Below are 57,671 nucleotides of genomic sequence, written 5' to 3'. Positions count from 1 at the left end.
CTTCGGGAGCGGGTACTCCTTCGGCCTCGGCGGAGCCGACGGTCGGATCCGCGTGACCGTGTGCCCCTGGCCGGGAACCGTCGACGGAGTGGCGGGATCGCTGGGCGAGACAGTCGGCCGGCCGGGCGGCGACGGCGCCCAGACGGACGGCGTCGCGCCGCTCGGGACCGCACTGGGAGTCCCCGGTGAGGCCGACGGGGTCGCGCCGCTCGACGGCGTCGCACCCTCGCTCGGGCCGGTCGACGGCGTCGCACTCTCGCTCGGGCTGGTCGAGGGCGTCGCGCCGGGACCGCCACCCGCGACGGCGGTGGACTGGCCCGTGCGGGCGATCGCGGCCCCGGCGATCCCGACCCCCGCGACGGCGGCCGCCGCGATCGCGATCGTCCCGATCCGTAGTGCCCGGTTGTTCCTCATCTGTTGCCCTCCGCAAGTATTTCGGCCGGTTCGTCGTACTGAAGGACGCGACGGCGGGACGGAAGGTTCTGCGGGGGTTCAGCACCCGTGACTGATCTGGGCGCAGGTGTGCAGCCCCCACTCGAGTTCGCGCGTCACCAGGACGGAGCCGTCCTGGGCGAGCAGCTCGACCTTGATCGGCGGCGCGCCCGGCGGTCCGCCACCAGGGGTGGCCGACCGGTGCTTCATCAGCCAGAAGCCGCCGGTGACGGTCGCGTTCACCGTAGCGCCGTCGGGGAAGGTGTAGCGCAGGCCGGCGACACTCTTCGGGAGCAGACCGGCCGCCCAGTAGTACTCGTAGTCCTGGCCGTTCCGCGTGACCCGGTTGTTGGCCACGGCAAGGGCCTGCAGGTTGTCGCGACTCGGCCGCTGCATCGACGCCGGTTGGCGCAGCGTCACCTCGGGCGAGTCGTACCCGTTGTCGCAGGCTCCCCACCGGGTGCTGTCGGCAAGGATCATGGTGATCCCGTCCCGGTCCTCCAGGGTCGCCCGCTTGGTTGCCGCCGGCCCCGGACCGGGGTCCTGGGCCAGCAACGCGGTCCGGCACTGGGCGGCGAAGGCGGCGCCCCTGCTCGCGTTCGGCTTCGCCGGGTTGTCCGTCGAGAGCGTCGGCAGGTCCGCCGCCGTCAAGGGAGTGTTCGGAACGATCGTCCGGCCGGCGCTGATCTGGCCGCTGGGCGTGGCGTCGGGGAAGTTGGCGGGCGGAGTCGGCGCGCTCGGAGTGCCCGGGGGCGTCGGCGTGCCCGGCCGGACTCCCGTCGTACCGGTTGTTGGTGGGGCGGCCGGAGCAGGCGCCGTACCGGTCGGGCTGCCGGATGCGAGCAGGCCACCAGCAGCGATGGCCAGTACGGCGACCGAAGCGAGTCCGGCCGCGGCCAGGCCGCGCATCCGGCGACGGCGGTGCGCGCCGGCGATCACCGTGGCCGGGTCCAACGGGCGGATCCCGTCGTCCGGGCGCAGGGCGTCCCGCAGGTCGTCCCCGAAGTCGTGATCGTTCATGGCCGTTCTCCTAAGGACACCTCGGCCGGGCCGCGTCGGCCGGAAGCTCCGGGTCGATGCGCCGCGCCATGGCCGCTCGCCGGGGACAGCACCGTCAGGTGCGGGGTGGCGCGCAGCTTCTGCAGGGCGCGGTTGTTCACGCTCTTCACCGTCCCGACCGCGACACCGAGGGTCGCGGCGGTCTGGACCTCGGTCAGGTCCTCGACGTACCGCAGCACCACGACGGCCCGCTCCCGTGCCGTCAGCGTCGCCAGCGCGGCCGAGAGCGCCATCCGGCGGTCCACGTCCGCGGCCGGGTCGGCGACCGTCCGTCCGAGCCGGTCGTCGAGGTGCTGGTCCAGCTCGGCCGCGTGACCGCTCGGCCGCTCCCGCCAGAGCCGGCGCCGGGCCCACGAGATGTGCTGGTTCACCACCGCCTGGCGGACGTAGCCGAACGGGTCGCCGAGCTCGATCCGGTCCCAGCGCAGGTACGCCTTCTCCAGCGCGGTCTGCACCAGGTCCTCGGCGAGCGCGGGGTCGCCGCAGAGCATCCGCGCGATGTGCACCAAGCGCGCGGATCTGGCCAGCACGAAGGCCGTGAAGTCCTCGTCCCGTCCGTCGGTCCGGCCCATACAGTCTCCTGTCCTTTCACCGCTGAAGACGCCGTACGAGGGTGAAAGGTTCTGCGGGGGCCCAAAAGGTTGTCGGACAGCAGGTGGTCGGCGAACAGCTTTCAAGTACCAGCCACCGATCAGATGGCTGGTACTTGAAAGGTGCTGGGGGTGGTGGCTGGTAGCTGAAAGGGGTGCTGGGGCTGGTGGCTGGTACTTGGAGGTGGTGGCTGGGTAGGTGCAGGCGGCACCCCCGCAGGATCAGCGCGGCTGGGCAGCCCGGTCCGGCAGCGTGAGGCGGGCCAGGTCGGCCGGGGCGCAGTCGGCGGCGGCGCGGACGCGGTCGCGGCCGGCGGCCTTCGCGGCGTACATCGCCCGATCGGCACGGAACAGCAACTCGTCGACCGTCTGACCGTCGGACGGGGAGACCGCGATGCCGATCGAGACGGTCAGGTGGAAGGTGTCCGGGTCGAGCTCCGGGTCGTCGAGTACGCCGGCGCACATCGCGGCGAGCGGACTGGCGGCGACCGCCGTCCGCAGCCGGTCGGCCGTCACCACGGCGTCGGACAGGTCGGTGTCCGGCAGGGCGATCACGAACTCCTCGCCGCCGAACCGCCCGATCACGTCCTTCGCCCGGATCGCGCTGCGCAGGATCGTCGCGACCGCCCGCAGGGCCTCGTCGCCGACCAGGTGACCGTGCCGGTCGTTGACCATCTTGAAGTGGTCGATGTCGATCAGCAGCACCGCCATCGGCTCGCGGTGGGTCCGCGAGGCGCGCAGCAGCTCCTCGGTCCGGCGCCGCCACCAGTCGACCCGCCCGAGGCTGGTCTTCGGGTCGGTCTGCGCCTCGGACTCCAGCTGCGAGAACAGCAGCGCCCGCTGCGCGGTCAGCGAGATCGGGATGGCCAGGAACGCGAACCACGGGCTGACCAGCACCGCCGCCGCCAGCAGGCAGCCGAGCGTCGCCGCGGTCGCGTCGACGCACAGGGAGTCCTTGTCGCCGATCGCCTCCTGCCGGCTGCTGCCCGGCACGATCAGCACGATCGCCAGGCCGCACAGCACCGTGTCGGTCGCGACGTATGCGAAGGCCGCGAGCGTCATCGCGACGACCAAGCCGAGCGACGAGTCACCGACCACGTCCCGCGCACCGGTGAAGACCGTGTAGGCCGCGCCGACGCCGAGCACGCAGACCGCCGTACTGAAGGTCCACCGGTACGGGATGCACTTGCCGGCCCGGATCCGCCACCAGATCCGCAGCAGGACGGCGACCAGGATCGCCAGCGCGGGATGCAGCACGAGCGCGGCCGCGATCATCCAGGCGGGCGCCAGGTCCTTGTGCAGCGCGCCGCCGGACTTGCGCCGGTTCTCGACCCGGCGGGCGCCCTCGACCGAGATCAGCGCGGCCACCGTCAGCGCGAGGACCAGGTCGAGCCCCTGCCAGGACGGCAGCTCGGTGAACGAGCGCACGCCGTACCCGATCGCGAGCAGGTCGACGAGGGCGATCAGACCGAACGCCGGGACCGTCAAGGTCCAGAGCGCCCAGTTCCGTACCGATCGCCTACTCTGCGCAACCACTCTCTAACTCTACGCCGTACGGCGGCCACCTGCAGGTAAGAATTTGATCAAATGTCACCGCTTGCGACGTGCCGACCCGAACAGTCCACGCACGATCTCTCGCCCGGCCGACCGGGCGAACTGCTTGAACACCGACGAGCCGACCACCTGTTCGACCACAGATTTTTCTTTTTTCTGTGCCCTCGGCTTCGGTTCCTCGACCTGCGCCTCGGCCTCGGCCTGCTCGGCGCCGGCCTGCACCTTCGCGGCCAGCTTCTCGTACGCCGACTCGCGGTCGATCACGGCGGAGTACTTGGCGTTGTTCGGCGACGCCGCGACGGCCGCGGTCAGCTGCTCGGCCGAGGCCGGCGCCATCAGCGACTGCGGCGCCCGCAGCCGGGTCCAGGCGACCGGCGTCGGCGCGCCCTTCTCGTTCATCACGGTCACGACCGCCTCGCCGATCCCGAGCTGGGTGAGCACCTCGGCCAGCTCGTACGACGAGTTCGGGAACGTCGACACGGTCGCCTTCAGCGCCTTCGCGTCGTTCGGCGTGTGCGCCCGCAACTGGTGCTGCACCCGGGACCCGAGCTGCGCCAGGACGTCGTCCGGCACGTCCTTCGGGGTCTGGGTGACGAAGAAGACGCCGACCCCCTTCGAACGGATCAGCCGGACGGTCTGCGCGATCGAGTCCAGGAACGCCTTGGACGCGTCGTTGAACAGCAGGTGCGCCTCGTCGAAGAAGAACACCAGCTTCGGCTTGTCCACGTCGCCGACCTCGGGCAGGTCGTGGAACAGGTCGGCCAGCAGCCACATCAGGAAGGTCGAGAACAGCGCCGGCCGGTCCTGCAGGTTCGGCAGCTCGAGCAGCGAGATGACGCCCTTGCCGTCGCGTTCCTGGAGCAGGTCGGCGGTGTCGAACTCCGGCTCGCCGAAGAACGCCTCGGCGCCCTGGTCGGCGAACCCGATCAGCGAGCGCAGGATGACACCCGCGGTCGCCGCGGACAACCCGCCGAGCTCCTTGAGGTCGCCCTTGCCCTCGTCGCTGGTCAGGTGCGTGATGACCGCGCGCAGGTCCTTCAGGTCCAGCAGCGTCAGGCCCTGCTTGTCGGCGTAGTGGAAGATCAGGCCGAGCGAGGACTCCTGGACGTCGTTCAGCCCGAGCACCTTGGACAGCAGGACCGGCCCGAACGACGTGATGGTGGCCCGGATCGGCACCCCGGCGCCCTGGCCGCCGAGCGCGTAGAACTCGGTCGGGAACCCGGTCGCGGTCCACTCCTGGCCGATCGTCTTGGTCCGGGCCAGCAGCTTCTCGCTGCTCTCGCCCGGCTGCGAGACGCCGGACAGGTCGCCCTTGATGTCGGCGGCGAACACCGCGACGCCCGCGGCGGACAGCTGCTCGGCCATCAGCTGCAGGGTCTTGGTCTTGCCGGTACCGGTCGCGCCGGCCACCAGGCCGTGCCGGTTCACCATCGACAGCGGGATGCGGACCGCGGCCTCCGGGTTCGGCGTACCGTCGACCAGCAGCGAGCCCAGCTCGATCGCGGGCCCCTCGAACGCGTACCCCTGCTTGACGGTCTCCACGACGTCCGGTGTCTCGGCCATCTCAACGCTGCCTTTCGCGCGACGGAACTACCCCTGCGCTCGGCATGGTAGTGCGGCGAGGCGACCACGAGGGTCAGCCGCGCACGACGAACGGCTCGAGCAGGCCCGGAACCGCCTCCCGGGCGAAGTCGAGCCCCTCGTCGGCGTCGGCGTCACGCGCGGAGTACGCGCCACCGCCGGCGGCCGTGATCGCGCTGAACGTCGCCAGGCCGACCCGGCGCTGGAAGACCGACTGCCGAACCCGCCAGCCCAGGACGCCGTCCCGCTGCAGCGCCGCCGTCGAGCGCCGGATCGAGCCGGAGCGGGTGACCAGGTACTTGCCGGTGATCCCGTGGCCGAGCGCCTTGTAGCTGTCGCGGGCCAGCAGAACCGCGATCGGCAGCAGTACGACGGCGAGGATCACGCCGAGCTGCACCAGGACGTCGGTGAACAGCAGCCCGAGGACGACCAGCACCACGACCGGCAGCAGCGCGGCCGCGACCGCCATCCGGATCCGGCGCCCGAGGGCCGCCCGCGGGTGCGCGGTGAGTCGTACGGCGGCCGTCGGCGCGACGTCCTCCCGCAGTACGGCGGCCGCGATCCGGTCGGCGAGATCCTTCGGCGCCGCGGGCAGCAACGTCTTGTGGTCGGCCTTCTCGTCCTCCTTCTGCTGGACGAGCCCGGTCGCGATCGCGTCGACGCGGGCCGCGCCGGCCAGGCGGACGCCGAGCGGTTCGACCACGTCGACGCCGCGCAGCCGTCGCTCCTCGATCGAGATGGACCGGGTGGTGAGCAGCCCACGGCGTACGCGGAGAGTGCCGGGCTCGCGGTCGAGGCGGTAGTTCCACCACATCTCGACGAACAGCCCGAGCGAGCCGATCAGGCCGGCGACCAGCAGGATCGCGGCGAGGATCACGAGCACGAGGAGCAGCGGGACGCCGGTGAAGAGGTCCCGGACCCGGTCGATCAGCTCCTCCTCCAGACCGAACCACCGCGCCAGCTGCATCACCGCGCCGCCGGCCGCGAGGCCGAGCGCCGGCGCGAGGAACGAGATCGGGGCGTAGCGGATCCAGGCCCGGTCCAGCTCGGCCAGCGTCCCGTCGGTGGCGTGCTGCTCGCCGCGCAGCAGCTCCAGCCGCAGCCGCTCCCCCTCGGCGCGGGTCACCGGGCTGAGCGAGAGCGTGCTCTCGCTGGACGCCTCGCCGGTCCCGATCTTCACCGCCACCAGGCCGAACACCCGCAGCAGTGGGTTAGCCGTCAGATCCACACTCCGGATCCGCTCCCGCGCCAGCGACCGCCGCCGGAGAAAGACCAGCCCTGTGTGCAACTCGGCCTGCTCGGCACTGATCCGGTACTGCGTACGCCGCCAGCGCACGTACTCGAGCCCGGCGCCCCCGAGCACCAGCAGCAATCCACAGGGCACGACCCAGGCCAGCGCCACCACCCACGACGTACCGGAAGCAACCCCAGCAGCAGTCGGCACCCCCGCACTCACCGCGACGCCGGCCCCCAAGAGCGCTCCTACTGCCACAGCCCGGACGTCAAGCCGGAGCCACTCCGCCGGCGCAGCCGGCTGGAGCCCGGGGGTCGCCGCCTCCCTCTCCCCCATCATGTGGCATCACCTGGGGTGGCCTGCGTTGTCCGCGTCAGTTGCTCAGCCAGCTCCTCCGCGGTCTCCCGAGCCAACCCTCTGATCTTCAAAGACCCGCGCGCGGACGCCGTCGTGACGATCAGCGTGGCCAGCCCGAACTGCTGCTCGACCGGTCCCCGGAGCGTGTCGACGGTCTGGATCCGCGACATCGGCGCGATCCGCCACTCCTGCCAGAAGTACCCCGCCCGCACGTACACCGCGTCCTCGGTGGCCTCCCAGCGGTGCACCCGGTACCACCACAGCGGCAGCACGGTGACGAACGGCAGACCCACGACGGCGATCACGACAGCCGGTCCGAGCAGCCAGAGCCTGGCCGGCGGGATCAGCAGCCCGAGCAGGACCAGGACGAGGACCGGCGGCGCGACCACCAGCGCCGAGGTCACCCGCCAGACCCCGAGGACCCGGCGGTCGAGTGTGTGGTTCGGCGGCCGCAGCCGCACGGTGCCCGGCATCAGAACCCCAGTTCGCCGACGAGTAGGTCGGGTCGAGCCTAGGAGCCGGGCACCGCCGCCCGCGTCCGCCACAAGTCGGACAACGGCCGGACTTTGGTCAACGGACCACAACGACCTTGGTCGAAGCGGTGGTGAAGGCCCAGATCGCGTCCGACATCGACTTCTGGACCCGGATGCAGCCGTGCGAGGCCTTCTGGTTGGTGCCGAGCTGCCAGTCGCCGTGGATCTGCGCGCCGTTGCGCTTGTACGTCGGGATCTGGTGGAACCCGATCCCGCACGGCGCGAACCGGACGAAGTTGTTCAGGTAGAGGCTGGCGCCGTCGGTGTTCTTCTTGATCCGGGCCGCCCGGCCGCACTTGGCGCCGGTCGAGTAGGTCCCGGGCTTGAGGTAGCTCGGGTTGTCGATGATGCCGCCCTGGCGGACGACTTTGCCCTTGGCATCGATCAGCCACAGGTAGTTCTGGCCCTGGCTGATCACGATCCGCTTGCCGCCGCCACTGGCCGGGACCGCCCGGACGTCGCAGCGCTTGGCCGACGCGGCCAGCACGCGGCTGTACGTCGTACCGCCGAGTGAGCCGTTCTGGGTCATCTTGTTGGCGGCCTGGAACCGGATGGTGGCAGCCTGGGTCATCTGGCCGATCTTGCCGTCCACCGGCCCGGCGTAGCAGCCGAGCGCGTTCAGACGGGTCTGGGCCGCCTTGTTCTGGGCCACGGTCAGCGCGCTGGCCGGTAAGGTCGTCCCGGCGACGGCGACGACCACGGTGGCCGCCCCCGCGGTCAGTTTGGTCAGTACCTTCATCTCTACCCCCTGATAGTCCCTATTCACTGTGGACGTCCGGCGGGGCGGAAAGGTTGAGTCTTGGTCTCGACCTTTTGCGGTGACATTCCCGACCTCTCCGGAGACCTCTCACCCCGCTAGACTTCGGTGGGTGATCTTCAAGCGCGTCGGCGAGGAGCGGCCGTACCCCGATCACGGGTACAAGGCCAAGGACTGGTCCGTGCTGCCCCCACGGCAGATACGGCTCGACGAGCTGGTCACGACGAAGGGCACCCTGGACCTGAACGCACTGCTCGACGAGGACTCCACTTTCTACGGTGACCTCTTCGCGCACGTCGTGGAGTACAAGGGCGAGCTGTTCCTCGAGGACGGTCTGCACCGGGCGCTGCGCGCGGCCCTGCAGCAGCGTCTGGTCCTGCACGCCCGGGTCCTGGTCGTGAGCTAGATGACCGCCCTCTCCCCGCAGCCGAGGCCGCACGCGCGACTGCACTGGCGGACGCCGATCACCATGGTCGTGCTGCTGGCGATCCTGATCGGCGGCTTCTGGTGGGGCTGGAACTCGCTCACCGACTCCAGCGCCGAGCCGAACTGCGTCGAGCAGAAGCTCGAGAACAACCGTCTGGTCCCCAAGCAGGTCGTGCTCAACATCTACAACGGCGGCGCCCGGGCCGGCAGCGCGGCCAAGCTCGGCGAGGACCTGAAGAAGCGCGGCTTCAACATCGGCAAGATCGCCAACGAGCCGAACGGCGACAAGATCGACGTGGTCGAGGTCCGCGGCGCCACCACCGACGGCCCCGAGGTCAAGCTCGCCCTGGGCCAGCTCAACCAGAAGGCCGCCACCAAGGCCGACGCCCGCCCCGACCACACCGTCGACATCGTCCTCGGCATCGGCTTCACCAAGCTCAACACCAAGGGCGTCCCCAGCATCGCCGTCCCCGCCGACTCGGTCGTCTGCCTCCCGGTGGTCAAGCCCTCCCAGGCCATCCCTTCGGGCCAGAACCCGAACTGAGCCCGGCAGCCGCCTCAGCCAGGCAGCTGCCGAGCTCTGGTTCAGTCCAGGAACTCGACGTAGCCGTCGGTGCCGTGGACCCGGATGCGCTGGCCGTCCTGGATGCGCCGGGTGGCCTCGGGCACGCCGACGACGGCGGGCAGGCCGTACTCGCGGGCGATCACCGCGCCGTGGGTCATCAGGCCGCCGACCTCGGTGACCAGGCCCGCGATGCCGACGAACAACGGTGACCAGCTGGGGTCGGTGAAGGCGGTGACGAGGATGTCGCCGGCTTCGAGGTCGGCCTTGGCGAGGTCGAGGATGACCCGGGCCCGGCCCTCGACGGTGCCGTTGGAGACCGGCAGACCGACCAGGGCACCAGCCGGTACGTCGTCACGCCGGTACGACCCGTTGACCGCCTCGCCGTCCGACGTCAGCACCCGCGGCGGCGTGAGCCCCTCGTACGTCCGGAACGCCTCCTTGCGCTCGGCGACGAGCCGGCCGTCCACCTGCTTCGTCCGTACGACGTCCTGCAACTCCTGGAACGTGAGGAAGAAGCTGTCCTCCCGATCAGCGAGCACACCGTCTTCGACCAGGCGGTCGGCCTCGGCCAGCAGGGCCTGCTTGTAGACGAAGTAGCGGCAGATGATCGCGTACTTCGGGTACTCCCGGTAGCCGATGAAGGTCCGGACCCGCTCGATCATCCGCCGCGTCTCGTCGGCCTTCTGGTCCCCGTCCGGCAGCGCCCGCAGCCGCTCCAGCACGTCCTGTTCCTTCTGGAGTGCCTTCTGCCGCCCTTCCTCGAAGCGCCGCGCGGCGGCCCCCGGCTCGAAGAGCTTCACGTTGTCGAGGATCAGTGGGACGAGGGTGCTCGGGCGCTCACTCCAGCGCGGCCGGGTGATGTCGATCTCGCCGACGCAGCGCATGCCGTACCGGTCGAGGTAGGCCTGGATCGCGTCCCGCGCCTCGGTGCCGCCCGCGAGCTTCGGCAACTCGTCGAGGAAGTCGTCGTCGGCGCCCTGGAGGAACGCCACCACCTCCGGGTACGGGCGGATCGCGTCGGCGACGCCGAGCAGGTCCAGGCCCATCTCCGAGCTGATGTTGTCCGGCGCGGACAGCGTGAGCGTGTCGGCCGCGTCCTTCTCGCCGAGCCACTCCCGCAGCTTGTCCTTGAGCCACCAGGTGGCCTCGTGACTGGCCATGATCGCCTGCAGGCCGAGGGGATCGCCGAGCACCCGCTTGTGCTCGACGAAGGCCTCCAGCAGGAAGTCGAACAGCGCCGGCCCGGTCTTCGCCGCGATGCCGTCGCGGAGGGCGGCCAGGGACGCCCGGCTGCGCTCGATCAACTCGGTGACGACGGCCGGGTCGTTCTCGAGCGCGGCGGACGCGCCCCGGACCGGCGGACCGCCCGGGCTCGGAGGCACATCGGGGAGCGTCGGAAGGAAGCCGCGGTCGAGCACGGTCTCCAGCGCGTCCCGGGTCAGCGGGTCGCCTTTGTCCACCAGGTCCAGGAAGGCGGCGCGGCGGGCCGGCGAGGTCAGCTGCGCGGTGGAGTCGACGAACAGCCGCCCACCGGCCTCGGACATCGTCGCCATCGCCGTACGCTGCCACATTGACCAGCCCAGTGGCTTCATCGCGTCGGTCATCATCTGCTGGTGGCCGACGGACAGGAAGACGTGGTTCTCCTGGTCGCCGGTCCGCGGGACCGGGAACAGCGTGGTGATCGGCCGGCTCTGCACGATCTGGAACTCGTCGTCGACCAGGCACCACTCGATGTCCTGCGGGCGACCGAAGTGCGCCTCGATCCGCCGGCCGAGCTCCACCAGCCGGACAACCTGCGCATCGGTCAGCGCCGGCTGCTTCTGCTGCCCGGCGTCGAGCGCCACCTCCTCGGTCCCGCCCGTGGGCAGGGCCTGGACGGCGAGCCGCTTGGCGGAGACCGTCTTGGCCACGACCTCGCCGTCGCGCACCGTGAAGACGTCCGGGTTCACCAGCCCGGAGACCAGCGCCTCGCCGAGGCCGAAGCCGGCGTCCACGGTCGCGACCTTGCGGTTGCCCGTGACCGGGTCGGCGGTGAACATGATCCCGGAGGCCTGCGAGAAGACCATCTGCTGCACGACGACGGCCATGTGGACCGCGCGGTGGTCGATCCCGTTCCGCTGGCGGTACGTCACCGCCCGCTCGGTGAACAGGGAGGCCCAGCACCGACTCACGTGCTCGAGAATCGCCGCCGCTCCCACGACGTTCAGGTAGGTGTCCTGCTGACCCGCAAAGGACGCCGTCGGCAGATCCTCCGCCGTAGCACTCGACCGTACGGCGTACGCGGTGTCCTCGGCGACGGCCTGGGTGATCGCCGCCGCGACCTCGTCCGGAAGGGCAATCCCCTCGATGGCCTCCCGGATCTCCGCACTCAGCCTGCGAAGACCCTCCCGATCATCCGCGGCCAGCTGCGACAGCGCGTCGATCCGATCGTCCACAGCCCCCGCCACGACCCGCTGGAACGCCTCCGTCGTCACGCAGAACCCAGCCGGCACCCGCACGCCGTCGAGCCGCGCCAGCGCGCCCAGGTTCGCGCCCTTCCCTCCGACCACGGCACCTTGCGACTCGTCGACCTCTCGCAGTTCCAGCACGTACTGCCCACTCAATGTGTTCCTCCGGGGTTACAGGTTGTGACATCGGCCGCCGATTCTCCGCCATCGCCGGGGTCTTGTGGCAAGCCCGGGGGTGCGCTATAACCTGTAGATGCAGGGAGACAAGGTCTCTCTGCATTTTTGTTGCCCTCTACACCTGTTCGCGGCCGCGTTCGCCGAACCAGCCGGCCAGGCGGCCGGCCCGGGAAACCGCCCGCAGGCGGCGGATGGTCTTCTCCCGCAGCGGGCTGGGCGTGACGACGAGCATCGCGTCGCCGGCCCGCAGGACGGTCCGGCGGTCGGGCACGAACGCCTGCTTCGCCCGGATGACCAGCGAGATCGAGACGCCCGCGGGCAGGCGGAGCTCGCCGATCTCGACCCCGGCGAGCTTGGACTCGCTCGGGATCTGGACCTGCAGCATGTCGGCGCCCAGCGACTCCAGCGGCGCGACGTCGATGTCGACCTCGTGGGCCGCGTTGTCGTCGAGTACGCCGAGCCGCTTGGCCAGCCAGGGGAGCGACGGCCCCTGGAGCAGCGTGAAGAGCAGGACCAGCACGAAGACGACGTCGAAGACCCGGTCGGCGTCGGGCACGTGCTCGGCCAGCGGGATCGTCGCGAGCACGATCGGTACGGCGCCGCGCAGCCCCGCCCAGGCGATGAACGTCTGTTCCTTCCACGGCATCCGGAACGGCGACGCCGACAGGGCGACCGCGGCGAACCGCCCGACCACCGTCACCGCGACCCCGATCACCAGCGCGACGACCACGTCGTCCAGCCCGATCCGCCCGGGCGACGCGAGCAGCCCGAGCATCACGAACAGCCCGATCTGCGCCAGCCAGGCGACCCCGTCGACGAACGACTTGGTCGCGATCCGGTGCGGCAGCTCGGCCCGGCCGAGGATGAGACTGGTCACGTAGACCGCCGCGAAGCCGGACACGTGCAGCAGGACCGTGCCCCCGGCGTACGAGACGAAGGCCAGCGACACGATCGCCAGCGGGTACAGACCGGCCGAGCCGAGCGCGACCCGGCGGAGCAGGCCGACGCTCACCCAGCCGACCAGGAAACCGAACAGTGCGCCGATCACCAGCTCGTAGAGCACCAGGCCGGCGAAGTACGGCACTCCGTGCTCGCCGATCGAGCCCGTGCTGACGATGGTGACCAGCAGCACGGTCGGGGCGTCGTTCAGCCCGGACTCGGCCTCCAGCGCGCCGCGCAGCCGCGGCCGGATCGGCACTTTGCGCAGCACCGAGAAGACCGCTGCCGCGTCCGTCGGCGAGGTCACCGCCCCGAGCAGGACGGCGAGCTGCCAGTTCATCCCGAGCACGAAGTGGGCGACGCACGCGACCACGGACACTGAGACCGCGACCCCGAGCGTGGCCAGGACGACGCCGAGCGGCATCACCGGGCGGACCTCGTTCCACCGGGTGGTCAGGCCGCCCTCGGTGAGGATGATCACCAGCGCGGCGAACCCGAGCGCGTGCGCCAGCTCGGCGTCCTCGAACTGGATCCCGAGCGCCGACTCACCCAGCAGCAGCCCCATGCCGAGGTAGATCAGCAGCGAGGGCAGCCCGAGGCGGCCGGACAGCCGCACGGCGACGATCGCCACCAGCAGCACCGCGGCGCCGGCGAGCAGGATCCGGTCGAGTTCGTGCACGTCCACAGGCTCGGCCCCTCGGGGTCGGGGGCTGCAGCTTAATCGACGCTCGCCGCAGGCAACGAATGCATCGCGGCCGCAAAGAACGAGGACCCTGACGCATCACACAGCATCAGGGTCCTCGGCGTAACTCCCACCCGGAGGTGGTTGGCGGTGGCGGAGGGATTTGAACCCTCGGAAGGGGGGTACCCTTCACGCGCTTTCGAGGCGCGCTCCTTCGGCCGCTCGGACACGCCACCGCCGAGGAGGCTATCAAAACCTGTGCCCGATGAAGAAATCGCGGAGCCGGGCGCCCGCCTCGTCGGCCATCACGCCGCCGATCACCTCGGGCCGGTGGTTGAGCCGGCGGTCCCGGACGACGTCCCAGAGCGATCCGACGGCGCCCGCCTTCTCGTCGTACGCCGCGAAGACGAGCCGGTCCAGCCGGGACAGCACGATGGCGCCGGCGCACATCGTGCAGGGCTCCAGGGTGACCACCAGCGTGCAGCCGGTCAGCCGCCACTCGCCGACGACCTCGGCCGCCGACCGGATCGCCAGCACCTCCGCGTGCGCGGTCGGGTCGCCGGTCGCCTCGCGCTCGTTGTGCCCGCGGCCGATCACCTCGCCGTCGGCGTTCACCACGACCGCACCGATCGGTATGTCGGCGCTGCCGCGGGCGTACTCGGCCTCGGCCAGGGCGAGCTCCATCAGCCGGGCCCAGGCCCGGCGGGCCGGGTCAGCCAATGGCTTCGATCGCCTCGTGGAACTGGTGCCCGAAGCCGAGCGCCTCGGCGATCTCCTCGAGCATCTCCTCGGGGTACAGGTCGACGTCGTCGATCAGCGCGCCGAGATCCATCGCGCTCATCCCCAGGTCGGCGACGATCGCCAGGTCGCCGGCCGGCACCTGCTCGTCGTCGTCATCGGCCAGCGGGATGTCCAGCTCGTCGACGACCTGCTTGGCCAGCGGCCACTCGGTCGCGGCGGTGACGTCGGACATCAGCAGCCGGGCCCGGCCGCCGATCACCCGGAGCAGGACGAAGAAGTCCTCGTCCACCGAGATCATCCCGACCACGCCGGAGTCGCCGGGGTACCGCCGCAGCGCCGACACCAGGGCCGACAGATCCGGCTCGCCGCGCAGCACCAGTGGCGTGACCGTCCAGACCCCGTCCTCGGTGTAAGCCGCGAGCGCGAAGTCGAGCTCGGTGGTCGTCATCGGCGAGGCCGTGGGATCAGACACGGGCTCATCGTCGCAGAATCAGGCGTCGGGCGGGAGGGATACCCGATCTCGAGCAGGTATCGGTGCCTCGGCAGTTACCGTACGGCGACGCAGCGCGACCGCCTCAGGACCGCACGGTGAACGGCCCGAAAACACCGGTCGCACTGCTGGCGGCCTGCGGCAGCCTGGTCGGGTAGGTCAGCATCACCTGGAAGCTCTGGCCGACGTCGTACGAGTGGCCCCAGCGGCTGTAGAAGTACCCGCTGACGGCGGTCCGTGCCGAGTTCACCAGGGTCCAGGAGGTCTCGCCGACCCGCCGGGCGTAGATCTGGACGACCTGGTTGCCGACCGGTCCGAGGGTCCCGTTCGCCCGCCGGTACTTGAGCGTGCCGAAGCTCGACAGCGTCGAGTCGCGCAGGACCGGCAGCCCGGCGGTCGGTGCGACCACCGTCCCGACGAAGTACGTCGGTGCCTGCGGCAACTGTTTGACCGTCACCGTGGTCTCGCGGCTCCACGGCGAGTTGTCCAGGCCGCTGCCGGAGACGCTGACCCGCAGGCGGAACGTCCCGGGCCGGTCCGGCTTCCAGTACCGCGCGTACGAGCCATTGGCGGCGGTGTCGCCGAACGAGTACGTCGGCTGCCAGGCCGAGCCGTTCCAGACGTCGAGCGTGGTGAACAGCGGCGCCGGGAAGGCCGTCCCGCTCACCTTCCAGTAGTTGTTCACCGTCGCGGTCGTCGAGGCCGTCAGGTAACTCATCGACAGCAACTTGCGGGCGACCACGGGCGCGGTGACCACGTCGATGTAGTCACCGGTGGCCGGCATCCGCGCGGTCAGTTCGGTGGCTCGCGACAGCGCGAGCTGGACCGTGTAGCGACCGTTCGCGCCGGTGCGTCACTTTGGTCATCACCCACCGGCCGGCCCCGGTGCCGAGCGGCACGGTGAGGTAGCCCGCGCGGGTGTCGATCGTCGGCCACTCGTTGTGGACCTTCTCGGTCAGCGGGACCACCACCTGCTGCGAGCCGTCCGGCCGCTGCACGGTGATGGTCATCCCCTCGCAGTCGGCGTCGGTGCCGTACACCTCCATCTCGACCGGCACCCGCAGGGCAGCCGTGGTGAGCACTGCCGGTTCCGGGTCCCCGCCGTAGCTCTGCATGGGCTGCGTCCGCAGGCACGGGTCGTCGGCCGCGGTTCCGGCGTACGACGGGCTGGTGGCGGCGAGCAAAATCGTTGCGGTGAGCAACAAGCACAGTCCGGCCCGGGACTTCATCGGACGACCTTCAGCGTCAGCTCACGGCTCCACGGACTGTTGTCCAAGAGGGGGCCGGTGGCAACCACTCGGAGGCGGTAGGTGCCGGGCTTGGTGGGTTTCCAGTAGCGCTGGTACGCGCCGTTGGCGGCGACGTAGTTGGCCGAGCCGGAGCCCTGCCAGGCCTTGCCGTCCCAGATCTGCAGCGACGACCAGAGGCGGCCGGGAACGATCGTGCCGGAGACCGTCCAGCCGGTGTTCACGCGGGCGGTCGGCGCGTACGTCAGGTAGCTCATCGCCAGCAGCTTGTGGACCGGCTGCCAGTGCTCGTACAGGTGCTCGCGGTAGTCGCCGACCGCCGCGACCTGCGCGCGAACAGCGCCGTTCTGCGTGAAAAGGGCACTCAACCGGTACCGCCCGGTCGAGTCCGTGGTCGCCGCGCCGAGCTGCTGGGTGCCCGCGTCGTTGGTGATCACCACGCGGAGACCGACCCGCGGCACCAGGGCTCCGGTCGCGGTGTACCCCTTCGCGACGCCGGTGATCGGGGTCCGGGCCAGCCCACTGGTCCGGACCGGCGGCTCCAGCGTGAGGACGTCGGCGCGGTACACCCGGAACCGCAGGTTGGTGAGCAGCACGGTCGAGGCCCGGCTGACCTTGGTGATCACCCACTCCCCGGCGCCGTTGCCGAGCGGGATCTTGAGGTCGCCGTACTTCCAGAAGACCGGGGGCTCGGGCGCACCGGTCTCGCCGTTCTTGTCCAGCACCAGCGTCTGGGCCTGCGACCCGTCGGCCTTCTGCACCGAGATCTGCAACCCGCTGCAGTCCAGCCAGTCACCGGGCACCCGGACACCGATCGGGTGCGCCAGTACGCCGGTGCTCAGCTCGGCAACCGTCCCCCGCGGCAGCCCCACAACCGGCGCCTTGACGCACTCGTCCCCGGCCGCCGCAGCCGGCCCGGACAGCCCGATCACCCCGACCAGCAGCAACCCCAGCCCCACAACCAACCGACGCATGGCCGCACCCCTCCTCGCGATCCCCTACTCACCACGATGCGACCCCGCACGGCAAAGTTGCGACAGGTCACCGCACGGTGACCACGGCCTCCCGGTTCCAGGGACTGTTGTCCAGCCCGGGCCCGGAGACCACGACCCGCAGCCGGAAGTACCCGGCCCGCGTCGGCTTCCAGTACCGCGCGTACGAGCCGTTCGCCGCGGTGTCACCGGCGGACCCGGCGTAGACCCAGCTCTTGCCGGTGTAGATCTGCAGCTCGGTGTGCAGTTTGCCGGGGAACGCCGTACCGCTGACGCTCCACAGGCTGCCGACCTTGGTGGTCGCCGCGAACTTCAGGTAGCTCATCGCCAGCAGCTTGCGCGCGACGACCTCGTCCGAGGTCGGGTAGTAGTGCGGTGTCGGATCGGAGTACTGCGTGTAGAGCCTCGTGGCCTGGGTGATCGGCAACGGAACGGCGTAGCGCCCGGACGCGTCGACGGTCCCGCTGCCGAGCAGAGCGTTGTACGGCAGCTGGTGGACGGTCAGCTTGCTGCCGGTCATCGGCGCGAGCGTGCCCTGCGCGGTGTACCGGCGAGCGGTCCCGGTCGCCACCGTCTTCGTGCTGCCCGAGGTCCGCGCCGGCTGGTCCAGCGTCAGCAGCACCTTGCGGTAGACCCGGAGCGACACGTTCACCGCGCGCACCTCGGCGCCCCGGTTGACCGCGACGATCCGCCACAACCCGGCCCCGGTGGCGAGCGGGATCGTCGCCGTCCCGTACCGCAGATAGATCGGCGGTTCCGGGTAGCCGCTCTCCCCGTCCTTGTCCAGCGCGACCGTGGTCCGCGCCCCGTTGGGCGCCTCCACGGTGGCGGTCAGTCCGGTGCACTCGCTCGACGGGTAACCGGTGGTGAGGGCCACCGGCATCTGCAGCGGTTTGTCGGCCAGGTACGGCTCGACGTACCCCGGGATCCCGAAGCCGACCGGTGCGTCGAAGCAGCGGTCGGCGACGGCGGCCTGAGCTGGAACGGTGAGGCCGGTGACCGCGACGACGGCCGCGGCCAGAGCAAGAGTTCGGTTGCGCATCGTTTCTCCCCAGTGACGGAACGGATCTCACCAGGTCAGATACAGCGCGCGGCGGAAAAGTTAGTGGTGGTACGTCGCTCGCCGCATCGCGGCGCGGAGCTGGCGGACGCGGGCCCGGCGTGGGGCGATCCGGTCGCGGAGCGCCTTGGCCTCCTCGAGCTCGCGCAGGAAGGCGGCGCGACGGCGCAGGCGGTCGAGCTGCTCGGGGGACTTCCCGGTGTTCTCCGTCACGGGCCCACGTCCGTCCGGTCGGTTGAGGTCGGGCACCCTGGGGCGGGCGGGGACAAACCAGAATCGACTGCAGGAAAAGCGTATCGGCGGCGGCGGTTTCCCGAGACGAATCGCCGACGGTAGCGTTCCGGCCATGCAGATCCTCGTCGTGGACCACCCGCTCGTCGCCCACAAGCTCACCGCACTGCGGGACCAGACCACGGACTCGCCGACCTTCCGGCGACTCACCGAGGAGCTGGTCACCCTGCTCGCCTACGAGGCGACCCGCGACGTGCGGACCGGTCCGATCACCGTCCAGACGCCGGTCGCGGAGGCGGAGGGGATCAAGCTGACCTCGCCGAAGCCGCTCGTCGTACCGATCCTGCGGGCCGGTCTCGGCATGCTCGAGGGGATGTCGCGGCTGCTGCCGACGGCCGAGGTCGGGTTCCTCGGGATGATCCGCAACGAGGAGACCCTGACCGCCTCGACGTACGCCGAACGGCTGCCCGAGGACCTGCACGGCCGTCAGTGCTACGTGCTCGACCCGATGCTGGCCACCGGCGGTACGCTGGCGGCGGCGATCCAGTTCCTGGTCGACCGCGGCGCCGACCACATCACCGCGATCTGCCTGCTGGCCGCTCCGGAGGGCGTCGAGCGGATCGAGCGGGAGCTGGCGGACCTGAACGTCCCGTGCACGCTGGTGATCGCCGGCATGGATTCGCACCTGAACGAGAAGGGCTACATCGTCCCGGGCCTGGGCGACGCCGGTGACCGCCTGTACGGCGTCGCCCAGTAACGCCCCTAGACCAGGTCGTTGCGGTAGAAGAAGTTCGCCCGGCGGTCACCGGTGACGCCGGAGGCGAACCCGAAGTAGAGCCGCGCTGTCGCGTCGGTGGCGCCGTACACGGCCATCCCCTCGGCCTCGCGGTAGGTCAGGCTCTTGCCGGCCAGGGTGAGGAACGAGTCGACGAGCTCGCCCTTGTTGATGTCGTAGCACCACAGCTTCGAGTTGGCCTTGGTCTCGTCCGGCGCGCCCGGGTAGGCCTCGCCTTCCCAGAAGTAGACGAACGAGCCGTAGAGCGCCCAGCCCTGGAAGTCGATGCCGGGCGTCAGCGCCGGTTGCTTGAAGCTGGCCAGGACGGTGCTGAAGTCACCGGCCTGCGCGGCGGCCAGCGAGTAGATGTTGATGTGCATCCCGTCCGACAGCGAGTGCCGTACGCCGAGCCGTCCGTACCGCTGGTCGACGGCCGGGGTGAACACCGACCCGTTCGCGACCGGCTTCCACTTGGTCAGCGAGGCCGAGTCCTTGGTCAGCGTGGCGCCGTTCTGCCACGGGAAGCGGCAGATCTGCCGGCCGCGCCCGTTGGCGGTGTCGACGTCGGTCTCGGTCCAGAGGTACGACGTACTGCCGACTCCCTGGGCGCCGATCGAGACGCCGTGGCCGAAGCCGGTCAGGTACATGTGCCCGAGCACGGTCCCGGAGAAGTTCAGCTGGCTCAGTGTCAGCGTGCCGCTGTTCGCGGCCGTGCCGGAGCGCAGCTGGGCGGTGAAGATCCGGTTGTTCGGGGTGTCGAAGGCCATCGACTGCATGACGGTCGGGCCCCACAGCGGTTTGTGGCGGAAGAACTCGTTGGTCGTCGCGCTCATCAGGAACCGCTTGGTGGCGGGCAGCGCGTCGGCACGGACGGGGCGGGCGGAGGCGGTGGGTACTCCGACGGCGCCGGCGGCGAGAATCGCCCCGGCCCCGGTCAGCAGTCCACGGCGGGAGAGGTTGTCCATAGACAGCGACGGTAAGAGATTTACCGCGCACTGTCAGTACTTCGTGCAATCTTTTCTGTGAACTACTCAGGAACGACCGTTAAAACCCCTGCGGGATGTCAGCGGCCTCGAGGCTGACCAGTTGCTGGGGCGTCGGCGCGTCCAGCTCGGCCAGCCGGTGCGCCTGCCGTTCGGTCATCTGCTGGAAGATCTGCCGGGCCGACCGGCCGTTGCCGAAGCCCTCGCCACGCGGCAGCACCTGGAACAGGTGGGACAGCGCGGTCCGCGCGTCGCCGCTGAGCTCGTACTGGTGCTCGTTCGCGTGGTACTCGAAGATGGCCACCAGCTCGGCCGGCGTGTAGTCGTCGAACAGCAGCGTCCGGGTGAACCGGGAGGCGAGGCCGGGGTTGGCACCGATGAACCGGTCCATGTCGCCGACGTAGCCGGCCACGATCACCACCAGGTCCTCGCGGTGGTCCTCCATCATCTTCACCAGCGTCGCGATCGCCTCGGCGCCGAAGTCGTTACCGATCCCGACCGGCGCCAGCGAGTAGGCCTCGTCGATGAACAGCACGCCGCCGAGCGCCTGGTTGATCGCGGCGGTGGTCTTCGGCCCGGTGTGGCCGACGTACTCGCCGACCAGCGCCGTGCGGTCCACCTCGACCAGGTGGCCCTTGCGGAGCAGGCCGAGCGCCTTCAGCACCCGCCCGTACACGCGGGCCACGGTGGTCTTACCGGTTCCCGGGTTGCCCGCGAACACCAGGTGCCGACTGAGCGGCGGCGCCGGCAGGCCGGCCTCCTGCCGCATCCGGACCGCCTGCATCAGCTTCACCATTGACTGGACGTCGCGCTTGACCCGCTCGAGACCGACCTGGCCGTCGAGCTCGGCCAGCACGTCCTCGAGCGTCTCGTCGTCCGGCGGCATGCTCTCGTCGAGCATCGCCGTCACCGGCTCGGTCCCGTTCGCGGTCGCGGTGGCGTTCGCCGTACCGGCTGCTCCCTTCGCGGCCGGCGGATTCATCGGTACGCCGTCGATCGTGCAGTCCTCGAACACCGGGTTCGCGCCGTCGTCCTGACCGGCCGCGCCGGCGCAGTCCCGGATCCGGAGGTGCCGCAGGGTCGGCGCGCTCCCCGTGCTCAGATGCAGGGCCGGGTACTTCGTGCCGACCACGTCGCAGTCGGTGAACGTCCCGGCGGCCTTCTCGGCCAGGTAGATCCCGTTCTTGGCCACCTCGGCCACCCGCAGTCCGGTCACCGTCGGCGCGACGCCGGACCAGACCACCAGGCCGGATCCGTCGCACTTCTCGATGGTTCCGCCGCTGATCTCCGTCGACGACCCGGTCCCGGCGACGATGCCGGCCGCCTTCGTCCGGCTGACCCGGACGGCGTCCAGCCGCACGAAGCCGGAGCCGGCCAGCTCGATCCCGGTGCCGCTGGTGCCGGTCACCGAGCAGATCTCCAGGCTGGTCGCGGCACTCGACTCGAGATGCACCCCGACCGAGCCGCCCGAGATCCGGCAGTCCTCGGCCCGGACGACGGCGTCGTCGACCACCGAGAGCGCGGTCAGGCCGACTTCGCTGATGCCGCACCCTTCCAGCTCGACCCGCGACGCGCCGGTCGCGTGGATCCCGTGCTCGGCGCCGCCCCGGACCAGGCAGCCCTCTAGCCGCGCCGTCGCCGTGTCGCCGAGGTGCAAGGCGCTGAAGGCCGAGCGGTCGAACCGGGTGTCGGTCAGCTTCGCCTCGGCCGCGTCGGAGATCAGCAGGCCGTTCGCGCCGGAGTCGGCGACAGTGCATCCCTTCGCGGTGAGCTCGGCCTGGCCCTGGATCACGAGCCCACTGGCCTGGGTGTCCCGCAACCGGCAGTCGGTCAGCTCGACCTTCGCCGACCCGGAGGCCTGGACGGCGGCCGCGCCCGCCTTGTCGATCGTCACCTCGGTCAGCGACGCGGTCGCCCCGTCCTCCAGCAGTACGCCGGCCATCCCGGTCCGGCGCAGCACCGAGTCGGCGATCGTCACCCGGGCCGCACCCCGCAGGCGGAAGCCGTAGCCCGCCGTACCGGTCATCCGGAGCCGGCTCGCCTCCAGGTGCGCCGCACCGGACAGGACGACGCCGATGCCGTCGATCTTCTCGATCGTGCAGTCCTCGATCTGGACCCGGACCCGGCCGGACAGGTGCATCGCGGCCAGCCGGCCGCTGCCCAGCGTGGAGCGCCGGACCAGCACCGAGGTGACGCCGTACCCGGTCAGGTCCGAGCCCTGGCTGCCACCTTCGTTGCCGCGGGCATGGATCCGGCCGCCGGTGACGAGACAGTCCTCGATCAGTACGCCGGCCCCGTTGGAGACCCCGATCACCGGCGTACCGCTGTCGTCGGCCGCGCGGACGACCAGACCGCGCAGCGCGCACTCGAGTCCCTCGACCAGGACCGCCGGCTCGCCGCTGCCCCGGACGCCGGTCAGTTCGACGCTGCCCTGGCCCTGCTCGGACATCACCACGACCGAGCGGTCCAGGACCAGCTGCTCCTCGTACCGGCCGGCGGCGACCAGGACGACGTCGCCCTGACTGGCGGCGCGGACCGCGTCGGAGATTCGCCGGAAGGTTCCCCGCCCGCCTTTCGGCGCCACATACCTCGTCGTCACTGCGCTCCCTGTTCACCCGTGTCAGGCGCCGGCGGCGGCTGTACGCCGGGCGGCAGCACCAGACCTGAGGTGGTCGTCTCCGGCGGTGGCACGTTAACACCCGGCGGCAAGGCCAGCGGCTGGGACCACGGCGGGTTCATCGACGCGCGCAGCGCCGGGCCGAGGAACGCGATCGACAGCCCCTTCTCGAAGAACTTCAGCCCGAACCCGGCGGCCAGATCGGCGAGCCCGCCCTTCTGGAAGTACCGCCCGGCGCCGAAGCCCATCCCGATCGTGCGCAGCATGCCGAGGCTGTTGGCCACCGCGTAGCCGGTCGCCATCGACATCCCGCCCTCGGCGACGGCCTGCAAGCCGGTCAGCTTGACCGGCTTGCCGTCCGGTCCGGTGACCCCGAAGATCGCCGCGTTCATGGTGCCGTTCACGAAGGCGGTCAGCGGCAGCAGCATCATGCCCAGGCTGTAGTCGAAGGTGCCACCGCGCCACTTCGTGACGCCACTGTTCCCGGCCCACTCCTTGCCCCAGGTGGCGGTGTTGTTGGTCGGCCGGTTGGTGCCGAGCTTGCCGCTGTCCAGGTTGCCCATCGTGTTCTTCAGGTCGCGGAACGACCCACCGAGCTTGGTCTCGGTCAGCGCGCTGCCGGCCACCGTGCGCAGGGTCGTGCCGACGGCGGCGTTCATCAGCGCCTTGAGCGCGTCGGTGCCGGTGAACGGCTTGTTCTGCGCCTCGGCGATGATCGCCAGGATGATCACGCTGGCGGTGTACTCGAGGACGAAGTCCACCGACGCGTTCAGCACCGTCTTCTGGATCAGCATCCGCGAGAACGACGCGTAGTTGGCCTCCACCCGCGCCGCGCTGCCCCCGGGCCGGTACGCCTTCGCGTCGAAGGTCAGGTCCGAGTGCATCAGCCACGGCTGCCGCTGGGCGTCGCTGATCCGGGCGTTGAAGCCGCGGAACTCGGTCAGCGCGCCCCGGAAGTCGTACTCGTTGCCGGTCAGCCGGAGCTTGCCGCCGCGGAGCTCGAAGACCAGGCCGTTCTGGGACCGCTCGCCGATCACCTCGCCGACGTCGTCCCACAGCTTCCACTGCCCGTGGATCTTGTCGGTCTCCAGGTAGTTCGACCCCGACGCCACCCGCTCGCGGACGATCTGGTCGAAGTCGAACTCCTTCCACTGCGCCCGGTCGGCCACCCCGTTGGCGTCCACCACGTACTCGCGGACCCGGACCGGCCGTCCGTCACCGACGTGCTGCGGCGTCTCGAACCGCAACCGCCCGCCCAGCGCGCCGGTCCCGGCCTGGAAGTCGGCGTGGTACTTGGCGCCCGGCGTCCAGCGCGACGACCACGAGCCGTCGCCGGTGCCCCAGCGCCGGTTGAAGGTGACGTCGACGTCGACCCGCTGCCCGAACTTGTCGAACTCGGCGCTGCGCCAGTTGTTGTTGGCCGTCTTCCAGGAGTCGACGTACCGGCCCTCGTCCAGCAGGTGCCGGTCGCGGATCAAGTTGCCGCCGGCATCGAAGTCGCGGAACGAGTTGTCCCAGCTGATCGACTCCTCACGCGAGCCCTTGAAGTGGAACCGGTCGCCGCCGCGCCCGGTCTCCACGCCGTTGACGTCCAGCTCACGCCAGGTCCACGACGACGAGTCGGCCGGGCCGGTCGCCTTGAGGTAGCGCGGCGTCCGATCACCCCGTACGCCGGGCGCCAGGTGCTGCTCGCCGACCAGGTTGCCGTGCGGGTCGCGCTGGATCCAGACGTTGGTGTTGCCCGGTTCGGGGAACTCGCGCACCTGCCCGTCCGGCTCGCTCTTGCGGATCAGCACCCAGTCCGGGCCCTGGTCCATCCGGCTCGGGCCGGGGAGCTGGACGAAGTCCTCCCAGGTGTTGTTCTCGTTGTCGAACGCGCGCCAGCCGCGGGAGGTCTCGTTCTCCCAGGGTTTGGCCGTCCGGCCGTCCAGGTGCGGCAGCGCCGTCTCCGGCGGACTGACCTGGTCGCCGACCTTGAGCTTGCTGCCGTCGTGCAGCTTGCCCTCGTACCGGACGAAGTTGCCGGCCATGTCCACGTCGACGAACGACTCGTCGCCGGCCTGGTACCGCACACCGCGACTGTTGCCGCCGGCACCGGACGTCTCCCAGCGGTGGATCTGGTACTGCGGGTCCTTCGCGATGTGCGAGGTGTAGCCGTCGAAGGTGCGGTTGTTGTTCTGCACCAGCTCGCGGAACCACACCGGCGGGCGCTGCTCGCCGACCCGGGTGGCCGCCACGATGTCGCCGTTGTCCAGCAACTTGGCGCCGCCGATCGACTTGTCGCCGGTGCCGCGGACGTCGAACTCGCCGGACCGGGCCACCACGCCCTCGTCGATCTCGAGCTTGAACTCCTGGTACCGGCGCGCGGTGTCGACGCCGTTCCAGGTGCCCCACTTCTGCTGCGCGATCTCGTCCGTGGTCCCGATCCGGACCCGGTCGGTGAAACCGTCGCCGAGCTTCTCCCAGGTGCGCGTGCCGGAGGCGACCACGCCGCCGTCGGCGTCGAACCTGGTCCAGGTCCAGTGGTTGTCGGTACCGCGGACGGCCAGCACGTGGCCGGTGATCTCCTGGTCCGCCTTGCCCATCGGGCCGACCTGCTCGGCGATCGGGTTGTCGTACTTCTGCAGGCCCTGCTGGTAGTGGTGCGCGAACCGGCCGTTGTGGTCGACGTCGCGCCAGGCGAAACCGCCGGTGTCGAACTCGCGCTTGCCCCAGTTCGCGACGCCGCCCGCGCCGTCGTACGTGACCCAGGCGGTCCGCCGGTCGAAGGCCCCGAAGCCGAGGGTGTCGGTCTTGCGGAAGCTGTCCAGGACCGTGCCGCCCGGCAGCCAGCGGCGTTCGAACACCTGGACCTCGGCGGCGGTCGAGCTGAGCAGCTTGATGTTGCCGTTGCCGGCTCCGGTGACATCGAGCTTGCCGTGCAGGAAGCCACCGACGCTCGCGTCCACCGTCTCGCCACCGGTCCGGGTCCAGGTCCCGGCCACGCGGTCGACGACGTACGTGTACGGGGTCGCCTTGCCCTTGTTGATGACCGGGAAGCCCTGCTCGGTGAGCTCGCCGGTCCGGGAGTACTGGTGGTACTCGCCGCTGCGGGGGCTGCCGGGTGCCTGGATCTCGATCCTGATGCCGCCCTGGGCGTCGACCGTGACCTGGTGCGGCGTCGGGACCGGCCGGCCGTCCGCGCCGGTCCAGGTGACCGCGCCGTCGGAGTTCCGGGTGATCTTCGTCCCGGCCGGTCCGGCGCCGAGCGGGTCGAGCTCGGTGATCTCCCGGACCACCGCACCGCGCAGGTCGAACACGTCGTGCCCACCGGCGCGGAGCACGGTGAACTCGCCGGTCACGCCGTCGAAGGTGACCGCGCGCCCCACCATCGGCTGGAAGTTGGCGTCGAGGCGCTGGGCGGTCTGCCCGACGATCTCGAGGTACCCGCTCTGACCCGGCAGACCGACGGCGTGCCCATGGCCGAGGTGGCCACCGGTGGCGTCGAACAGGTGGTACTGGTTGCCTTCGATGACCCGGAAACGCCCGTCAGGCAGGGAATCCAGCCTGGTGCCGGGGTTCGCGGTGAGCAGCTGGTGGGTCGTGGTCAGGCCGTCGTTCTCGACCCTGACCACGACGTTGCCGGGCAGTTGCTGGATCCGGACGTCGAGCGTGTCCTGCGGCCACGAGGCCGGCCGCGGCAACGTCGCGAACTCGTCACTGGTGTGCAGGACCGAGCCGCGCAGCTTCGTGCCGAGGTCGCCGAGCCCGGCGCTGTCCCAGGCCTTGGAGATCTCCTGGACACCGTCATGGAGCTTGACCGTGACCGATCCGCCGATCGGGTCGTGGGCGATCGTGACGGTGAGGTGGTCGGCGGAGCCGGGGCGGCTCACGGTCAGCGTGGTGACGTTGCCGTCGGCACTGGTCCCGGTCCGGACCGTCGTGTGCCGGAAGCCGTCCCAGTTCCCGATCGACTGCTGGTCGAAGGCCCGCGCCAGGTCGTCGTACGCCGTCGCCAGCGGCGACACCGGAGCCGGCTCGCGGATCAGGTCGCCGTACCGGGCCGGAGGCAACTGCTCGGCCCGGACCGGGATGACCGTCAGGCCGTCCTCGATCCGGTTGTCCCCGGTCCGGATCAGCGTGGTCGGTGGCAGCGTCAGGTCGAACTGGCCACCGTTCACCGCCGGCGCGTCGTCGGCGCCGCGCTGGTAGCCGGCCGGGTACTTCGACGCGAACTTGCCGTGCTCGGCCGGTACGTCGATCTCGAACACGACCCGGTGGGTCTGGACCCCGTTCCCCGGCAGGGGGCGCTGGCCGTCGATCCCGTGCGTCGTTGGAGCGGGCAGCCGCTCGACGAACTCGTCGGTCCTCGCGAGCTGCGCGTCGAGGGTAGCTCCGCGGTACACCGTGACCTTGGCGTTCGGGCCGCGGAAGGACAGGTCGGTCGTGGCCTGCACGAACTCGTCCACCTTGGCGACCAGGTGGTTCACGTCCACGCCCCGGGGGTCGACATAGCCGTCGTACCGGCGGTGGGAGCTGAAGGCACCGTCGGCCACGTCGTCCAGCACGGCCCGGATCGAGTCGTCGGCCGCCGCGGCGTCCAGGTGCGTCCGGGACAGGTTGACCGCGTTGGTCCAGCGCTCGGCGGACAGCGAGTCCGTCAGGTGCGTCGCGATCGGGGCCGGCCTGGCACCGGTGACGCCTTGGTCGAGCTCCCGGAAGACGCCGGTCGCGCGGTCGTACTTCAGCGCGCCGCCCGGCGAGGCGATCGTGATGGTGTCGGCGTCGGCCTTGACCGGCCACCGGAATCCCGCGACGTCGTCGATCATCCCGGTGGCGGTGTTCCCCCCGAGACCGTCACCGGTCAGCTTCAGCCACTGGCCGCCGAGCGCGTTGTCGGTCAGCTGCAGCGACTCACCGGTGAGGCCGAGGCCACCCGCGGGCATTGGCTTGTACTCCCACGTGTGGACCACCGTGCTGCCGTCGGGCGACAGCTTGGTCAGCTTCAGGTCGCCGCCGGTGTGATGGACCTCGATCGCGCTCCCGCGCGGAACCTCGACCGCGGTGATCTGGTCACCCTGCACGGACACCCGTACGTCGCCGGCCAGGTCGTGGTTGCCGATCCGGCCCGGCGCGAACTCGACCTGACCGACGAAGGAGCCTTCGCCGTCGTACTTGAGGACGCCGCTCGGGCTCGTCACCAGCAGCTCGTCACCCGTCAGCTTGACCGGCAGGCCGCCGTCCAGCGTGCCCTCGAACTTGCCGGCGAATCCGCGCAGGTCGGCGATGCTGCCGGCCAGCGGGCCGTCGGTGAGCGTGAACGTCTGACCGACCAGGTTCGGCCGGCCGAAGCCCTTCTCGAAGGTCCACGTCCGCGCGATGTCGCCCGCGACATCGAGCTGGTTGATGGTCACGGTGCGGCCGTCCACCGCGCCGATGAACGAGTCGGCCCGGCTCCCGGTGAAGTGCACCGTCTGGTTGCCGACCTGGAACGAGACGCCGCCACCCGGCAGCTCGAAGGCGCGGCTGCTGCCGTCGAGCTTGCCTCGCTTCGGCAGCTTGCCCAGGTCGTCGCTCAGGTCGTCGAAGTCCATCTCGTGCTTGCGCTTGAAGCCGTGCAGCGAGCTGTCGAAGTCGGCCCGCGCCGCGTCCAGGTCCGCTCGCGCCTGCTGACCGACGGCCGGCGCCGACGACGAACCGTCGATCCGGTGGCCGTGCAGGTCGACGTTCAGCTGCGCCTGCTCCAGGTTGGTCTTGGTCTGCTGGACCCGGGTGAAGTCCTCCATCCGGGTACTGACCATCGCCTCGGTGTCACCGGGCTGACGGAACACCCCGGCCTTGGCCGCCAGGTCCTGGTCCCACTGGGCGTTGAACGTGGTCCTGTTCCAGTCGGCCGGCCGCGACATCGTCGCGAAGATGTCGCTGTCGTGCAGCGACCCGGCCTTGAGATCGGTGGCGATCGGGCCGAACTCGTCGCCGCTCCAGGTCCGGTTGAACTTCTGGACGCCGTCCGAGACCGAGGTCACGGTCACCGCGTCGCCGTTGCGGGTGATCGTGACGGTGAGGTCGTTGCCCGCGAACCCCGGCTTGCTGACGGTGATCGTGTTCACCAGACCGTTGGGGTTCAGCTTGGACGTCGCGGTGACGTCGGCCATGTTCGGGAACTTGCGCAGGTGCGACTCGTCCAGCGCCTTCGCGAAGTCGTCGAAGGCCTCCGTCGACGACAGGCCGTCCCAGCGCTGCGTGATCAGGTCGTCGAGCTGCTCGGCCGGGATCTGCTCGGCCCGGACCGGGATGACCGTCAGATCGCCGTGCTGGAAGGAGTCCCCGGTCCGCTTCAGGACCGTCGGCGCCAGCGTCACCTCGAGCTGCTCCTGGTTCAGGGCGCGCAGCTCGCCGGGTCCCAGCTGATAGCCGTCCGGGTACGACAGGGCGATCTTGCCGTGCGTCGGCGGTACGTCGATCTGGAACACGACCCGCTTGCCCGGGTCGGCACCCTTCGCCCACTGCGGCTGGAAGTCCCAGCCGCTCGACGTGGAGATCGGCAGCCGCTCGACGAAGTCGTCCGCCTGCGCGGCAATCGGGTCCATCGCGACCCCGCGGTAGACCGTCGTACTGCCGATCGGTCCCTGGCCGAGCAGGTCGTCGGCCACCCGGTTGAAGTCGTCCACGGCCTCGATCAGCTGGTCGGCGCCGGCCCCCCGCAGCACGTTCGGATCGACGAAGCCGCCGAAGAACCGCTTGCTGGTGAACGCGCCCTCGCGGATCTTCCCCATCAGCTCGGCGACGTCGCCGAGCTCGTCCATCGCGGCCATGTGGGTGCGCGAGATGTCGACCTGTGCCGTCCACCGCGCCTGGCCCGCCGCGTCCCCGTCCAGACGGGCCGGCAGGTTGAGGTCCGGACGCGGTCCGGCGACGCCGGGCTCGACCCGCAGGAAGTTGCCGGCCCGGTCGTAGAACTGCGGCCCCTGCGCCGACGGCACCCGGAACTCCCCGGTGGCTCCGGAGAAGGTGACGGGCAGGCGACCACCTTGGCCGTCGAAGATCACCTTGTTCTGCGGCAGTCCGTCCTCGATGTCCACGACCAGCCGCTGCCCGTTGGCGACGCCGCCGTTCAGCGCCAGGTCGTCGACCGTCAGCATCGGGTCGCCGGTCCGGCGGTTGAGCTGGAAGGTCAGCGTCCGCAGACCGTCGCCGCTGGAGACCGTCAGGGTGTTGCCGGTCAGCACACCGTCGTACTCGGCGGCGCGTGCGCCCATGAAGTTCGCGTGCGTCCCGTCGAAGCTGAAGGTCACGCCGCCACCGGGGACGAGGACCTCCTTCCCTCCGGCGCCGAGCAGCCGCGGCCGGTCCTTGAGCGACTCCGTGACCAGGTCGTCCAACTGCTGGTGGAGGTCGTCCACCTTCAGCCCGTGCTTGGTCTCGAACGTCATCGTTGCCGTGTGCAACTCGTTGCGCGCCGTCTGCAGGCCGGCCCGCAGGTCGTCCCCGACCGCCGGACCGGACGACGAACCGTCGATCCGGTGCGCGCCCGCGTCCAGCTCCTTGAGCGCGGTGTCGACCTTGGTCTGCGCCGCGTACACCTCCCGGAAGTCCTCCATCCGGGCGGTCGCGATCGCGTCGGTCTCGCCGAGCTTGCGGAACACGTCGAGCTTGGCCGCCGCGTCGTTCGCCCAGGCCTCGTCGAACGACCTCGTGATCGGCTTGACCGGCCGCGGCTGCTCCTTCAGCGGGTCGAGCGCGACGTCGTCGATGGTCTGGTGGAGCGACGGCGCCGGCGGCCTGACGTCGAGGTCGACGTCGACCGCCTTGCCCTTGCCCTTGAGGTCGACGGGCGCCTGGCCGTTGACGATCTCGTCCCACTTGGCCGGGTGCGTCGTCATCAGCCAGTCGGCCTTGTTCGAGGCCGTGGAGAACTTCGCGATCTTGCCGGCGTCCCAGCTCGCCGGCTTGTCCGGGAACTTGTCCTTGAACCAGCCGGCGAACGAGTTGAGGTTGTCGTCGGCGTTCAGGAACGTGTTGATCTCCCTGATCGCCGGACCACGCCCCGCCCCGAGCCCCGCGAGCGGGTCGCTCACCGTGACCGCGGTGATCTTCTGGCTGGGCATCAGGTGCTTCAGCCCGTCCGGCACCGCGCGGAACTCGAACAGCAGGGCCTTCTCGCCGGCGATGACGGCGTCGTTGATCCCGTGCCCGGCCACCTCGCCGCCGCCGAGGATGTACGCCTTGACCTCTTTCCAGACGCCCTGGTCGCCAGGGGCCGGTGACTCGCGCAGCAGCTTCAGCGTCGCCAGCCGGTCGCCCTCCGACAGACCTTCGAGCACGACCTTCGGCTGGGTCCGCGGCAGCACACCCCAGTCGTTCTTCACCACCGGATCGGTCAGGCCGCGGTGCGGCGCCATCCCCGGGAAGTCACCGATCGCGATGCCGTGCTTGTCCACCTGCTTGGAGGTGAAGGTCATGATCGACTTGAGGTACGTGTACGCACCCTCGACCGCCCCCGGGTCGTCGAGTCCCTTCAGCGCCACCAGCGCGCTGTCGTTGCGGAACTCGGCCTTGTACCAGGGGTTGTCGGTCAGCAGGCGCAACTCGTTGGTCGCGCCGCTGCCGAAGTCCGACGCCTTCACGCCGACGGTGATCTGCTGCCCGGTCGACGGCATCTGGACCGGGCCGACGTGCTCCAGGCCCACCCCGTTGCCACCGGCGAGGACGTGCTTGTTGTTCGTGATGTGGAGCTCGAACCGGCCGTCCGGGCTGACCACCGGCTCCATCGGGCGGTGGTTCGCGCCACTGACCCGGCCGTTGAACACGTCCAGCAGGAAGTCGGCCGCGTCGTCACCGAGCTTGGTGCCGGCCTCGTCGGCCACCCGGCCGGGATAGCTGACCAGCTCGACGGTGTGCGTCTTCCAGTTGCCGCCCGCGACGTGCGACAGGTTCGCCGGGTTGTGGTAGCCGCCGGTGCTCATGTCCTTGGTGACCATGATCAACGGCTGGTCCGTGTCGACCCGCTTGACGAACGCGAACACCCGGTCGGTGCCGTCCGGCATCGCGACGGTGAGCCCCCGCAGTTCGCTCTCGTGCCCGAAGGAGGCGCTGCTGAACTCCTTCTGGAACTTCGGCGCCGGGACCTGCGGCGGCAGGTCGATCGCCGCGCCGCCGGACCCGGAGCCGTGGCTCGCCGCCGCGGCGGGCGGAGGCGGCGGGGGCGGCGGCGCGGCGCTCCGCACCGGGGGCGGCGGAGGCGGCGGGGGCGGCCCCGTCATCCGGCCGTCCATGCCACCGAGCAGTCGCGGCCGCTCCTTCAGCGAATCCGCGATCACGTCGTCCAGCTTCTGCAGGAGGTCGTCGGCGTCCATCCCGTGGTTGCCGGTGAACTCGGCCTTCTTGGCGTTCAGGTCGAACTCGGCGGCGCGCAGATCGGCCTGCACCTTCTCGCCGACCGAGGGAGCCGACGACGAGCCGTCGATCCGGTGACCATGCGTCGCGACGTCGTCGAGTGCGGCCTCGAACCTGGCCTGGGCCTGCTTGACCGGGATGAAATCGGTCATCCGGGCCGTGGCCACCGCGTCGGTCTCACCGGCCTTGCGGAACACGTCGACCTGGGCCGCCAGGTCGTCGGCCCACTGCTGCTCGATGGTCCCGGCCCCCACCTTGCCCTTGCCGTCGAGCGGCACCGGCCGGCCCAGGTCGTCCAGCAGGCCGTCGAACTTCCCGGCCACGGCCGCGAGGTCGCCTTCCAGCACCTTCTCGACCGACTGGGCCAGCGGCACCGGCGGACGCGGCTGCTCCTTCAGCGGATCGAGCAGTACGTCGTCCGCCGTCTCCATCTGCCACTGGCCCGGCTTCGGGAAGTTCATGAACGTCTCGTTGTTGTGCAGCACGTGGCCGCGCAGGTCCGTGGCCAGGTTGCGGAAGTCCGTCCGGCTCCAGGTCTGGTCGAACTTGTTCAGCCCGTCCGCCGCGATGGTGACCCGGACCGAGTCGGCCTTCGGATCACGCATCACCGTGATCGTCAGGTCGTCTCCGTCGAAGCCCACCTTGCTGACGGTCGTCGTACTGGTCAGGCCGTCGGTGCTGCGGATCGACGTCGCGGTGACGTCGCTCATCCCTTCGAACTGCTTGAGCTGGTCGACGTCGAACGACTTCACGAAGTCGTCGAACGCGGACTCCGACGACAGGCCGGACCACTTGGCGTTGATCAGGTCGCCGTACTGCGCCGGCGGGATCTGCTCGGCCCGGACCGGGATGACGGTCAGGCCGTCCTCGACCCGGACCGGAGCGTCGGTCCGGACCAGGGTGGTCGGAGCCAGCGTCACCTCGAACTGGTCGCCGTGCACGGGCTTGACCTCGGTGTCGAGCGCCTTGTACCCCTCCGGGTACGACATCGCCAGCTTGCCGTGACCGGGCGGGACGTCGATCTCGAAGACCACCCGGTTGCTCAGCGCGCTGCCCTTGGCCCACTCGCCCTGGAACGACATCGTCGAGGAGGTCGAGATCGGCAGCCGCTCGGTGAAGCGGGCGGCGCCCGCGCTGCCCGGATCCATGGTCACGCCGCGGTACACGGTGATCTTGTCGACCGGGCCCTTGGTGAGCAGGTCCTCGGTGACGTTGTGGAAGTGCTGCACCTTGCCGAGGAGCGAGCCGTCGGCCAGCGCGGTCGGGTTCACGTAGCCCTCGAAGCCGCGCTTGCCCGTGAAGGAACCGCCCGCCACCGACTTGATCAGGTCGTCGACGGCCGGGTCGGTCATGTTGAGGTGGGTCCGGGACAGGTCGACCTGCGCGTTCCACCGGTTCAGCGCGTCGCCGGTCAGGTGCGGCGGCGGTACGGCGACGGGCAGGTCGCGTCCCACCGACGGGCCGAACCCCTGGAACTCACCGGACTTGCTGTAGAGCGCCGGGCCCTGCGCCGACGGGACGGTGAAGCCGTCGTCGGTGAGCTTGACCGGCAGCGGTTGACCGTCCAGGTCCCGGACGACCGCCTGGTCGAACGAACCCATCCGGCCTTCGAGGTTGATCGGCCGGCCGTCGAACAGCCCGCCGTTCAGCGGGAACGACTCGCCGATGTGGTTCACCCGGCCGCCGAAGCCACGGCTGAAGGTCCAGGTGTGCCCGGTCGCCGCGTCGGTGAGGGTCACCGTCTTCGGCGTCACCACACTGGTGAACGTGTCCGAGGCCGGACCGCTGAAGGTGACCCGGCCGCCGTTCAGCTCGAACGTCATCCCGCCGCCACCGGGCAGGTCGACAGGGCCGCTGCCACGACCACCCAGCAGGCGCGGCCGCTCCTTGAGCGAGTCGAGCACGACGTCGTCCAGCTGCTGCTGGAGGCTGTCGGCGTCCAGCCCGTGCTTGCCGGCGAACTCGGCCTTGGCCAGGTCCAGATCGGCCTGGGCGGCCCGCAGGTCGAGGTGGACCTGGTCGCCGACCGACGGACCCGACGACGGGCCGTCGATCCGGTGCCCGTGCGTCGCGACGTTGCCGGCCGCCTCGTCGAAGTTCGCCTGGGCCCGCACCACGTGACCGAAGTCGTCCATCTTGGCGCCGACCATCGCGTCGGTGTCGCCGGGCCGGCGGAAGACCGCGGCCTTGGCGGCGAAGTCCGTGTCCCAGGTCGAGCCGATCGCGTGGGCCTCGAACTTGCCCTGCGGGCTGTAGACCGACCGGACGCCCGAGCTGTCGATCACCTCGAACTCACCGGTGCTGAGCTGCCGCACCGTCGGAGCGCTCGGTACGACGTCGCCGCCGGCCGTGGTGACCCGGAACTCGCCGGCCTGACCAGGAAGCACGACCTGGTCGTCCATCCGCAGCAGGCCGTCGGCCTTGGTCAACCGCAGGCCCTCGTCGATCTTGACGCCGGCGCTGTCGAAGCGGACGGTGTTCCCGGTCGCGGTGTCGGTGAACCGGATGTTGCCGGTCGGCAGCACCTCCATCCGGCCGCTCGGCCCTCCGCCGTACAGGTGGTAGGTGCTGACCCCGCCCTGGGTGCGCTCGATCTTGAGGATGACGTTGCTGCGGTCCGCGATGCCGTCCAGGGCGATCTCGGACCGGCTGGCGATCGTGTTCGTGCCGATGTCCGAGTTGGGGTTGTAGCGGCCACCCAACGGGAATCCGGGGTCGCGCGTCAGGTCGGTGGCCCGCGGCGCGACCGGCACCAGGTTGGTGTCCAGGCTCTGGGTCGGCATCGGGGTGTGGGTCGCGCTGCCGACCTGGCCGAGGTTCTCGACCGGGGTCGCGGAGGTCGGCAACGGCTTGTCGCCGACCAGGATCGTCGGGGTGTGCTGGTTGGAACCGGCGTTGCCCGGCAGGTCCAGCTTCGCGGTGGGGCCGACCGGGACCTCCTGCTTGCCGCCCAGGTTGCCGGGCAGGTCCAGCTTGCCGTGCGCGGTGCCCGGCAGGTCCTGCTTCATGGTCAGGTTGCCCGGCACGTCCGCCTTGCCGCCGGGGTTGGTCAGCGCGTGGTTCCCGACGCCGTCCGGAAGGTTCGTGGCCGGCGGGGTGACCGGGCCCTGGCCGGTGGTGTGCAGGGCACCCGGCTGGACGGTGAGGTCGACGGCCCGCTGCGGGATCGCGACCTGCTGGACGTTCACCGACGGGATGTTCGTGTTCTGGGTGCCGGCCAGGCCCGGGTTGTCGAACTTCACGCCGGCCGGAGGCGGGGTCTTGAGATCGGCGCCGGCCAGGTTCGGGTTGACCGTGACGTCGCCACCGGCCTTCGCGGTGTTCACCGGCGGCGGGTTGACGCCCTGCGAGGCGACGTTGGGGTTGTGCACCAGGTCGAGCGCGGCGTTGATCCGGTCGAGGCCGCCCGGCGCGGCCACCGAAGGGGTCCCGGTGACCGAGTGCGTCCCGCTGAAGGTCGCACCGCCCGGGTTGTTGAAGATCTCGTGGGCGATCGACCGGAACTGGCCGGCGTGGAAACCGTTCGAGGCACCGTCGAAGATCTGGCTGGCGAAGTGCGGCGAGATGGCCGGCGGCGTACTCCGGAGCTGGGCGCCGGTCAGGTCGGCCAGGCCGTTCGAGCCGGACGGGGTGGTGACGTGCAGTGCGCTGATGTTGGTGTTGACCGCCGGCGGCTGCACGTTGGTGCCGCTGAGGTGCGTGGAGCCGACCTCCGGCGTACCGACGTGTGGGGTGGGGATGTTGGCGACCCCGGTGTTGCCGATCGCGACGTTGTTGATGTGCGGCGACGGGATGCTGGTGCTGCCGACGTTGCCCAGCGCGACGTTGTTGACGTGGGTCGCCGGGATGTTGGTGTTCCCGAGGTTGCCCAGGGCAATGTTGTTGACGTGCGTGGCCGGCAGGTTGACGTTGCCGACGTTGCCCAGGGCGACGTTGTTGACGTGCGTCGCCGGTGGGGTCGTGGTGCTGATGTCGATCGGCCGGACCGCGATGTTCGTCTGCGGGATCGACACGTCGCCCAGCGTGGTCGCCGGGATCGCCGGCGTCCCGACGTGCGCCGGCGGGAGCACCGTGACGGGCGGCGGGACCGACACCAGTTTGCCCGCGTCGGCGGGGATGTCCAGCCCGGCCGGCGTGGTGACGGTGGGCGCCGGCCGCCCGAACTCGCCCGCCTTGATCGGGATCAGGTCGTGCAGGTCGGTGGCGATGTTGCGGCCCTGGAAGCCGGAGCTGATGGAGTTGCCGAGCCCCTTGAAGTTGATCGGGACGAGGGACGGCGCCTTCATGACGAACGACTTGAAATCGGCCCAGGCGCCGGTCTTGAAGGTGCCGGCGTTGAGCGGGACCATCTCCGGCGGATTCATCATGTACGACTTGAAGTCGGCCCAGGCGCCGGTCTTGCCGCCGCCGGAGTCGGTCGGGATGACAGCGCCCGGCTTGGGGATCTGCGGGAGCCCGATGACGTTCTTGTTGAGCACGCCGCGGTCGAAGACACCGACCTTCAGCGCCTTGGTGAACGAGTCGAAGTTGCCGAAGCCCAGGTTCTTGAACGCGCGGATCTCGTCGCCGGCGACCGGCAGGAACATCCGGGTCCACTGCATGCCGCCGAAGTGCGCCTTGGTGAAGTTCACCGTGTTGACCGAGAACGTCCTGATGTTCTTGACCACGATCAGGCCGATCTCACTGATCGACAGCGCGCCGAGCGTGGTCAGGCCCTTGAGCCCGGTGAACAGCCCCTTGAAGCTCATCGTCCCGTTGAAGATGTTCTTGATCCCCTGGGTGATGCCCTTCACCCCGGCGCTGATGCCGGCCCCGACGCCCTTGATGATGCTGAAGATCGGCAGCGCCTTGGTGGTCGGCGCGATCAGGCCGAGCCCGGCCAGGAACAGGTCCAGGAAGCTCGCGTCACCCTTGGCGACGTCGACGATGGTCTTGATGAACAGGGCCAGGTTCACCCCGATCGCGATCAGCGCGACCACACCGCCGAAGATCAGCGCCGGGATGATGAGGATGATCGCCAACCACTTGAAGGCCTCCCAGAACGCTTCGCACTCCGAGATCGGCAGGTCGATGTCGGAGGCGGCGTTGATCTTCCCGGCGTACGTCGAGGCCTGGTCGGACTGGTACTCACCGGCCGACTTGGCGGTCTCCTTGTAGGTGTCACGGTCCGGATCGTCCTCGGACAACCCACGCCCGGACGCGAGGGCGGCGTCGGCCTTGCCCTGCTGCTCGATCACGACGTCCCGCCAGTCGCGCAACGCCTGCGCGGCGGTCTCGAACGACGTCGCGACGTCCTCGACGTGATTGCGCAGCTTGTCGTCCACCTTGCCGCGGAGCGCCTCGGCGGTCTTGCCCTTGAAGACGCTGTCGTCGTTCTTGTTCATCACGGCGTCGATCGCGTTGATGATCTCGCGGGCCTTGCCGCCCATCTTCTTGAATCCGTCGGCCAGCCCCTTGATCTTCTCGGGGTCCCCCGGCGTGGGGTCGCTGCCGAGACCGATCGCGTCCCAGTCGCCAGGGCGTGGCATCCGAACCCTCCTCCGGTTGAAGCGGTCCTTCCGAGGGTCCACGTGGGAGTGCGCCCCACGGTTCAGTCCGGGAGGCAGAAAAACACTCTGAACCGCAGTGGCCCTCGCCACGTGGTCTGGGTGGAACCGGCTGGACAGCGGGAGGCGCGATGGCCGACATCAAGATGGACTACAACCTGCTCAACGACGCCAAGACGGACCTGAAGGATCTCGCCGAGGACCTGATCCCGTCGATGGACGACGAGGTCTTCATGAACCTCGGCGAGGGCGGTGCGACCGACGAGCTGGGCAGCAGCGAGATGTCGTCGGCCGTCTCGGAGCTGCACCAGAACGCCTCGTACACGATGGGCAAGGCCAAGAAGGGCCTGAACGCGCTCAGCGATTCGTTCGGTTCGGTCGGTGAAGCGTTCCTCCAGTTCGACGCCGAGATCGCCCAGGGCATGCAGAGCACCAACAGCAACCTGGCGTTGTCGAACTACTACCGGGAGAAGGCCGACTGGGACCACCTCCAGGAGAACCCGGACGACTGCCTCGAAGAGAACTGGGTGCTCGACCACGCGCCGAGCTTCTGCAGCGCCGAGGACCCTGGTGACGCCCCGCCGCTGGACCAGTCGATCGTCACCGACCGCGGCAACGTCAACACCCACCTGACCGTGGACGACGAGGGCAACGTGACCAAGGAGGAGACCACCGTCACCTACGACGGCAAGACCTACACCTCGGTCACCTCGTACAGCGACGGCGGCAACACGATGGTCACCGACAGCACGTACCCCGACGGCAGCACGGTGCACAACGACACCAAGATCCACGACGACGGTGGCTCCCACAGCGTGTCGACCAGCACTGACTCCGAGGGCAAGAAGGACATCACCGACACCACCATCGAGGCTGACGGCAGCGGGACGCAGACGGTGACGGACTCCGACGGCGTCGTCCGCGAGTACACCCGAGGACCGGACGAAACCAGCGGTACCAGCAAGGAATGGGTCGAGACCCCGGAGAGCGTGGAGGAGAACGAGGAGGACGAGATCCCCGAGACCCTCGGCGCCGTCTGACCTGCACCGACGACAGAAGCGAGCCAACCGATATGGCACTGGACGGCATCAACCTCGAGTACGGCAAGATCGAAGAGGTCAGCGGTCTGCTGAGTGACGCGAACGCCCAGATGGTTCCGCAGCTGATCAACCTGCGGAACCGGGTGAACCTCCTGGTCGAGGACGGCCTGGTCTTCAAGGTGTCCAGCGAGACCATCCGCAACCTCTACGCCTCCCTCGACACCTCGCTGCAGCAGGCGGCCGAGGGGATCAAGTCCTTCGCCACGATGTTCAACGACATCGAGGCCGGCGCGAAGGACTTCGACGACAAGATCAAGGCCGCTCTGCCCGGCTGAACCACCGACCACGGCCTGGCCCATGACCCAGGACGACGTTCGACCCAACCGCAGTGTCCACAGCCCAACCAGGAAGTGAGTTATCCGCCATGGCGCAAGACGGAATCAACCTCGACTACGGCAAGATCGTCGACGTCACCAACCTGATGAAGAACGCCCACGAGCAGATCGTGCCGCTGATCGGCACCCTGCGGGACCGGGTGAACACGCTGGTCGAGGACGGCATGGTCTTCAAGCAGTCGAGCGAGGTCATCCGCAGCACCTACAACAACTTCGACTCCAGCCTGCAGGCCGCGGTCAAGGGCATCAACGACTTCTCCGACATGTTCAACGGCATCAAGAAGAACGCCGAGGAGTTCGACCAGGGCATCACCGACAGCCTGAACCAGTCGAAGTAGGACGGCTTCACCCAGGACCACCAGCACCGGAAGGAGCCCCGGAGATTCCTCCCGGGGCTCTTTTCTTTGCCGTGCGCAACGGTCCGCGGTCAGGCCCGCAGCGTGGTGAGCGGCAGCTGGACGGTGATCGGGACCGAGCCGGGACCGGTGGTCCAGGCCCGGCCGAGCTTGGGCGCGGCCCGGGTGATGTTGTGGTTGAGCCGGACGCCGATCAGGTCGCCGTCGCCGAAGGAGTGCGGTTCGGTCACCACGCCGCGGCGGGCCCGGCGGGCCGCGGTCGGCCAGCCGCCCATCCCGGACTGGAAGCCGTCGGTGGACGCGCCGAAGACGAGGGCGGTGCCGTTGTCCCGGCCGGAGGCGATGATCTCCTTCAGGACCCGGTCCGCGGCCGCCGACATCAGCAGGTCGGCGTCGTCGATCATCACGACCTTGGGACCGGCGATCTGGTCGAGGGTCGCGCGGAGCTGGTCCTCGCCGGGGTCCCCGCTGCTCATCAGCACCACCTGGGGATGGCGCTCGAGCGTCCGCAGCTGGCTGTCCCGCGGGGTGATCAGGATCAGCGACGTCCCACCGGCCAGCAGCGAGACGGCCAAGCAGGACAGCGTGTTGCTACGCCCTGATCCAGGTGGCCCGAGGACGGCGAACGACGAGGCGACGCCGGCCAGGTCGACCCCGAGCGGTCCGGCGTCGTCGCCGCCGACACCGATCAGGCCCCACAGCGGCCGCCGGAACTCGTCCGGAACGAGGTCGAACACCGCGGAGAACTCGACCGCCGTCGGCAGCTCGGTGACCGGGAACGGACGGCGCCCGGCCGGGACCTTCGAGTCCCGCTTCCGGGCCTCGATCGCGATCTCCCGGATCGCCTCGACCTGCGCGGCGCCGCCGCCTTCGGCCAGTACCGCGATCTGGGTCTCGCTGCCGGTCAGGACGTGCCAGCCGCGACCGGGACCGATGACGGCCGGCACCTTGTTCAGCCGGAGCCCGGCGGCCTGGTAGTCGGTCCGTTCGGCCTGCCGCAGCAGCAGTTTGTGGTCGTTGTGGGAGGCCAGCCGCCCACCCAGCAGTGACCGCTCCGAGGTCACCACGACGTGTACGCCGACGCCGGCGCCCTCGCGCAGCAACCGGATGACGTCCTGCAGGATCTGTCCTTGGTCGTGGTCCTCGAGGGTCGCCGACAGCGCGTCCCAGCCGTCGATCAGGACCAGGATGTGCGCCGGGCGTTCCGCCTTCGGCAGCACCTTGCGCAGCTCGGTCAGACCGGTGGCGTTGTGCTTGCCGGCCAGTTCCTGCCGCTGGGTGATCTCCTGGTTCAGCCGGCGCAGGACCCGGCTCATCCGTTCCATGTCGTGCCGGGACGCGACGGCGCCGCAGTGCGGCAGCGCCTCGAGCGTGGCCAGACCGCCACCGGCGGCGTCGATGCCGTAGATGTGCAGGTCCGCGACACTGATGTTCTTCGCCGCGGATCCGGCCAGCGTCCGCAGCATCTGGGTCCGCCCGGTCCGCGGGGCCCCGATCACGTACAGGTGCCCGAAGGTCTCGAAGTCGACCCCGGCGACCCGCTGCTGCTGCAGAGCGGGCAGATCCTCCAGCGCGTACGGCGCGAACAGGCTCTGGTGACTCGTCTCCGGAAGCTCCGACAGCAGCATCTGCGGCTTCAACGCCGGCCGCCACGGTTGCGGCTGGACGTCGAAGTCCTCCAGCTGCTCGGTCGCCTCACGAATCGCCTCGACCAGAACCATCAGGTCGGTGACCGCGAGCGTGGCCGGGGCCTCGTTCTCGACGACCGGCGCGTCGTCCACGGAGACCGGCTTGCCGAGCGACTCCCAGTCGAGATCGGTGACGTGCACGTTCGACGGTTCCACCGGGCCCTGCTCGATCAGGTCGTCCTCGACATCGCGTTCGGCGCCGACCCACGCGGTCTGGAACAGGTCCGCGAGCCGGGGCCCACGCCGGATCACCGCCCGGCCGGGGATCGACGGGTTGATCGAGGCCGCCTCGTTGACGTCGACGATGTCCATGCTCTCGGCCGCGTCGGTCACCCGCAGCGCGATCCGCAGGTTGGTGTTCGCCCGCATGTCACCGCTGACCACGCCACCGGGGCGCTGGGTGGCCAGGATCAAGTGGATCCCGAGCGACCGGCCCCGCTGGCCGATGCCGATCAGGCCCGGCACGAACTCCGGGATCTCGCGCACCATCGCGGCGAACTCGTCGATGACGATCACCAGTCGCGGCAGCCGTCCGAGCTCCGGGTTCACCAGCCGCTTGGCCTGGTAGTCGGGCAGGTCCTTGGCGTCGGCGTCGGCGAGGATTCGTTCCCGGCGGCGCAGCTCGGCGTCGAGCGACTCCAGCACCCGCTCGACCAGGTGCGTGTCGAGGTCGGTCACCATGCCGAGCGTGTGGGGCAGTCCGGCGCACTCCTTGAAGGCGCTACCCCCCTTGTAGTCGACCAGGACGAAGGTCAGCTCGTCCGGCCGGTTCACGCTCGCGAGCGAGGCGACCATCGTCTGCAGCAGTTCCGACTTGCCGGACCCCGTCGTTCCGGCAATCAGGCCGTGCGGTCCGTCGTGCACGAGGTCCACCACGAACCGACCGTCGAAGTCGGCGCCGAGGACGAACGACGTACTGGCCGGACGGCGCTGCCAGCGGCCCAGCAGGGTCTCCGCGGTCGGCGGCTCCAGCTCCAGCTCCTCGAGCAGCTTGACGCTCTTCGGCAGGCCGGCGTCGTGGTCGGGGCTGACGTCGCGCACCGGCGCCAGCGCGCGGGCGATCTGTTCGCACCACTGCGAGGTGACCAGGTCGATCCGGACGTTCTTCAGGTCCGGCATCCCGGGAAGTTTCACGGTCAGCGTCTGCAGACCGGTGGCCAGCACCGCACCGCACTCCTCGGGCAGCAGCCGCTCGTCGCGGTCCAGGCAGATGCTGTAGACGCCGACCGCGGGCCCGTCGGTGAGGACCTGGATGAACCCCGGTACGTCGCGCAGCCGGCGCGCGCCGTCCGCGATCACGACGATCTCGGGGTCGCGCAGCGGCTCGTTCCGGCCGGAGGCCTCGATCCGGCGCTGCCGTCCCTGGACCTGGGAGATCAGCTCGGTCACCCGGGCCGTCGTCGTCGCGTCGTCGTTGGCGATCAGCACCGACGCCGGGCCGCCCTCGGGCCGCAGGTGCGGCAGCCAGCGGACCCAGTTCCAGTCCTCGGCCCGGTCCGGCTCGGCCAGGACGATGATCCGCAGCATCCGCGGCGAGTGCAGCACTGCGGCCTGGATCACCATCCAGCGGCTCAGCGAGTGGGACTCCAGGTCCCGCCCGGCGATTCCGACCACGCCGTGCCCGCGCAGCGGGAGGGCGACCGGCGCGTCCGGGATGGTCCACCGGATCGTCCGGTGGTTCTCCTCCCGGCTCTGGTCGTCGAGCTCCTTCAGCGAGGCCTGGTCGGCCGTTCCCAGCCGGAGCAGCAGGTAGTCGGCATCGGACCGGCGGCGTTCCCACAGCCGGCTGCCCGGCATCGTGGCCAGCTGGGCGATCCGGACCGGATCGGGCGCGGTCACGTTGCGGACCAGCCGTTCGCGGGCGACCGCGACGCTGATCTCCTCCTCCAGCGCCGCCTTCCGGGCGTTGTACCGGCGGATCGCCTCGAGGTGCTCGGCCCGGTTGTTCTTCCGGCCGCTGAAGTAGTTCATCGCCATCATCATCGGGCTGAGCATCGTGAAGACGAGGAAGAAGTAGGAGTTGAGCAGCCAGACCATCACCATGCCGAGCACCACCGGCGCGATCACGATCGGCCAGGGGAACGGACGCTTCATCGGAGGGTTCGGCGCGTTCGGCAGCCGCAGCTTCTCGTCGTCCAGGTGCGGCGCGATCCGCGGCGGCCGGTTGTAGTCGAGCCCGAAGCCGTCGTCGGAGAACCGGACCGCGGCGACCGGTTCCAGCTCGCCGCTGCGGCGCAGCAGCACCGACCCGACCGCGAGATCCTCCTCCGGCAGCCAGCGGTTGATCTGACCGACCGGGCTCTCGCCCGGATCGATCGCCGGTGAGAGCTCGTCCTCGGTCGGGTTCTCCACGTCCTGGATCCGGATCGCGCTGGTCGCGGCATCGTCGTCGGGCGGACCGATCAGCCGGCTCATCACCTTGCCGCGCATCGGCTCGGTCTGGTGCCAGTACGTGTCGCCGCCCGGGCCGACCGTCACCCACAGGCCGCGCGGCGGTACGCCGGACCCGGTCAGCTGGATCGCACAGAGCGGGTCGGAGCCGATCTCGTGACTGCCGGGGCCGATCCGCCAGATCCGGCCGGAGTCCGGCCCGGACACGGCGTGCAGCTCGACGGTGATCGGCGCGGGCCCGGCCGGGCGCTGCAACAGGTTGGGCATCTCGGCCGGGGCGCCGATGCCCAGAACGCTGCCTTCGCGGATTCCGGACCCGGCCAGCGGAGCTCCCGGGTTGAGCTTGCGGCCGCCGACGAACAGCTGCTGACCGGGCTGCCCGAGGCCTTCGGCCAGCGCTCCGACGGAGAGTCCCTTGGGAAGTTTCAGCACCCGGTCGGTACGCCGGGCTCCCCGCTGTTCGACCGTGGTGAGATTCAGCTCCACGATGTCGCCTTCCCCGTCGATGCGTCAGTGGGCCGGTCGCCCGGACGCCCGCCGGAGGGATGCAGCACCGAGACCCCGGCCACACCGGTCGGAAGCTCCAGGTCGTCCAGGTCGTCGACGGTGGTCGCCGGACGGACCGGCCCCCGGGTCTCGAACTCGTGCGGCGGCATCCGCCGTACCGATCGTGCCACAGCCTTTGCCAGCGGCAACGGATCGATCTCCAGCCAGGTCGCTCCACCGTGCAGCCGCAGGACCTGCTCCTCGGTCGCCTCGATCAGCCGCGAGCTGCCCCGGCCCACGCCGAGACTGATCAGCCGGACCCCGGACGGGATCGGCTGGTCCAGCGGCCCGGCACCGACCACGAACCAGGCGCCGATCCGCCGGATCGCTTCCTCCAGCCGCATCCCGTCGTGCCGGTCATGGATGCCCTCGGCAACCTCCACCGCTCCGACCGGCAGGCGTACGTCGAGTTGCGCGGCCACGGCCTGGACGACGCCCTGCGCGAGCCGCGGTACGCCGTACACCGACAGCGAGGACGGCCCGGCCAGCAGATCGATCATGATCGCGCTGCCGCCGTCGGTGCCGGTCCCGAGGCAGACCAGCAACGGGGTCTGCGGCGGCCGGTAGCCGGGCGGCAACGAGTAGTCGGCGAGCTCGCCGCGCTCGATCCACCACAACCGCGGATCGTCGGGATCCTTCTCCCAGGGCTCGGGCAACGGCCGCTCCGCGGCGGCCCCCGCGACCAGGACGCCGATCCGCCGCTTCGTCAGCGCCAGCGCGTACGGCGCCATCCCGGGATCGATCGCCGCCGCGTAACTCATCGCCTGCTCGGCTTGGGCCCAGCCCGCGTGGTTCCGCAGTACGCCGGCCAGGAAGCGCAGGCGACGGCGGTACCTGATCCGGTCGCGGACCGGGTCGGTGAAGGCGTGCACCGTCCGGCTGGTTTCCCGCTTGATGCCGCGGCCCAAGCGGCGCCAGCCACCGAGTTTGCGGACCAGCAGGTTGAGCAGGACGAGGAACAGCAACGCCAGGCCGATGTAACCGACGACCTGGTGCGTGTTGCCGCCGCCTCCCAGTGCACTCATGCAGCGGCCTCGCCCCACCCGCGACGCAGCAGGTCGGCCCGCAGCGCGCGGACCGCCGTGTGGGTCCGCGACTTCACGGTTCCGATCGGGACGTCCAGGGCCATGGCGACATCCTCGCCGGGCTGGCCGCAGAGATGAACCCGGATCACCACTTCGCGGTGCGCGGGTGACAAACGTCTCAGCGCGTCGACCAGGACCCTTCGATCGGTGATCTCGTCGGCCGGGTCGGGTGCGCTGATGGTCGTCTCGAAGTCGGCTTGGCTCAGGCCGCTGGGCACGGTCCGCTGGGCCCGGCGGTGCTGGTCGACGACCAGGTTGCGGGCGACCCGGAACAGCCACATCCGGATCGGCCGGCTCTCCCAGTCCAGCGTCTCCGCCTGCTGCCAGGCCCGCAGCAGCGTCTCCTGGACCACGTCCTCGACAGCGAACGCGTCCCAGCCGACCAGGCTCTTCACGTAGCGGCGCAGGCTGTCACGTTCGGCCAGACAGAGCTCGATGGCGTGCAGGCGGCCGGGGCTGATGTCGTTGATGACGGACCTCACAGGTTGGGGCGGTACGAGAGGCAGAGACCCGAAATTCGGGCTTCAATTTAACTCTTGAAGACAACTCGCGCAATCGCTTCCGGTGAACGATGAGTAACGACTGGCGCTCATCTGGTAACCGGACGGTGTTCTTCCGGAGATGTTTGACTCCGGCCGGGGACGCGGGTGATCCTCGGGTAGGCCGCCACTGCCGGAGGCGGCCGGCTGATCGCCCTAGAAGCCATGGAGCCCACGTGCCGCCCTCCCGATTCGCCCGTTCGCGCCGGTCCGACGGACCCGGTTCGACCCGCTTCGCCGGGACGTTCGCCCGCCGTCCACTGACGCCGCGGGTGACCTCCCTGCCCGATCGCCGGGCCTGGATGACGACGGCGTTCGTCGCCACCTTCGTGGCCGGTGCCGCGGTCGCCGTACCGCTGCTGACGCACCTCGGCGGAGACTCGCCGAAGGACACGATCGTCGCGGTCGACGCGCCGCTCACGTCCCGGGCGACGACCACACCGACCGTCACGCCGACCGTCGTACCGACCGCGACGACGACCACCACCGTGACCGGCAAGCCGCGGGTCTCGGTGGCGACCGCGACCGTGACGGTGACCGCGCCGGGCGGCCAGGTCACCGTGCTCAAGCCGGGCGCGACCGTGACGTTGCCAGGGGCCACTACCACCGTGACGGCGCCGGGCGGCCAGGTCACGGTGGTCAAGCCCGGTACGACGGTGACGTTGCCCAAGGCCACGACCACCGTCACGACGAAGGTGACCGAGAAGGGTCAGGAGCAGACCGGCGGCGACGCGGTCAAGCAGGACGCCGACCAGCTGCGCGCGATGAAGAGCACGCCGGCGACCATGCGCAGCGAGGGCGCCAAGCGCTGCATCGACGTCAAGGACGGCCGGGCCGGCGCGGGCACCGACGGCACCCCGCTGCAGGTCTGGGACTGCAACGCGGGCAGGAGCCAGAGCTGGGTGTTCAACTCCGACGGAACGGTCCGCGCGCTGAACCAGTGCATGGACCTGGCCTGGGGCTCGATCGCGGAGAACACCGCGATCCAGCTGGTCGCCTGCAACGGCAGCGCCGCCCAGCAGTTCCGCGTCACCCAGAAGGGCCAGCTGATCAACCCGGCCGCCGAGGGCAAGTGCGTCACGGTCGACAAGGGCGACAACGGCGGCCGGCTGTTCCTGCGCGGCTGCAGCGGTGACGGCAACCAGAAGTGGGCCCAGTCCTGAAGGCCTTGCGGTAAAGGGCTTCTAGAACGCGTACGGGTACGGCGACCAGTCGGCGGGCCGCTTCTCCAGGAAGGAGTCGCGGCCCTCGGCGGCCTCGTCGGTGCCGTAGGCCAGCCGGGTCGCCTCACCGGCGAACAGCTGCTGACCGACCAGCCCGTCGTCGATCGCGTTGAACGCGTACTTCAGCATCCGCTGGGCGGTCGGCGACTTCGCGCAGATCTTCCGGCCCCAGTCCAGCGCGACCTGCTCCAGCTCGGCGTGCGGGACGACCTTGTTGACCATGCCCATCCGGAACGCGTCCTCGGCGTCGTACTCGTCGCCCAGGAAGAAGATCTCCCGGGCGAACTTCTGCCCGACCTGCCGGGCCAGGTACGCCGAACCGAACCCGCCGTCGAACGACGCCACGTCCGCGTCGGTCTGCTTGAACCGCGCGTGCTCGGCCGAGGCCAGCGTCAGGTCGGCGACCACGTGCAGGCTGTGCCCGCCACCGGCGGCCCAGCCCGGTACGACTGCCACGACGACCTTGGGCATGAACCGGATCAGCCGCTGCACCTCGAGGATGTGTAGCCGGCCCGCCTTGGCCGGGTCGATCGAGTCCGCCGTCGTTCCCTCGGCGTACTTGTAACCGTCCTTGCCGCGGATCCGCTGGTCGCCGCCGGAGCAGAACGCCCAGCCGCCGTCCTTCGCGGACGGACCGTTGCCGGTCAGCAGCACGCACCCGACGTCGCTCGACATCCGCGCGTGGTCGAGCACCCGGTACAGCTCGTCGACCGTCTGCGGGCGGAACGCGTTGCGGACCTCGGGCCGGTTGAAGGCGATCCGCACCACCCCGGCGTCGACCGCCCGGTGGTAGGTGATGTCGGTCAGGTCGAAGCCGTCGACCGCCTTCCAGGCCGACGGGTCGAAGATCTCACTGACGTGCGCTGGGTCGGTCACCCGGCCGAGCATATTTCAGGGCCGGTGAGCGTTATTTCCTGGTGGTGCTTTCGCGGAGGACGACCTCGGGGGCGTAGGTCTCGGTCCGCGGGTCGCCGCCCTCGATCGCGAGCTCCAGCGCACGCCGTCCCATCTGCTCCAGCGGCAGCCGGACGGTCGTCAGCCCCGGCCACACGTCCCGCAGCGTCGCGATGTCGTCGAACCCGGCGACCCCGAGCCGTCCCGGGACGTCGATCCCCTGCGCGCGCAGCGCCGACATCGCGCCGACCGCCATCACGTCGTTCACCGCGAACAAGCAGTCCACCTCGACCTTGCGGTCCAGCAGCTCCAGCGCCGCCGCGTGCCCGCCGTCGCGCGTGAAGTCACCGGCCAGCACCGCCACCGGCTCCAGCCCGGCCTCGGCCAGCCCGGCGACGAACCCGTCCCGCCGGTCCCGCGCCGTCGCGAGCTGCTCCGGCCCGGCCAGTACGCCGAACTTCCGCCAGCCCTGCCCGACCAGCTCCCGCGCCAGCTGGGCCGCACCCGCGCGGTTGTCCGGCTCGATCGTGTGCGCCGGCATCCCGGACTGGCTGACCAGCGCGAGCCCCGCACCCGATCCGAGGAACGCGTCGATCTCGTTCGCCGTACGGGCCAGCTGGTCGGCGTCCGTGCGCCGGGAGCCGATCATCACCGCGGCCCGGGCGCGCTGGGCACGCAGCGAGGACAGGTAGGCGATCTCGCGCTCGGCGTCGCGGAAGGTGCTGGCCATCATCACCAGCAGGTTGCGCTCGTCGGCGGCGCGCATCACGCCGTTCGCGATCGCCGCGAAGTACGGGTCCTCGATGTCGTGCACCAGGATGCCGACCACGTTCGTCGACGACTTGGCCAGCGCCTGGGCCTGCGCGTTCGGCGTGTAGCCGAGCTCCGCGGCCGCCTCCCGGACCCGCTCCTGCAGCTCCGGGCGCGGCACCCGGTCGCCGCCGTTCAGCACGCGGGACGCGGTCGCGACCGACACACCCGCCCGCTGCGCGACGTCCAGCAATGTCACCGGTGCTCGCAGATTCACTGGCCACCCACCTTCCTTTGGCTCCCCCCGGGTGGCGGTCACCCTATCGGACCAGTGGTGTCGATCACCCTGCGTGGCCGGGAAGTCTCTGGGAATGTCGTCAGAGCCTGGCTTCTGAGCGTGGGAATGACTAGCCTTCCGAGCCATGACGACCGTCCGCGCCAGGGTGACCGTCCTGGCCTCGTCCACCGTGCTCTGCCTGACCACCCTCGTCGGCACCGCCACGGCTGCTCCGGCCCCCGACGGAGTGCCGTCACCGGGCGCCCCGGCATCCGCGCCTGCCCTCGCGGCGAGCCTGGACGGTGGTCTGCCCGCCGGAGCGCCCGCGCACGTGGACACCCGGACGAAGGGCACCAAGCCGGTCTACGACTACGCCGGCGCGATCCGCGAGTCGGTCTGGGTCGACACCCGGATGGACACCGACTCCGACGGCGTCGACGACAAGATCGCGGTCGACATCGTCCGCCCCCGGGAGACCGACGCCAACGGCGTACGGATCCCGGTGATCATGGACGCCTCGCCGTACTACTCCTGCTGCGGCCGCGGCAACGAGAGCGAGAAGAAGACCTACGACGCGGCCGGCGTCATCCAGAAGATGCCGCTGTACTACGACAACTACTTCGTCCCGCGCGGGTACGCGGTGGTCGGCGTGGACATCGTCGGCACCAACCGCTCGACCGGCTGCGGCGACGTCGGCGGCGAGGACGAGGTCGACTCGGTCGTCGCGGTGATCGACTGGCTCAACGGGCGCAACACGGCGGCGCTGGCCGACGGTACGCCGGTGCGGGCCTCGTGGACGACCGGCGCGGTCGGGATGATCGGCAAGTCGTACGACGGAACGCTGGCCAACGCGGTCGCCGCCACCGGCGTACGGGGTCTGAAGACGATCGTGCCGATCTCGGCCATCTCCTCCTGGTACGACTACTCGCGCTCCGGCGGCGTGCCGTACTCGATCGACTACATGCCCTGGCTCGGCGCGTACGTCGGCCACGACACCCCCGCCTGCGACGCCGTACGGGCCGACCTCGGCGAGGCCGACGACGACGAGACCGGCGACTACACCCGCTTCTGGGCCGAGCGCGACTACGTCAAGGACGCCCGCAACATCAAGGCCTCGGTCTTCGTGACGCACGGGCTCAGCGACTACAACGTCCAGACCAACCACTTCGCCCAGTGGTGGGACGCCCTGGCCAAGAACCGCGTCCCCCGCAAGATCTGGCTCGGCCTCGAGGACCACGTCGACCCCTTCGAGTTCCGGCGCGACGAGTGGGTGGACGAGCTGCACCAGTGGTTCGACTACTGGCTGCAGGGCTTGCAGAACGGCGTGATGCGTTCCGCGCAGGCCTCCGTGGAGGTCGCACCGGACGTCTGGCGCAACTACCCGACCTGGCCGGCCGTGTCCCGGACCGTCCCCGTTCCGCTGGCCGCCGGGAAACTAGGTGCCTACGGCAAGGGAACCGTCACCGTCACCGACGACCCGTCGCTGACCGAGGACACCATCGTCGACACACCGTCCGAAGTGATCGCCGGCCGCCAGATGTTCCTGTCCGCCCCGCTCCCCGCGACCATCCGCGTGAGCGGCACCCCCACGGTCACCCTGCGCATCAAGTCGGACTCGGTCACCACACCGGTCACCGCCCGCCTGATCGAGTACGGCGAGGCCTCGCGCTACGCGGGCGTCCGTCGTACGAACAGCTCCACGTGTGAAGGCGCCAGCACCGACTACGACGACAGCTGCTACTACACGGTCGAAAAGCTCACCGAGGCGAGCGACCACGGCATCGTCAGCCGAGGCTGGATCGACGCCGCCCACAGCTCGTCACTCGCCCACCCCCGTCCGCTGACCCCCGGCAAGTGGACCACCGTGACCGTGCCGCTGCGCGCCCAGGACGAGGTCATCCCCAAGGGCCGCACGCTCGGCCTGGCCGTGACGTTGTCCGACACCGAGTGGACGACGCCCAACGACACCGGCGCGACAGTCGACATCGACCTCGCCCACAGCAAACTCAACCTCCCCGTCACCGCCGGCAAGGTCCCTGCGCCTACGAAGATCGAGCCCTTGGACGTGGACATCACCACCCCCACCCAACGCCCCAACCTCCACGATCCTCTCGGCTAGCACCGCCTCTCCCACGCGGCCGGCTACGGTCGCTCCTTCGTCGCGACCTACGCAGTCCGCTCCCACCCACCCTGGGGTGCGGGCTGGCGCCCTGAAGTGCGGGCTTAGCGCCCTCAAGTGACTACAGGTGGTCGCGCGCTGAGCTTGATCCGGTGCGTGCGCGCGATCTGCCGTTGCCTACCGCCCGGCCTCCCCGCCCACACCCGCCTCCCCACGCGGCCGGCTACGCCCGCTCCTTCGTCGCGTGCTACGCAGTCCGCTCCCACCCACCCTGGGGTGCGGGCTGGCGCCCTGAAGTGCGGGCTTAGCGCCCTCGAGTGAGTACAGGTGGTTCCGCATTGCCGTTGATCGGACGCGCGCGACCGGCCATTGGCAACTGACCCGCTCACCACCGACCGGTATCTCTCGCACAACCTGAGCGCGAACACGGGCCTACTTACGGCTGGTGTCATCCGGATGTGCACGAGCCCAGGACCTCTTCTCGAGCACCATCCGCTGCACCCGCTCGTCAGCGTCGTGCCGCAACAACTCCAGGACCGCGAGCGGAACTGTCTTGTTGTGCGCCACCCAGACCCGCATCTCAGGAAATCGGTCGATCACCTCGAGCCAGGTGTCGACGCCGGCCGGCTCATGAGCCGCCCGCCTGAACTCAGCGGGATCGTCGCTCGTGCGAAGACGTACGAACTCGTCCGCAGACTCGATCACAGCGCCCATGTTGCAGTTCCACCCCGGATCCACGCAACGACGAGGCCCCGCATACTCCAGAACTCGGCCCTACCGTCCCGTTGGCAAGGCAACCTTCCGAGCGGAAATTCCGAAACCAAGCCTTCTGATCCCTAGGAGCCCAGAACCTTTCGAAACCGAACCTGCCGCCATCGGTAGTGGGTGCCGTCCTAGGCATCCGTAGATGCCCAGAGGCAGCCATTACGGGATACGGCTAGGCACGAGAGAGCGTTGAGCCACAGCGACCTGACCCGCGCTGGGGCGCGCCCTTCAGACAAACAACAAACTGTCGTTGCGCTGACCTACTCTCGAAGTAGCTCAAGTGAGGAGTGACAGGATGACTAGTTCGGCTGGAGTCGTCGGGGCAGCACAGTTCGGACTTTCCGGATCGTTCGCTGACACTAAGAAGAGCTTCCCCGGCTGGCGTTCTTCGGCTGACTTCGTCGCTGAGTTGGCCACGGCTGCTGGCTTCACCACGGCTAGTGAGATCGCCGAAATCGCTAAGGGCATCGGCCCTGCCGTCCCCAATATGAGCCTCGCTTCAAAGGCGTTCGGCCGGCAGTCTTCGCTCGAGTTCATCTCCGATGTAGCCAAGATCGGCGGCTTCACGTCAGCCGGAGAATTCGCAGAGATCGCGAGAGAGATCGGTCCGACGATTGCTGGACTGGGCTTCACCGCGAAGGCCAAGGCGTTAGGCCAAGAGTCCTCGCTCCAGTTCATCTCCGATCTAGCCAAGATCGGCGGCTTCGCCTCAGCCCGCGAGTTTGGGGAAATCGCCAGGACTGTCGGCCCCACGGTGACCGGCCTAGGGCTCGCCTCAAAGATCTACAGTCGGCAGTCCTCGCTTGAGTTCATCTCCGATGTAGCCAAGATCGGCGGCTTCACGTCAGCCGGAGAATTCGCCAAGATCGCGAGCAAGATCGGCCCCACCGTCCCTGGCTTAGGTCTCGCATTGAAGGGATTCGCGCAGAAGTCTTCAGTCCGCATGATCTCCGAGGTTGCCCGGGCCAATGGGCTCACCTCGGCCCGCGAGTACGCCGATATCGCAAGCATGATCGGCCCCAGTGTCCCCGCCGCGGCCTACCTGGGCAGCTCTCTGCTCGGGTACGAGTCAGCCTCAGTCCTTATGGCTGCGTGGGCTAGATCTGCAGGGCTTGCCGTAACTGCCGACGGGGACAATCCGATCGAGGCCGAGTCGCGACCAGCCCTGACGGATCGGCCAGCTTCGTCAGACGATCTCAATGCATCGCCGGCCCCTCCCAAGCCGCTGTCCAGCCAGTCACTGGATGTTGGTGCAGCGCTGGCTTTTGCCTTCGTGATGGTTTGGCTGTGGTGGATCGCCCAGAGCCTCCACCACCTCGACGCTGACGGCGTATCGGCTCGTGATTTCGACAGATTCGAGTGGATCGACTTTGCTGTCGACGCTATGGATCTCCCAAGTCTCTTGTTTGGGATGCCCGGTACGGCCGTTGTGTTCTGGTTCCTCGGCCGACGAGACCGTTCCTGATTTATTTAGACCGAGGGCGATGATCGTCGCGGGAGCCGACCTCCCCTGTCTAACCTTCGCCAGCGCTCGGCTGGAATCCCCAGGTGCGTGGTTCGGACAACTAGGTCGGCTGATGGGTCGCTGGCGCCGGCCATACGACTCGCCGGAGGCGTTGCGGGGTCTGCCGGGAAGAGCGAAGATCGTCGGAGTGCTGTTTCGCGAAATTTCTCGCAAGGAGGCATCATGCATGCTCGTTTCCTCGGTAAGGACCCCGACTCGCAGACCAAGAACTCACCGACTCTGTTCGCGACAGACAGGACGGACCGGGTCACCTACATCGCCCAGGGCTGGAAGGTCACGGACCCGCAGACGCTGGCGGATGTGAACGCCGTCGCGCCAGTTCCCGACCACGAGACGCTGATCGAGATTCCGGAGGAAGTGCTGAAGATGTACGCCCTTCGGTACCTCGAACAGCAGGAGGACAGCTGAGCACCGAGCCCGGTCCGTCGTTGTGGGATCTGCTCAACTCCTTCGAACACACGGCCTTTCGGCTTGAGGTTCGCGATCGGTACGACGAGAGCGACGAGGCCGGGTCGCTGGCGAAGTTCCTGGCGGGTGAGCCTGACGACCTGCCCTGGATGCAGGAATGGCTGGATCTGGTCCGCGAAGCTCGCGAGGGCGGTCGGAGCTTCAGCCGGGTTCGCGTGGTGACGGTGCCGTTGACGGACTACAGCCGTTTTGGGTTGTGGTGTGCGCAGTTCACCAACGAAGCAGGGGAGGACATTCGGTACCTGGCCAGGGATCAAGCCGACGTCGCCGGCGTACCGAAGCACGACTACTGGCTGTTCGACTCGACGACCTTGGTACGGATGGACTTCGACGACGCCGACGGTTTCCTCGGCACGGAGCTGATCACCGATCCCAGTCAGGTCGTGAAGCACAATTACTGGCGAGATGCCGCCTGGCACCACGCCGTACGACGGGACGACTTTGCCGGACAACAACACCGCGGACGCGACTAACGTCCACGAGGCACGCACCGCATTGGGCAAGCGACTTCGTGAGCTCCGCCGGTCGACCGGATCGACCGGGCGTGAGTTCGCGGAGTCGCTCGCTTGGGCGCCTTCGAAGGTCTCGAAGCTCGAGAACGGCCGGCAAACGCCCAGCGACGAGGACCTCCGCGCCTGGGCGCGAGCCAGCGATCACCAGTCGGAACTCGATGCACTTCTCGCCTCGCTGCACAGTCTGGAACTGCAGTTCGCGGAGTGGCGTCACCTCATGCGGGCCGGTCTGCGACCACAGCAGGAACAGCTCTACGAATGGGATCAAAAGACCCGGCTTCTTCGTGTCTTCGAGGCCACCGTGGTGCCCGGCCTTCTGCAGACCGGCGAGTACGCGCGAGCACGATTCGAGGAGTCCGTACGTCGGCTGAAGATCACCAATGACGCCGAAGAAGCTGTCGCGGCCCGGCTTCGGCGTCAAGAGATCCTCTATCGGCCGGGGAAGCAGTTCCACTTCGTGCTGACCGAGGCGGCGCTACGGTTCCGGCTCTGCCCGCTCGACGCCATGCTCGGGCAACTGGATCGGCTCGCGTCGATCTCGCACCTGCGCAACGTCAAGGTCGGCATCATCGCGACGGAGACCGCGTACACGGTCTCGCCCTGGCACGGTTTCTGGATCTATGACGACCGCCGGGTCCTGCTCGAGACGTTCAGCGCTGAGCTGGATCTGCGCCAGCCGCAGGAGATCGAGCTGTACGCCGATGCGTTCGAGCAGCTCGCCGGCGTCGCCAGCTACGACCGCGACGCACGGAAGATCATCGGACGCGTCATGGCCGATCTGGCTTCCGAGTCAGACGTTTCGAGCGGCTGATTTCGCCGTACCGCCATGGCTTTCAAGACGTCGAGAAATCCCGAGAAATCTTCGCCCACCGCCGTTCTCTGATCCCTAGCGTTGGCCACGTTCCAGCCGCGCGATCGAGAACGGAGACCACAGCTCATGGTCATCTGCACGGGAACCTGTGGCGACCACGAATGGGTCGGCCTGCCGGACGACGAGCCTGAATGCGAAGAGTCTGACGACCGCCGAAAGGCGCAGATCTGCATCGGCCAGCGGGTGGCCTCGGGCGACTACGGACGCGGAACGGTTGTCGCTGTCTTCGGCGATCAGGCGCAGGTCATGTGGGACAAGCCGATGTTGGTTGGTACGACGAATCGCCTGTTCACCCACGATCGCATCTTCGTCGAGCGCCTCACGCGGCTCCATCCCAACGAAGGTGAGTCCCCGGGTGCCTAGAGCCAGCCAGGGCGGCGCGTAAGCCGTGACCCAACCGCTGTGACCGTCCTGGCTGTTCCACCTGTCCGGTGTCCTGCGCACGCGGGCTTGCGCCCGGACAGCACGAGACGGCCCTCGCACCTGGAGATGGTGGGTGCGAGGGCCGTCTTCTCTGTACGGGTTTGGTTGAGTCTCTCGGCTGGGGCTTCCAAGGCGTTAGCCGATGAGTGCGCCGGCCACCGCGGCCGCCGTTCGTGCGGCGGGTGATGAGGACTCGGCTTGGCGGATGTTGCTTCAGGGCGGAGTCATTTGCGGTTGTTGTCAGGGCGTCGCGATGGGTCGGAGGCGGCTTGGGAAGTGGCTCCGGGAACGACCGGTCGGGTGGATTTCGATGCCTTGCTCGCCGCGGCGCATGAGTTCGAGGTTGCCGGGCAGAGTGTTCCGGAAGCGCAGGTCGGCGTACTGGATGCTTTGGCGCTGCGAGCGGCGACGACTGCGGGGTTGTGGGCATGACGGGGGGCTGGTTGCGGACCGGGCAGGTTGCTGCGGCTGCGGGTTGCAGGGCTGGCTCGGGAGAGGTTGGTGGAGGTCGCGGGGAGATCGTCGCAACGACATTTGTACAAGACCGGTGGTCGAGACCCCACGCATCATCACTCGCATGAACGAAGACGAAGTCGAGCACGTGGCTGGAATGTATGTGGTCCACGACGGACCTCGACAGGCTCTGCCACTGCTGCTCATCCACGGATCGGGCGCGTCGGGGGGCTCCTGGAGCCCGATGGTCCCGGCACTCGCCGGTTGTCATCACGTCGTCCGGGTCGATCTCCCGGGCTGCGGCCAGTCGCCACCCGCGGCGTCCTACGGCGTGCCCGAGCAGGCGATGCAGGTGGCGGCGCACCTGGACCACCTCGGTCTCGGTGCCGTCACCGTGGTCGGACACTCCAGTGGGGGCTATGTCGCCACCGCGCTTGCTGAACAGCGGCCCGACCTGGTGAGGTCGATCGCGTTGATCAGCACCGGCCCGAGGCCCGACGCGCTTCTCCCGCAGCCGCTCGTCCTTCGCGTCCTGCTGGGGCCGCCGTTCGGTCCTCTTCTGTGGTCGAGGCGTTCAGACGCGATGATCCGCAAGGGAATCGGGGCGACGGCTGCTCGTCCAGTGGAGGTCCCGGACGACCTGGTCGCCGAGATGCGGGGAACCTCGTACCGAACGTTCAGGACGGTGCTGCGCCGGAACACGGAGTACATCGCCGAGCGCAGTATGCCCGAGCGTCTCGCCGCCCTCGACGTGCCCGTACTGGCCGCTTTCGGCGCTGCCGACCCTCGCTGGGACCCGTCGTCGGTGCACCAGTACGACGCGGTGCCGAACGCACGGGTCGTGCAACTGCCCGGCGTCGGGCACCTACCCATGCTCGAAGCGCCCGAGGCGACCAGCGAACTGCTCCTCGATTTTGCGGCAAGAGAGCGCTGACGTCCGACTGTTGACGAGGTCTAAGCTCTACTTATGCCGTCGACAGGGGCGCCATTCGACTGGTCGCTCGTGGACATCGCCGTCCCACTCTCGTCAGATCGGCTGCCAGGGGTCAGCATGGCCGGGTTCCGCCACCGTGGCCCGGCCTCAATGGACATTGCGATGGTCGCGCATCCCTCCGTCACCTTGTTGATCGACTTGAGTGAGGGCGAAGGTCTCGTCCACCGAGGCCATGCCCGGGATCTCCGCGGCAGCGCCGTGGTCGGACTCCTTCCCGGCGCTCTTCGAGCAGGCGGCCGGGTGGGCGAGTGCCTCCAGATCCGGCTGGAGCCCGCCGCAGCGGCTGTCGTGCTCGGCGCGGCGACCGAGCTCACCGGGGCCGTGGTGTCCCTGGATGATGTCTGGGGCCGCGACGCCGGACGAATCGAGGACAGGCTGCGCACCGCCGCGTCCTGGGGCGAACGGTTCACGATTGCGGCGGACCTCCTCGGCCGACGCCTGGGCAGCCGACCAAGAGTTGCCCCGGAGGTCGCATTCGCCTGGCGGCAGCTGCGCGCCAGCCGGGGACGGGCGCGGGTTGACTGCCTTGCGCACGAGGTTGGCTGGAGCCGGAAGCGGCTGTCGGCTCGTTTCCGGGCTCAGCTCGGTATCACGCCCAAACGCGCCGCCCGGCTGGTGCGGTTCGATCACGCTGCCCGCCTGCTCGCGGCGGGTCACGCGGCCGCCGACGTCGCCGCTGAGAGCGGCTACGTCGATCAGTCCCACCTTCACCGCGAGGTCAAGTCGTTCACCGGGCTCACTCCCACGGCGGTGGCGGTCGCGCCGTGGCTCGCGATCGACGACGTCGTGTGGCCGGCTTCCCCACCGATGCGGAGCCCGGTGACGAGTGGCGGTCACATCCCTGACTTTGGTTGACAGCCTGTCTCCACCCAACCGCCTGGACCTGGTGACCGCGTGATGGTCAGGCTTGCATTCGGTACTCAGGTACAGGTTTACCGTCGAGGTATGACGAGTGAAGCTCTGGGCG

Annotated in this window: 43 protein-coding genes and 1 tRNA gene (2 of these 44 only partly in view); 17 read left to right on the top strand and 27 right to left on the bottom strand. The window is 69.6% G+C overall.

From position 1 onward, the window contains the following. From HDA39_RS31790 to HDA39_RS31755, 8 genes are all read right to left on the bottom strand, one after another. Positions 1-414, bottom strand: partial view of a hypothetical protein gene (locus tag HDA39_RS31790; protein ID WP_184801477.1) — the beginning only. 537 nt of this gene lie to the left of the window's left edge; the window shows 414 of its 951 coding nt (coding positions 1-414); it begins with the start codon at positions 412-414; its stop codon lies off the left edge, out of view. A gap of 78 nt (positions 415-492) precedes the next feature. Continuing rightward, a complete protein-coding gene (locus HDA39_RS31785; protein WP_184801475.1) occupies positions 493-1,452 on the bottom strand; it encodes a hypothetical protein in 960 nt (319 codons plus the stop codon). Continuing rightward, positions 1,449-2,063 (bottom strand): SigE family RNA polymerase sigma factor, encoded by a 615-nt coding sequence (locus tag HDA39_RS31780; protein WP_184801473.1) that lies wholly within the window; start codon positions 2,061-2,063, stop codon positions 1,449-1,451. Before HDA39_RS31780 ends, HDA39_RS31785 begins: the two co-directional genes overlap by 4 nt. A 240-nt stretch (positions 2,064-2,303) precedes the next feature. Continuing rightward, entirely contained in the window at positions 2,304-3,617 is a 1,314-nt protein-coding gene (locus HDA39_RS31775; protein WP_184801471.1) for a diguanylate cyclase, read from the bottom strand. Between the two features lie 54 nt (positions 3,618-3,671). Beyond that, positions 3,672-5,198 (bottom strand): helicase HerA-like domain-containing protein, encoded by a 1,527-nt coding sequence (locus HDA39_RS31770; protein ID WP_184801469.1) that lies wholly within the window; start codon positions 5,196-5,198, stop codon positions 3,672-3,674. A gap of 73 nt (positions 5,199-5,271) precedes the next feature. Further along, positions 5,272-6,789, bottom strand: a complete 1,518-nt coding sequence (locus HDA39_RS31765; protein WP_202893178.1) for a PH domain-containing protein — start codon at positions 6,787-6,789, stop codon at positions 5,272-5,274. After that, the gene (locus HDA39_RS31760) at positions 6,786-7,280 is read right to left on the bottom strand and encodes a PH domain-containing protein (protein WP_184801467.1); all 495 of its coding nucleotides are present in this window, start codon (positions 7,278-7,280) and stop codon (positions 6,786-6,788) included. The genes HDA39_RS31765 and HDA39_RS31760 overlap by 4 nt, the downstream gene beginning before the upstream one ends. A gap of 97 nt (positions 7,281-7,377) precedes the next feature. Continuing rightward, positions 7,378-8,079 (bottom strand): L,D-transpeptidase family protein, encoded by a 702-nt coding sequence (locus HDA39_RS31755; protein WP_184801465.1) that lies wholly within the window; start codon positions 8,077-8,079, stop codon positions 7,378-7,380. Positions 8,080-8,209: 130 nt separating this feature from the next. Between HDA39_RS31755 and HDA39_RS31750 the strand changes: the two genes are divergently transcribed. After that, the gene (locus HDA39_RS31750; protein ID WP_184801463.1) at positions 8,210-8,503 is read left to right on the top strand and encodes a type II toxin-antitoxin system VapB family antitoxin; all 294 of its coding nucleotides are present in this window, start codon (positions 8,210-8,212) and stop codon (positions 8,501-8,503) included. Further along, a complete protein-coding gene (locus HDA39_RS31745; RefSeq protein ID WP_184801461.1) occupies positions 8,504-9,067 on the top strand; it encodes a LytR C-terminal domain-containing protein in 564 nt (187 codons plus the stop codon). A 41-nt stretch (positions 9,068-9,108) separates the two neighbouring features. Here the strand turns inward: HDA39_RS31745 and rph are convergent, their stop codons facing one another. The 10 genes from rph to HDA39_RS31695 all read right to left on the bottom strand — a co-directional run bounded on the left by rph (position 9,109) and on the right by HDA39_RS31695 (position 18,076). Beyond that, complete coding sequence (rph, locus tag HDA39_RS31740; protein ID WP_184801459.1) at positions 9,109-11,691, bottom strand: rifamycin-inactivating phosphotransferase; 2,583 nt, start codon at positions 11,689-11,691, stop codon at positions 9,109-9,111. Positions 11,692-11,827: 136 nt separating this feature from the next. Further along, positions 11,828-13,336, bottom strand: coding sequence for a potassium/proton antiporter (locus HDA39_RS31735; protein ID WP_184801457.1), 1,509 nt, complete (start codon positions 13,334-13,336; stop codon positions 11,828-11,830). A 142-nt stretch (positions 13,337-13,478) separates the two neighbouring features. Next, positions 13,479-13,569 (bottom strand) — tRNA-Ser (locus tag HDA39_RS31730). Positions 13,570-13,582: 13 nt separating this feature from the next. Next, the gene (locus tag HDA39_RS31725) at positions 13,583-14,017 is read right to left on the bottom strand and encodes a nucleoside deaminase (RefSeq protein WP_184806725.1); all 435 of its coding nucleotides are present in this window, start codon (positions 14,015-14,017) and stop codon (positions 13,583-13,585) included. A gap of 28 nt (positions 14,018-14,045) precedes the next feature. Continuing rightward, entirely contained in the window at positions 14,046-14,546 is a 501-nt protein-coding gene (locus HDA39_RS31720) for a tRNA adenosine deaminase-associated protein (RefSeq protein WP_337925977.1), read from the bottom strand. 103 nt (positions 14,547-14,649) lie between these two features. Next, positions 14,650-15,348, bottom strand: coding sequence for a hypothetical protein (locus tag HDA39_RS31715; RefSeq protein WP_184801455.1), 699 nt, complete (start codon positions 15,346-15,348; stop codon positions 14,650-14,652). Next, positions 15,332-15,793 carry a hypothetical protein gene (locus tag HDA39_RS31710; protein WP_184801453.1) on the bottom strand — a complete coding sequence of 154 codons (462 nt, stop codon included), beginning with the start codon at positions 15,791-15,793 and terminating at the stop codon, positions 15,332-15,334. The genes HDA39_RS31715 and HDA39_RS31710 overlap by 17 nt, the downstream gene beginning before the upstream one ends. Beyond that, positions 15,790-16,785, bottom strand: a complete 996-nt coding sequence (locus tag HDA39_RS31705) for a hypothetical protein (protein ID WP_184801451.1) — start codon at positions 16,783-16,785, stop codon at positions 15,790-15,792. The genes HDA39_RS31710 and HDA39_RS31705 overlap by 4 nt, the downstream gene beginning before the upstream one ends. A gap of 67 nt (positions 16,786-16,852) precedes the next feature. Then, positions 16,853-17,845: a hypothetical protein gene (locus HDA39_RS31700; protein ID WP_184801449.1), complete on the bottom strand. Its 993-nt coding sequence runs from the start codon at positions 17,843-17,845 to the stop codon at positions 16,853-16,855. 60 nt (positions 17,846-17,905) lie between these two features. Further along, positions 17,906-18,076, bottom strand: a complete 171-nt coding sequence (locus HDA39_RS31695; RefSeq protein WP_184801447.1) for a hypothetical protein — start codon at positions 18,074-18,076, stop codon at positions 17,906-17,908. Positions 18,077-18,209: 133 nt separating this feature from the next. On the opposite strand from HDA39_RS31695, the gene upp reads away from it, so the two are divergent. Beyond that, positions 18,210-18,851, top strand: coding sequence for a uracil phosphoribosyltransferase (upp, locus tag HDA39_RS31690; RefSeq protein WP_184801445.1), 642 nt, complete (start codon positions 18,210-18,212; stop codon positions 18,849-18,851). 5 nt (positions 18,852-18,856) lie between these two features. On the opposite strand, the gene HDA39_RS31685 is transcribed toward upp, so the two are convergent. From HDA39_RS31685 to HDA39_RS31675, 3 genes are all read right to left on the bottom strand, one after another. Then, on the bottom strand, positions 18,857-19,834 hold the full coding sequence (locus HDA39_RS31685) for a phage baseplate protein (protein ID WP_184801443.1): 978 nt from the start codon (positions 19,832-19,834) through the stop codon (positions 18,857-18,859). A 79-nt stretch (positions 19,835-19,913) separates the two neighbouring features. Continuing rightward, positions 19,914-22,451 carry a right-handed parallel beta-helix repeat-containing protein gene (locus HDA39_RS31680; protein ID WP_184801441.1) on the bottom strand — a complete coding sequence of 846 codons (2,538 nt, stop codon included), beginning with the start codon at positions 22,449-22,451 and terminating at the stop codon, positions 19,914-19,916. Then, positions 22,448-37,372 carry an actin cross-linking domain-containing toxin gene (locus tag HDA39_RS31675; protein WP_184801439.1) on the bottom strand — a complete coding sequence of 4,975 codons (14,925 nt, stop codon included), beginning with the start codon at positions 37,370-37,372 and terminating at the stop codon, positions 22,448-22,450. The genes HDA39_RS31680 and HDA39_RS31675 overlap by 4 nt, the downstream gene beginning before the upstream one ends. Positions 37,373-37,521: 149 nt before the next feature. On the opposite strand from HDA39_RS31675, the gene HDA39_RS31670 reads away from it, so the two are divergent. The 3 genes from HDA39_RS31670 (at position 37,522) to HDA39_RS31660 (ending at position 39,163) form a co-directional block, all read left to right on the top strand. Continuing rightward, positions 37,522-38,430 carry a hypothetical protein gene (locus HDA39_RS31670; protein WP_184801437.1) on the top strand — a complete coding sequence of 303 codons (909 nt, stop codon included), beginning with the start codon at positions 37,522-37,524 and terminating at the stop codon, positions 38,428-38,430. 32 nt (positions 38,431-38,462) lie between these two features. After that, on the top strand, positions 38,463-38,765 hold the full coding sequence (locus HDA39_RS31665) for a hypothetical protein (RefSeq protein ID WP_184801435.1): 303 nt from the start codon (positions 38,463-38,465) through the stop codon (positions 38,763-38,765). 89 nt (positions 38,766-38,854) lie between these two features. Further along, the gene (locus HDA39_RS31660; RefSeq protein ID WP_184801433.1) at positions 38,855-39,163 is read left to right on the top strand and encodes a hypothetical protein; all 309 of its coding nucleotides are present in this window, start codon (positions 38,855-38,857) and stop codon (positions 39,161-39,163) included. 89 nt (positions 39,164-39,252) lie between these two features. Here HDA39_RS31660 and HDA39_RS31655 read toward each other — a convergent pair whose 3' ends face one another. Genes HDA39_RS31655 through HDA39_RS31645 form a run of 3 tightly spaced genes read right to left on the bottom strand, consistent with a single transcriptional unit; the run spans position 39,253 to position 45,373 of the window. After that, on the bottom strand, positions 39,253-43,746 hold the full coding sequence (locus HDA39_RS31655) for an FtsK/SpoIIIE domain-containing protein (RefSeq protein ID WP_184801431.1): 4,494 nt from the start codon (positions 43,744-43,746) through the stop codon (positions 39,253-39,255). Further along, positions 43,737-44,831: a hypothetical protein gene (locus HDA39_RS31650; RefSeq protein WP_184801429.1), complete on the bottom strand. Its 1,095-nt coding sequence runs from the start codon at positions 44,829-44,831 to the stop codon at positions 43,737-43,739. Before HDA39_RS31650 ends, HDA39_RS31655 begins: the two co-directional genes overlap by 10 nt. After that, positions 44,828-45,373: a sigma-70 family RNA polymerase sigma factor gene (locus HDA39_RS31645; protein ID WP_202893177.1), complete on the bottom strand. Its 546-nt coding sequence runs from the start codon at positions 45,371-45,373 to the stop codon at positions 44,828-44,830. The genes HDA39_RS31650 and HDA39_RS31645 overlap by 4 nt, the downstream gene beginning before the upstream one ends. Positions 45,374-45,606: 233 nt before the next feature. On the opposite strand from HDA39_RS31645, the gene HDA39_RS43900 reads away from it, so the two are divergent. Then, complete coding sequence (locus tag HDA39_RS43900; RefSeq protein WP_202893176.1) at positions 45,607-46,593, top strand: ricin-type beta-trefoil lectin domain protein; 987 nt, start codon at positions 45,607-45,609, stop codon at positions 46,591-46,593. Between the two features lie 21 nt (positions 46,594-46,614). Here HDA39_RS43900 and HDA39_RS31635 read toward each other — a convergent pair whose 3' ends face one another. After that, positions 46,615-47,529, bottom strand: a complete 915-nt coding sequence (locus HDA39_RS31635) for a 1,4-dihydroxy-2-naphthoyl-CoA synthase (protein WP_460658497.1) — start codon at positions 47,527-47,529, stop codon at positions 46,615-46,617. 31 nt (positions 47,530-47,560) lie between these two features. Next, the gene (locus HDA39_RS31630) at positions 47,561-48,574 is read right to left on the bottom strand and encodes a substrate-binding domain-containing protein (protein WP_184801425.1); all 1,014 of its coding nucleotides are present in this window, start codon (positions 48,572-48,574) and stop codon (positions 47,561-47,563) included. Positions 48,575-48,719: 145 nt separating this feature from the next. Between HDA39_RS31630 and HDA39_RS31625 the strand changes: the two genes are divergently transcribed. Further along, positions 48,720-50,693, top strand: coding sequence for a Xaa-Pro dipeptidyl-peptidase (locus HDA39_RS31625; RefSeq protein WP_184801423.1), 1,974 nt, complete (start codon positions 48,720-48,722; stop codon positions 50,691-50,693). A gap of 432 nt (positions 50,694-51,125) precedes the next feature. Here HDA39_RS31625 and HDA39_RS31620 read toward each other — a convergent pair whose 3' ends face one another. Continuing rightward, positions 51,126-51,398, bottom strand: a complete 273-nt coding sequence (locus HDA39_RS31620) for a hypothetical protein (RefSeq protein ID WP_184801421.1) — start codon at positions 51,396-51,398, stop codon at positions 51,126-51,128. A gap of 355 nt (positions 51,399-51,753) precedes the next feature. Between HDA39_RS31620 and HDA39_RS31615 the strand changes: the two genes are divergently transcribed. The 9 genes from HDA39_RS31615 to HDA39_RS31580 all read left to right on the top strand — a co-directional run. After that, positions 51,754-52,923 carry a hypothetical protein gene (locus tag HDA39_RS31615; protein ID WP_184801420.1) on the top strand — a complete coding sequence of 390 codons (1,170 nt, stop codon included), beginning with the start codon at positions 51,754-51,756 and terminating at the stop codon, positions 52,921-52,923. Between the two features lie 222 nt (positions 52,924-53,145). After that, entirely contained in the window at positions 53,146-53,391 is a 246-nt protein-coding gene (locus tag HDA39_RS31610; protein ID WP_184801419.1) for a hypothetical protein, read from the top strand. A gap of 20 nt (positions 53,392-53,411) precedes the next feature. Beyond that, complete coding sequence (locus tag HDA39_RS31605; RefSeq protein WP_202893175.1) at positions 53,412-53,924, top strand: DUF6879 family protein; 513 nt, start codon at positions 53,412-53,414, stop codon at positions 53,922-53,924. Beyond that, complete coding sequence (locus tag HDA39_RS31600; RefSeq protein ID WP_184801418.1) at positions 53,857-54,774, top strand: helix-turn-helix domain-containing protein; 918 nt, start codon at positions 53,857-53,859, stop codon at positions 54,772-54,774. Before HDA39_RS31605 ends, HDA39_RS31600 begins: the two co-directional genes overlap by 68 nt. A gap of 126 nt (positions 54,775-54,900) precedes the next feature. Beyond that, the gene (locus HDA39_RS31595) at positions 54,901-55,197 is read left to right on the top strand and encodes a hypothetical protein (RefSeq protein WP_184801417.1); all 297 of its coding nucleotides are present in this window, start codon (positions 54,901-54,903) and stop codon (positions 55,195-55,197) included. Between the two features lie 360 nt (positions 55,198-55,557). After that, positions 55,558-55,689, top strand: coding sequence for a hypothetical protein (locus tag HDA39_RS43490; protein ID WP_273482554.1), 132 nt, complete (start codon positions 55,558-55,560; stop codon positions 55,687-55,689). 145 nt (positions 55,690-55,834) lie between these two features. Next, positions 55,835-56,644 (top strand): alpha/beta fold hydrolase, encoded by an 810-nt coding sequence (locus HDA39_RS31590; protein ID WP_184801416.1) that lies wholly within the window; start codon positions 55,835-55,837, stop codon positions 56,642-56,644. Positions 56,645-56,677: 33 nt separating this feature from the next. Next, the gene (locus tag HDA39_RS31585; RefSeq protein WP_238356188.1) at positions 56,678-57,559 is read left to right on the top strand and encodes a helix-turn-helix domain-containing protein; all 882 of its coding nucleotides are present in this window, start codon (positions 56,678-56,680) and stop codon (positions 57,557-57,559) included. 90 nt (positions 57,560-57,649) lie between these two features. After that, positions 57,650-57,671, top strand: partial view of a hypothetical protein gene (locus HDA39_RS31580; protein WP_184801414.1) — the beginning only. 317 nt of this gene lie beyond the right edge of the window; the window shows 22 of its 339 coding nt (coding positions 1-22); it begins with the start codon at positions 57,650-57,652; its stop codon lies beyond the right edge, outside the window.

The sequence above is a fragment of the Kribbella italica genome, from assembly GCF_014205135.1.
GTDB classification, from domain to species: Bacteria; Actinomycetota; Actinomycetes; order Propionibacteriales; family Kribbellaceae; genus Kribbella; species Kribbella italica.
Note: the sequence above shows the minus strand (reverse complement) of the source record. Positions and strands in the feature narration are given on the sequence as shown.

Coding starts and splice junctions, on each gene's coding strand:
- HDA39_RS31785 (WP_184801475.1), bottom strand. CDS start 1,452: ATGAACGATCACGACTTCGGGGACGACCTGCGGGACGCCCTGCGCCCG.
- HDA39_RS31780 (WP_184801473.1), bottom strand. CDS start 2,063: ATGGGCCGGACCGACGGACGGGACGAGGACTTCACGGCCTTCGTGCTG.
- HDA39_RS31770 (WP_184801469.1), bottom strand. CDS start 5,198: ATGGCCGAGACACCGGACGTCGTGGAGACCGTCAAGCAGGGGTACGCG.
- HDA39_RS31765 (WP_202893178.1), bottom strand. CDS start 6,789: ATGATGGGGGAGAGGGAGGCGGCGACCCCCGGGCTCCAGCCGGCTGCG.
- HDA39_RS31760 (WP_184801467.1), bottom strand. CDS start 7,280: ATGCCGGGCACCGTGCGGCTGCGGCCGCCGAACCACACACTCGACCGC.
- HDA39_RS31755 (WP_184801465.1), bottom strand. CDS start 8,079: ATGAAGGTACTGACCAAACTGACCGCGGGGGCGGCCACCGTGGTCGTC.
- HDA39_RS31745 (WP_184801461.1), top strand. CDS start 8,504: ATGACCGCCCTCTCCCCGCAGCCGAGGCCGCACGCGCGACTGCACTGG.
- HDA39_RS31725 (WP_184806725.1), bottom strand. CDS start 14,017: ATGGAGCTCGCCCTGGCCGAGGCCGAGTACGCCCGCGGCAGCGCCGAC.
- HDA39_RS31715 (WP_184801455.1), bottom strand. CDS start 15,348: ATGCCGGCCACCGGTGACTACATCGACGTGGTCACCGCGCCCGTGGTC.
- HDA39_RS31710 (WP_184801453.1), bottom strand. CDS start 15,793: ATGAAGTCCCGGGCCGGACTGTGCTTGTTGCTCACCGCAACGATTTTG.
- HDA39_RS31705 (WP_184801451.1), bottom strand. CDS start 16,785: ATGCGTCGGTTGGTTGTGGGGCTGGGGTTGCTGCTGGTCGGGGTGATC.
- HDA39_RS31700 (WP_184801449.1), bottom strand. CDS start 17,845: ATGCGCAACCGAACTCTTGCTCTGGCCGCGGCCGTCGTCGCGGTCACC.
- upp (WP_184801445.1), top strand. CDS start 18,210: ATGCAGATCCTCGTCGTGGACCACCCGCTCGTCGCCCACAAGCTCACC.
- HDA39_RS31685 (WP_184801443.1), bottom strand. CDS start 19,834: ATGGACAACCTCTCCCGCCGTGGACTGCTGACCGGGGCCGGGGCGATT.
- HDA39_RS31675 (WP_184801439.1), bottom strand. CDS start 37,372: ATGCCACGCCCTGGCGACTGGGACGCGATCGGTCTCGGCAGCGACCCC.
- HDA39_RS31670 (WP_184801437.1), top strand. CDS start 37,522: ATGGCCGACATCAAGATGGACTACAACCTGCTCAACGACGCCAAGACG.
- HDA39_RS31665 (WP_184801435.1), top strand. CDS start 38,463: ATGGCACTGGACGGCATCAACCTCGAGTACGGCAAGATCGAAGAGGTC.
- HDA39_RS31660 (WP_184801433.1), top strand. CDS start 38,855: ATGGCGCAAGACGGAATCAACCTCGACTACGGCAAGATCGTCGACGTC.
- HDA39_RS31650 (WP_184801429.1), bottom strand. CDS start 44,831: ATGAGTGCACTGGGAGGCGGCGGCAACACGCACCAGGTCGTCGGTTAC.
- HDA39_RS31625 (WP_184801423.1), top strand. CDS start 48,720: ATGACGACCGTCCGCGCCAGGGTGACCGTCCTGGCCTCGTCCACCGTG.
- HDA39_RS31615 (WP_184801420.1), top strand. CDS start 51,754: ATGACTAGTTCGGCTGGAGTCGTCGGGGCAGCACAGTTCGGACTTTCC.
- HDA39_RS31610 (WP_184801419.1), top strand. CDS start 53,146: ATGCATGCTCGTTTCCTCGGTAAGGACCCCGACTCGCAGACCAAGAAC.
- HDA39_RS31600 (WP_184801418.1), top strand. CDS start 53,857: ATGCCGCCTGGCACCACGCCGTACGACGGGACGACTTTGCCGGACAAC.
- HDA39_RS31595 (WP_184801417.1), top strand. CDS start 54,901: ATGGTCATCTGCACGGGAACCTGTGGCGACCACGAATGGGTCGGCCTG.
- HDA39_RS31590 (WP_184801416.1), top strand. CDS start 55,835: ATGAACGAAGACGAAGTCGAGCACGTGGCTGGAATGTATGTGGTCCAC.
- HDA39_RS31585 (WP_238356188.1), top strand. CDS start 56,678: ATGCCGTCGACAGGGGCGCCATTCGACTGGTCGCTCGTGGACATCGCC.